The 50,696-nt window shown below is 42.0% G+C and carries 33 protein-coding genes; 13 read left to right on the top strand and 20 right to left on the bottom strand.

Translation table 11 applies throughout. The features are described from left to right. Positions 1–295: 295 nt before the first annotated feature. From J2X69_RS22740 to J2X69_RS22705, 8 genes are all read right to left on the bottom strand, one after another. Positions 296–511, bottom strand: a complete 216-nt coding sequence (locus tag J2X69_RS22740; RefSeq protein ID WP_310108512.1) for a heavy-metal-associated domain-containing protein — start codon at positions 509–511, stop codon at positions 296–298. 401 nt (positions 512–912) lie between these two features. Then, on the bottom strand, positions 913–3,141 hold the full coding sequence (locus J2X69_RS22735; RefSeq protein WP_310108510.1) for a heavy metal translocating P-type ATPase: 2,229 nt from the start codon (positions 3,139–3,141) through the stop codon (positions 913–915). A gap of 899 nt (positions 3,142–4,040) precedes the next feature. Beyond that, positions 4,041–5,969 (bottom strand): c-type cytochrome, encoded by a 1,929-nt coding sequence (locus tag J2X69_RS22730; RefSeq protein ID WP_310108507.1) that lies wholly within the window; start codon positions 5,967–5,969, stop codon positions 4,041–4,043. Positions 5,970–5,984: 15 nt separating this feature from the next. Then, positions 5,985–7,769 carry a DUF1080 domain-containing protein gene (locus tag J2X69_RS22725; protein WP_310108502.1) on the bottom strand — a complete coding sequence of 595 codons (1,785 nt, stop codon included), beginning with the start codon at positions 7,767–7,769 and terminating at the stop codon, positions 5,985–5,987. A gap of 281 nt (positions 7,770–8,050) precedes the next feature. Then, positions 8,051–9,637, bottom strand: a complete 1,587-nt coding sequence (locus J2X69_RS22720; RefSeq protein WP_310108500.1) for a RagB/SusD family nutrient uptake outer membrane protein — start codon at positions 9,635–9,637, stop codon at positions 8,051–8,053. A gap of 17 nt (positions 9,638–9,654) precedes the next feature. After that, positions 9,655–13,032, bottom strand: a complete 3,378-nt coding sequence (locus J2X69_RS22715; protein WP_310108498.1) for a TonB-dependent receptor — start codon at positions 13,030–13,032, stop codon at positions 9,655–9,657. 159 nt (positions 13,033–13,191) lie between these two features. Then, a complete protein-coding gene (locus J2X69_RS22710; protein WP_310108495.1) occupies positions 13,192–14,274 on the bottom strand; it encodes a FecR domain-containing protein in 1,083 nt (360 codons plus the stop codon). Between the two features lie 154 nt (positions 14,275–14,428). Then, positions 14,429–15,025 (bottom strand): sigma-70 family RNA polymerase sigma factor, encoded by a 597-nt coding sequence (locus tag J2X69_RS22705; protein ID WP_310108493.1) that lies wholly within the window; start codon positions 15,023–15,025, stop codon positions 14,429–14,431. Between the two features lie 505 nt (positions 15,026–15,530). On the opposite strand from J2X69_RS22705, the gene J2X69_RS22700 reads away from it, so the two are divergent. Together J2X69_RS22700 and J2X69_RS22695 are read left to right on the top strand one after the other, a co-directional pair. Further along, complete coding sequence (locus J2X69_RS22700) at positions 15,531–15,989, top strand: 2Fe-2S iron-sulfur cluster-binding protein (protein ID WP_310108490.1); 459 nt, start codon at positions 15,531–15,533, stop codon at positions 15,987–15,989. Between the two features lie 2 nt (positions 15,990–15,991). Then, positions 15,992–18,157: a molybdopterin cofactor-binding domain-containing protein gene (locus J2X69_RS22695; protein ID WP_310108488.1), complete on the top strand. Its 2,166-nt coding sequence runs from the start codon at positions 15,992–15,994 to the stop codon at positions 18,155–18,157. Between the two features lie 773 nt (positions 18,158–18,930). Here J2X69_RS22695 and J2X69_RS22690 read toward each other — a convergent pair. Next, positions 18,931–19,863 (bottom strand): hypothetical protein, encoded by a 933-nt coding sequence (locus J2X69_RS22690; RefSeq protein ID WP_310108485.1) that lies wholly within the window; start codon positions 19,861–19,863, stop codon positions 18,931–18,933. 58 nt (positions 19,864–19,921) lie between these two features. Next, positions 19,922–20,266 (bottom strand): hypothetical protein, encoded by a 345-nt coding sequence (locus tag J2X69_RS22685; protein ID WP_310108483.1) that lies wholly within the window; start codon positions 20,264–20,266, stop codon positions 19,922–19,924. 392 nt (positions 20,267–20,658) lie between these two features. Here J2X69_RS22685 and J2X69_RS22680 point away from each other — a divergent pair, with 392 nt between their 5' ends. Further along, positions 20,659–21,798 (top strand): cysteine desulfurase family protein, encoded by a 1,140-nt coding sequence (locus J2X69_RS22680; RefSeq protein WP_310108480.1) that lies wholly within the window; start codon positions 20,659–20,661, stop codon positions 21,796–21,798. Between the two features lie 454 nt (positions 21,799–22,252). Here J2X69_RS22680 and J2X69_RS22675 read toward each other — a convergent pair whose 3' ends face one another. Next, the gene (locus J2X69_RS22675; protein ID WP_310108476.1) at positions 22,253–22,834 is read right to left on the bottom strand and encodes a nucleotidyltransferase family protein; all 582 of its coding nucleotides are present in this window, start codon (positions 22,832–22,834) and stop codon (positions 22,253–22,255) included. An 8-nt stretch (positions 22,835–22,842) separates the two neighbouring features. Beyond that, a complete protein-coding gene (locus tag J2X69_RS22670; RefSeq protein WP_310108473.1) occupies positions 22,843–23,949 on the bottom strand; it encodes an XdhC family protein in 1,107 nt (368 codons plus the stop codon). Positions 23,950–24,202: 253 nt separating this feature from the next. On the opposite strand from J2X69_RS22670, the gene J2X69_RS22665 reads away from it, so the two are divergent. The 8 genes from J2X69_RS22665 to J2X69_RS22630 all read left to right on the top strand — a co-directional run bounded on the left by J2X69_RS22665 (position 24,203) and on the right by J2X69_RS22630 (position 37,298). Next, entirely contained in the window at positions 24,203–24,679 is a 477-nt protein-coding gene (locus tag J2X69_RS22665; protein WP_310108471.1) for a hypothetical protein, read from the top strand. Between the two features lie 442 nt (positions 24,680–25,121). Next, on the top strand, positions 25,122–26,543 hold the full coding sequence (locus tag J2X69_RS22660) for a hypothetical protein (RefSeq protein WP_310108468.1): 1,422 nt from the start codon (positions 25,122–25,124) through the stop codon (positions 26,541–26,543). A 200-nt stretch (positions 26,544–26,743) separates the two neighbouring features. Beyond that, on the top strand, positions 26,744–31,309 hold the full coding sequence (locus J2X69_RS22655; protein WP_310108466.1) for a molybdopterin cofactor-binding domain-containing protein: 4,566 nt from the start codon (positions 26,744–26,746) through the stop codon (positions 31,307–31,309). A gap of 573 nt (positions 31,310–31,882) precedes the next feature. After that, entirely contained in the window at positions 31,883–32,143 is a 261-nt protein-coding gene (locus J2X69_RS22650) for a hypothetical protein (protein WP_310108465.1), read from the top strand. A 122-nt stretch (positions 32,144–32,265) separates the two neighbouring features. Continuing rightward, positions 32,266–35,085, top strand: a complete 2,820-nt coding sequence (locus J2X69_RS22645; RefSeq protein WP_310108462.1) for a pitrilysin family protein — start codon at positions 32,266–32,268, stop codon at positions 35,083–35,085. Between the two features lie 218 nt (positions 35,086–35,303). Next, positions 35,304–35,594 (top strand): AbrB/MazE/SpoVT family DNA-binding domain-containing protein, encoded by a 291-nt coding sequence (locus J2X69_RS22640; RefSeq protein ID WP_310108459.1) that lies wholly within the window; start codon positions 35,304–35,306, stop codon positions 35,592–35,594. Beyond that, positions 35,591–35,929 (top strand): type II toxin-antitoxin system PemK/MazF family toxin, encoded by a 339-nt coding sequence (locus J2X69_RS22635; protein ID WP_310108456.1) that lies wholly within the window; start codon positions 35,591–35,593, stop codon positions 35,927–35,929. Before J2X69_RS22640 ends, J2X69_RS22635 begins: the two co-directional genes overlap by 4 nt. Before the next feature lie 145 nt (positions 35,930–36,074). Continuing rightward, a complete protein-coding gene (locus J2X69_RS22630; RefSeq protein ID WP_310108454.1) occupies positions 36,075–37,298 on the top strand; it encodes an outer membrane beta-barrel protein in 1,224 nt (407 codons plus the stop codon). A gap of 190 nt (positions 37,299–37,488) precedes the next feature. Here the strand turns inward: J2X69_RS22630 and J2X69_RS22625 are convergent, their stop codons facing one another. Further along, entirely contained in the window at positions 37,489–39,534 is a 2,046-nt protein-coding gene (locus J2X69_RS22625; RefSeq protein ID WP_310108452.1) for a glutamine--tRNA ligase/YqeY domain fusion protein, read from the bottom strand. A 315-nt stretch (positions 39,535–39,849) separates the two neighbouring features. After that, the gene (locus tag J2X69_RS22620; RefSeq protein WP_310108448.1) at positions 39,850–40,914 is read right to left on the bottom strand and encodes an alpha/beta fold hydrolase; all 1,065 of its coding nucleotides are present in this window, start codon (positions 40,912–40,914) and stop codon (positions 39,850–39,852) included. Between the two features lie 132 nt (positions 40,915–41,046). Between J2X69_RS22620 and J2X69_RS22615 the strand changes: the two genes are divergently transcribed. Both J2X69_RS22615 and J2X69_RS22610 read left to right on the top strand, forming a co-directional pair. Beyond that, positions 41,047–41,619 carry a hypothetical protein gene (locus tag J2X69_RS22615; protein WP_310108445.1) on the top strand — a complete coding sequence of 191 codons (573 nt, stop codon included), beginning with the start codon at positions 41,047–41,049 and terminating at the stop codon, positions 41,617–41,619. 400 nt (positions 41,620–42,019) lie between these two features. After that, positions 42,020–42,967, top strand: a complete 948-nt coding sequence (locus tag J2X69_RS22610) for a DUF4097 family beta strand repeat-containing protein (protein ID WP_310108443.1) — start codon at positions 42,020–42,022, stop codon at positions 42,965–42,967. Between the two features lie 453 nt (positions 42,968–43,420). Here J2X69_RS22610 and J2X69_RS22605 read toward each other — a convergent pair whose 3' ends face one another. From J2X69_RS22605 to J2X69_RS22580, 6 genes are all read right to left on the bottom strand, one after another. Further along, entirely contained in the window at positions 43,421–45,139 is a 1,719-nt protein-coding gene (locus J2X69_RS22605; protein WP_310108440.1) for a hypothetical protein, read from the bottom strand. A gap of 152 nt (positions 45,140–45,291) precedes the next feature. Then, positions 45,292–46,275, bottom strand: a complete 984-nt coding sequence (locus tag J2X69_RS22600) for a FecR family protein (RefSeq protein ID WP_310108437.1) — start codon at positions 46,273–46,275, stop codon at positions 45,292–45,294. Between the two features lie 3 nt (positions 46,276–46,278). Next, positions 46,279–46,860 carry an RNA polymerase sigma-70 factor gene (locus J2X69_RS22595; protein ID WP_310108435.1) on the bottom strand — a complete coding sequence of 194 codons (582 nt, stop codon included), beginning with the start codon at positions 46,858–46,860 and terminating at the stop codon, positions 46,279–46,281. Between the two features lie 137 nt (positions 46,861–46,997). Further along, positions 46,998–48,209 carry a hypothetical protein gene (locus tag J2X69_RS22590; protein WP_310108432.1) on the bottom strand — a complete coding sequence of 404 codons (1,212 nt, stop codon included), beginning with the start codon at positions 48,207–48,209 and terminating at the stop codon, positions 46,998–47,000. Positions 48,210–48,461: 252 nt separating this feature from the next. Next, positions 48,462–48,692: an acyl carrier protein gene (locus J2X69_RS22585; protein ID WP_310108430.1), complete on the bottom strand. Its 231-nt coding sequence runs from the start codon at positions 48,690–48,692 to the stop codon at positions 48,462–48,464. A gap of 234 nt (positions 48,693–48,926) precedes the next feature. Then, positions 48,927–50,204 (bottom strand): sugar isomerase, encoded by a 1,278-nt coding sequence (locus J2X69_RS22580; protein WP_310108426.1) that lies wholly within the window; start codon positions 50,202–50,204, stop codon positions 48,927–48,929. Between the last annotated feature and the right edge of the window lie 492 nt (positions 50,205–50,696).

The following is a 50,696-nucleotide window of genomic DNA, read 5'->3' as shown; positions in this document are numbered from 1 at the left end:
GGTCAGATAGCCTGTCCCGAACTTGATTCGGGAGAATCTCGCACGGCGAATAATCATCCCTCTCCCGAAGCAAGTTCGGGACAAGTTGTGTGTCGTCTTCGACATGCTCGATTTCATCTGTTTAAAATTGTTTTTTTATTATCTATAATCCACTTTTCTGCCAGTAAAAAACCATATCAACGGAAAACTGGGTAAAACTCTAGCGTAGGCTACTTCGGTCTTCCGTCATCGGTCTTCTAACCCGATAAGCAAAGAAAACATGGTTTCTGCCATCATTAAGTATAATCATATTGTTTTATAGTTGTTCCGGTTTTGCGATAAATCCCGCTTTTAAGACAGTTTTGAACACTTCGTCTGCAGTGATGTCGTCAGACTCTACAGATAGAATTCTATCTTCGCTCTGCAAATCCACTGACCAAGAATTGATCTTCGATTCGGCATTTAAAATAGGAGTGACTTTTGCGAGGCAATTGCCACAGTTGATGTTTGTTTTGAATTTTTGAGTTTTCATTTGTATTGAATTTAAAAGGATTAAAAGATTAAGGGTTTAGAAAAAGGTTAAGGGCTAAATTGGGAGGTGGATCTTATTTCTTGCTTCTTGATACTAACTACTTACTACCAGCTACTCTCTATAAAATCCCCCTTGCCCCCTTTGCATGGATTTATATTTCCAAACCAAGTCATCAATCCAAGGGGGAGTTCGCAGGTTTTGTCACTAGACTCTCGTCTATTGACTCGTGGATTTTGTTTCTTGTTTTTAACTCTTAATGTTAATGATTCCAGTAAAGTAAGAGATTGCTTCTTCGCTCGTACCTCGCTTATCGCAATGACGTACCTTGACATTCCCATCTTGGCTCTTGATTCTATAATCTTGCTACTTGCTACTTGCTACTTACTACTAGCTACTAGCTACTAAATACGTTTACTCTTTAACCTAAGGCTATTCAATACCACCGATACAGAACTAAACGCCATAGCCGCACCGGCGATCATAGGATCGAGCAAGAATCCATTGAAAGGATATAAAACCCCGGCGGCAATAGGGATGCCGATCACATTGTAAATAAATGCCCAGAAGAGATTCTCCTTAATTCCTCGAACGGTCTGCCCAGACAGATTTAATGCCTTGGGAATGACTTCAAGATCGGAGGATATGATGGTCATTTTTGCCACATCCATCGCAATGTCCGAACCATGTCCCATGGCGATGCTGATATCTGCCTGTGCCAATGCCTCTGAATCATTGATGCCATCACCGACCATTGCCACAATTTTACCTTTGGCTTGGAGCTCTTTGACAAACTCAGATTTATCTGAAGGCATCACTTCAGCTTTGAAGTCAGTCAAACCCACTTGCTTAGCAACGGAAGCGGCAGTCTGTTGATTGTCGCCGGTGAGCATATACACGTCAATGCCCTTTTCTTTTAGCTTTTGGATGGCTGATTTGGAGCTGCCTTTGATTTCATCGGAAATGGCAATTACCGAGAGTACTGATTCCTCATTGGCAAAGAATACTACGGTTCTGGCTTCATTACTCCAAGTTTTTGCCAGTTCATTTAATTCCGGGCTAATCGAAATACCATTCAGTTGGACCAATTTGCTATTCCCCACAAAGAACTTTTGACCGGAGGAATTTTTGGCTTCTACTCCCTGTCCCGTCAAGCTTTGAAAATCTGAAATCGATTCAATACTGAAGCCTTCTTCTCTTAGCTTTTTGCCTACTGCATCTGCCAGAGGATGCTCGGATTTAGATTCTATAGCAAGTAGAATAGGGGCAAAAGCATTTTTCAGCTCTTCGCTTTCCCAAGCAATATCCGAAACGGTAGGTTTTCCGGCGGTAATGGTTCCTGTTTTATCCAGAATAAGTGCATTGACTTTGTGGGCTATTTCCAGACTTTCGGCGTCTTTTATAAGAATATTATGCTCGGCACCTTTACCGATCCCTACCATAATAGCAGTAGGCGTGGCCAAGCCCAATGCGCAGGGACAGGCAATCACCAGCACAGCGACAGCATTCAAAATAGCATGGGAAAGTGCGTCCTCTCCTCCGATAAGCATCCAAACGATAAAGGTCAGAATTGAAATACCTATGACTACAGGGACAAAGATCGAGGCAATTTTATCCACTAATTTCTGAACTGGAGCCTTGCTGCCCTGAGCTTCCTGTACCCGCTTGATGATCTGGGATAGGAGGGTTTCGCTTCCGACTTTTTCGGCTGTGAAGTGAAAGCTGCCCTTTTGATTGATGGTTCCTGCGAAAACTTTATCACCTTCCGATTTCTCCACCGCAATGGGTTCGCCGCTGATCATGCTTTCATCCACAAAGGAATTACCCGATATCACTTTACCGTCCACGGGTATTTTTTCCCCGGGGCGAACGACGATTTCATTCCCTTTCTGAACGGCAGAGATGGAGATTTCTTTTTCCTCCCCATTGACAATAGCTTTCAGGGTTTTTGGCTGTAGCCCCATCAAATTCTTGAGCGCAGAGGAAGTTCTCGACTTTGCTTTTTCCTCCAGCAATTTCCCGAAAAGAATGAAGGTGATGATCACAGTGGCCGCTTCATAATAGACATGCGGCATAAAATTCCGGCTGATCCAGAATTCCGGAAACAGCGTGTTGAATAAACTAAAGGTAAAAGCTATCCCTGTACTGAGTGCAACCAGCGTGTCCATATTGACACTTTTATGAGTGGCTTGTTTCCAGGCGCTGATAAAAAAACGTCTTCCAAAAACTGTCATCACAGGAATAGCCAACACAAGCGAAATCCATGTGCCAGCTTGCCAGTGCATATAAAACATCCCGATGATGAAAATAGGGAGGGTTAGAATCGCTGCACCAATCGTATGCTTCTTTAACTTTTGGTAATGCTCGGCTTGGTTTGAAGAGACGGTTTCATCCACATTTTCTGTCTCTGTAATTAGCCCATACCCTATTGCTGAAAGCGCTTCGTTCAATCCTTCAGGATTTATTTCATCTGAGTATTCTACCAAAACGGTACTGGAAGCGAAATTTACTTGTGCGGATTTCACCCCATCTGTATGTGCCAGAATTGTTTCCACACTGGATGCGCAAGCAGCGCAAGTCATGCCGGTGACGGGAAACGTCTCTTTGTGCAGTGTCTGAGTGGATTCTTCCATGGGTTGTTTGTCTTTAGTTGACATTACAAACTTAGGAAGACGTAAGGAGGGAAGTGTTATGGAATTCTGGGGAAAAGTTATGAGATTTTGTGTTATAACCACAGAGGGCACAAAGGGTAACACAGAGGGCACAAGTTAATTATCTCTTTGAAGGTTTATCTGTGAGCTCTATGATCTATGTGGTTTGAATAGCCTTACCACAGAGATTCACCAAGAAGCACAAAGGTTAGAGTTTGCTTTCCCTTGACCATTTAAATTGAAAATTGGAAATTGATCATCTTTTTAAACCACATAGCCACATAGAGAAGCATAGAAATGATCTGACTAGAAGTGAGATTAATTTTTCATCCTGCATAAGCTCATTCACGGAAAGACGGTTGTTGAAGGTCATTCATGATGACCCGCCTACCGGAGGGCAGGCACGAACGGCGGCCAGAAGGATGATCAGGTCTGAAAGACAGTGGGTCTGTGGCCTTAGCACTTTATGTACTTTGTTTCTTTTGTGGTGAAAATGATAAGTAGGAAGCCATAAAGCGACCAGTCTACCTAATAGAGCAAGTCTGTATTTCTGGCAAAAACTATGAGTTCTATGAATCTATGTGGTTGATAAAAGTAAAAGCATCATGTTTTTTACCGCAGTGATCACAGAGGTTTACACAGAGGGCACAGAAAGAAAATGTTGATGTTGACCTGCTTCTCCAGAAGCTGGACTTTGAAATTGGATGAAATCGAGCATGTTGAAAACGACACACACTGGGTTGATTATAATGCATGCGAGATTCCATGTGACCATTCAAAAACAAATTATAGACACATGAAAAAAAGGCTTAGCAATTTAAATCGCTAAGCCTTTATAAGTATACTGTTGCCGACAAGGGAGTGTCGCCTGTCGACTAGAATTACCTCAAGGAATTAATCCATTTGGCGATTTTCATCGCATCTTCTTTGGATACTTGAGCCATTGGAGGCATTTCGGTAGGATAGTCAGGCCAGTTCTGCGGCTCAGGATTGTAGATTAACTCGACAATTCTCTCATCCGAATATCGCCTTTTCGCAACTTCTGCATAGCCTGGGCCGATCAGCTTCTTGTCTTTTTGGTGGCAAGCTGTACAGGTGTTTTTAGCCAGGATGGACTTGATTTCCGCATCAGTAGGAACTGCGGATGCTACGGCTTTCGCAGCAGCCGGCTTAGGTGTAGCAGGCTTTGCAGCCACTTCTTTCACCGGCTCAGGAGCCGGAGTTTTGATCACCATTTTGCTGCCTGAAGGAATACTGTTCAAGGTATAATAAGCATCTGGATGAACCAAAGAGAAACTTCCGTCTACTGCTCGCACGCCTTCAAGGCTGATCTTGTGAACGAAGTGAGGTCTTAAGCCTTCTACTGCTATTCTGGCTGACATACCGTCTTCTGCCACTTCCACTCCCAATACTTTGAGTGTTTTGCTGTCCACTGGAGGGCTGCCATACACCGGGTAAAACTTGTAGGTGAAGCTTTCCACTGCATATGACGTCAAATCCTCAGCTGAAGCTTTGTCCACAGGCTTGGTGAATTCAATCAAGAACCCATCAGACTGAGCTTTGACAGTTCTCATCTCGAATGGTACGTTATGATTCCAAACCAATCGCTGCAAACCTTCATTTGCTTCACCGGCAGAACCCCAACCACGGTTGGTCTCACCGATAAACAAAGATTTGTCAGGTGCCCAAGCCATTCTCAAAATACCGGATTGGAATCCGGATCTGAAATCTATGGAAGCTCCCTGCATCTGTCCGTTCACTTCTTCGAGAATTACACGCATGATTTTACTTTGTCCCTGATCACCCACCAATACTTGACCTGCAAAAGGACCGAAATGACCTTCCGGAATCAGAACAGGTTCGGCATTTGAAATACCCTGGATTCCGTGAGGCAACCAAACGGCAGGCAATTTCAAATCGGGAAGTTTTTCCTTTGCCTGGGCATTGGTAATATATGGAGCATCGATTACATTCTCGGGCTTAATAAATCCACCGGTTCCATTGGGGATTTTTTGAGGATCGACCACTTTGTCAAATTCCTCAGCCGTCAATTTCAAAGGTGAATCAGGAAGTCCCGTCCAAGCCAGACCCGCAGGGTGGCCTGTGAAATCTCCTTTGTCGATGAACCATAATCCACCTGAGCCCATGTAATCACCCTGGTTTTCGGTATAGACCAATTGATCGCCCAGCATACCCAATCCGGCAGGAGATCTCATCCCTGTGGCATAAGGCTCCATGCTACCATCCCGGTTGATCTTCATGATCCAGCCTCTCATTGGCACTCGACTTTCGCCTCTCCACCATTCCTGATCACCGAAAGCAACGTTTGCTGATACGAAGAAAGAACCGTCAGGACCGATTTTAGGACCGAAACTATATTCATGATAATGAGCCGAAAGTGGCCATGCATATACTGTCTCGTACAAATCGGCTATCCCATCCTGATCTGTATCTACCAGTTTGGTCAATTCACCTCTTTGTGCCAGATAGAATGCTCCATCTTCATACACCAAGCCCAAAATCTCATGGAGTCCTGAAGCAAATTTTCTGAAAAAAGGCCTAGGACTGGTCGGGTTTTCTACGATAAATACGTCACCTCTACGTGTAGCTACGCCTAGGTTGCCATTTGGCAGTACAGTCAAGCCACCAACTTCCAAAAGTGTTCCTTCAGGGGCGGTTACCCGCATGATTTTGAAGAAATCTTCTTCTTTTGGGGATTCCTGTGCATCTACCTGCCCGGGCATCAGCTGTATTATAGCAGCTAGTCCAAAGGCAATTTTTGTGAATTTGTTTTTTAGTATTGTTTTCATTGCGCTGTCCTTGGATTAAAAGAGAAGATTGTAAACGATGTTTCCCTTTGCAGGCAAGAAAATTCCGGCATTGCCATCAGTGGTATGTGATACAGGAGCGCCATAAGTTGCTTCATCGTATTGCAGATAAACACCCGTTTCAGGCAATAAATAATAGCCTTTGTTGATTTTTTGGATCTCAGTACCGGCAGCTACTTTGTAAAAACCATTGCCAATACCGGAAACAGATCTGCTGATTCCTTTGCCGGAATCTAAAACTTTGATTTCATCTTTCACAGATTCCCCGGATAGGAGGTAAGAGAAGACAATGTCTTGAGAACCGTCTATTAGTTGATATCCTTTGGTTCTGAACTCTTCTGACGCACTATAGTCGCTGCCTACAGCATTTATTGCCGGAGCAGTCAAATTAATTACCGCACCACGAGGTACGGAGACACCATTTCCACGGCTATTCCACATAGGGGTAGCGTTAAGAAATTCGCCTCTCCATACTTGGATCAACGTACCTGTTTCCATATCGTAGGCATAGTTTACCCGCTCTTTGCCGGCAACTGAAACTACATGGCTCAGTCTTTTGAAATTTGGGATATCCCGGAAGCTGCGCAAAACAGGGGTAGCATCTGCATCTACGTAAATAGGATCCGTATCCTGATAGGCACCGGCTTCGGAAACCAAAAGATCCGTATTTCTAAGTCCCGGTCCGGAGATAGAAAGGTTGAAGCCATCCACAGACCAATTTCTGTTTTTGGACGCGATGATCTGCACAGGGTTGTCTCCAGCTTTTAATTGTTTTGTCACACGCACTCCTCTGTCAGATAGTCCAGATACAGATTCGTTGCCTAGTGCAAATCCGGAAAGTCCACCCGGAACCTGTAGTGTAATCAGATATTCACCCGCTTCGGCCACATTGAGGTTTGCAGTGTATTTTGTCAAATTAACATCGGATACGGATGACGGAACTTCTTTGAATGAAGCGACATTTCCTTTTGCTACTGCCGTTTTTCCTTCCAGTTCTTCCAGACTGTTGAAAGATCCTTGGTAAGTTTCATAGCCCACATTGGATATGGAAGGTGTTTTTGCATTGAAAGGAGTGATCTCGATATTTCTGAATGCCACAGCTCCATGATCTCCCTGGATTCTAAGCGGGCCTTCCGCGACATCTTCTCCTGTCATAGAACCACGGGTAGGACCGTAGACCTCCAGATTTTCATGAATGGTCACATCGTTCAGTTTTACGGAAAGAAAGCGTGCGTTCTCTATTTTGTTGCCTGAAGCATCAAATTTTGCAGCTTGGAAGGAGACTTCCAGTTTCTGCCAGATACCGGGTGCTTTGGAGACATTTTGACGTGGAGCGTATCCTTGATAGCCTTTTTGACCTTCAGGCTTGCTCTCATCCCAGCGCTGATAGATTCCTCCATTGTCACCGGGTTTGGTACTGGTGGAAGTCCAACTATCCAGGATTTGGATTTCATAGTTTCCCTGAAGGTAAACGCCGGAATTAGAACCGGGGGCTACCATGAATTCCAGAGAAAGATCCACATCTCCGAATTTATCTGTGGATATGATATCGGTTCCAGGGGTCTTTTTGCCTGGAATATTGGCTAGAATGCCATTACCGCTTTGGGATTGTAGGCTGCCTGGGATAGCCGGGTCAGCCCAGACTTTCCCTACTTCTGTCCAGCTTCCTTTATTATTGCTAAAGGAATCCAGCGTGAGTTTGGATACAGTTTGGCCCTGTGCAGTCATCAATGGGGTGGCAACAGCCAAGGCTATTCCCAACCCAAGTAATCTGGGGTTCAAAAACATAAGTTAATAGATAGTTTTGTTTTACTTAATAATGAGATACTTATCGCTTCATTTTAATGGAATGAGGCATATATAAGTTGGAAAAGGAGTTGATACCCAATTTTAGTAATCCGAAAGATACATGATGAATCATTCTTTATTGGAAATTTTTTAATGAAATGTGACCAAAAAAACGAAACATAAGGACGGTAGATACCAAGCTACTAGCACTTTAATTAGTTGAAAAAATAGAAATCCCCAGGTGATTGGTTTGAACAATCACCTGGGGGGAATTCTTAATTGGCGTATCCTGGATTCTGGGTCAAAGAGGGGTTTCTCTGTAACTCCTGCTCAGGTAGAGGAAACAGCATATTTGCTTCCTTAATAGGGCCATTGAAGTAATTAACTGAACCTACAGCATCGATGAAATTGATTTCACCGCTACCATTGTCGGTCGGTGCAGGCATTTTTCTGGTTCTCATCACATCAAACCAAATAGGAAATTCAAAAACAAGTTCTCTAACCCGTTCTTTCCATACTTCCTCTACAAACTCATCAACCGATAAGCCTGAAAGTTGGCTTCTGATTGCAGATGCATCAGTTTTCCATAGTGCCCTCGCTCTTATTTGAGTTAGGTAATCTACGGCCTCAGTAGTAACACCTTCTGATTTGGCAATCGCTTCTGCGGCGATCAATAAAACATCAGCATAAGAATATATTACTTTGTCTTTGCTTGAAAGTGCAGAAGTATTGGCGGCTTCCTCATCTACCCACATGTAAGGAGATGTGGCAAACTCGATCACTTGCCCGTCTTTAGTAATAGAAGAGTGGAAATACTGCTTTTCCTGAACTCTTAGGTCATTTGCCTTATCGTATGAATTTAACAAAGGCGGGGTTGGTCCATAAGCATTGTTGGTAATAGCAAATGCTAGTTGCGGAGCCAAAGTCACCGGATAGCTTATAGCCGGATATCCGTTATTAGCAATAGTCTCATCAAATTCGAAATAGTAAATATACTCTTGTGGAATACTTACACTAGATTTCAATTTGTTGTAGGCAGAACCTTCTGAAGCCAATTCGCCCCCGGCAGTCATAGTATGTTGTTCCAAGGAATGAACCCCGGAATTAATGATTGCTTTGGCAACTTCAGCAGAGTTGGCATAATTGTTTTCTCCAATAGCTGCTCCACTCATAGTCAGATAAACTTCTGCAAGAACCGTTTGCGCTACCGTTTTGGAAATCCTACCGGAATTATCCGACATAGCAACATTTGCCAATCCCGAACCTCCTATGGCCGCATTAAGATCATCTACGATCAACTCATAAATCTGTGCTGCAGGAGTTCGTTCTAGAAATAAATTTTCGAGGCTTTCGTATGGTTCTGTGATCAAAGGCACATCCCCAAACATTCTTACCAGATAATAGTAATTCATGGCGCGGAAAAACTTCGCTTCTGCCATATATCTTTCGGCATCTGCTTCGGGTAAACCCGGCGTCGTCGGAATATATTTAATGGCATTGTTTGATCTCGAAATACCTGCGTAAATATCCGACCACATTGAATTAAAATAGTCCGAAAGGTTCAAACCGTCAAAAGTCATGGTCTGGCCTCTTTGTACATGGAATTCCTGGCCTTTGTAATCATTATCTACAAAACCGGATAGGTAAGGGCCAAACATTGCCCTTGCGCCGGAATATACTCCCGTCTGATACATTTGCATGGCACCTCGTCTATACAATGCATTCACAGCATCTCTAGCGTGCTCAGGCCTGCTGAAATATTGATTTGTAGCTACTTCATCTCTTGGCTTTTCTTCTAAGAAGCTGTCGCAAGATGTGGCTGATAGCAATATTCCTAAATATAAAATATATGTCTTTTTCATGTGTTTATAATTAAGGATTAAAATTGAAGGCTAACACCGACCGTGTACGTTCTTGGTCTAGGATACTGGAAGAAGAATATATTCTGTCCCCACTGATTGCCTTCCCAAGACGAAGCTTCAGGATCATATCCCTTAAAGTCCTTAGAACTAATTAGAAATGCATTCTGGACATTTGCATAAACTCTTAGTTTGCTAAGTCCGGAATTTCTGGCCATAATTTCGTTGAAGGTATAACCAAGAGAAATCAAGTTTCCTCTGATATAAGATCCATCAGCTACCCAATGACTATCCACTTCACTGTTTTGACCTGAATAAGGACCGTTTCTGATCTGCTGAACCATCGTATTTTGGTTGTCTTCTGTCCAGGCGTCATACAAGACATCTTTCAAGCCGCTGGCAAAACCGGTTCTATCCTGAGTGGAGTGGAAGGACTGCTGAAGGATATCAACTCCTGCCACAAACTGCACATCCACAGTCAAATCAAAATTCTTATAGTAGAAGTTGTTTATAAAACTTCCAGTCCATTCAGGCAAACCATTTCCTATGATTTTTCTTTCAGCGCTTCTTTTCGCTTCGCCGGGAACTGCTCCTACTTCTGCAGCTTCTGCAGCCTCATGGGTGCCCCAAGTACCCAATCTTTCAAATCCCCAGAAGGAGCTTAATGGCTCTCCAACTCTTAGGATAGTTTGGCTACCTGATACCCAGTTAGGACCCGGGAAGATGTCTTCGTCATTCTCACCAAGTTTCTCAATTTGGTTTTTATTGAACGAGAAATTCAAATTAGACTCCCAGCTAAAATCGTTGGTCGTGATAGGGAATGCTTTTACCAAAACTTCCACTCCTCTATTGGAAACGGATCCAATATTATCTCTTACGGCTGAAAATCCGGAGGAAGAAGGAACCGGTCTGTCCAAAAGAAGATCAGTAGTTAACTTGTAGTAATAATCAAAGCTGAATACCAATGCTCTGTCCAATAAAGACAAATCAAATCCAATGTCGAACTGTCTTGTTTTTTCCCATTCCAAGTCTGGATTAGGGAGTCTATTCACATAACTGATTGGAGCTCTTGTCCCGTTCAAAAGAGTGGTTTCTGATGAATAAGTGCCTAGAGATTGATAAGTAGGGATTTCTGTATTACCCGTAATACCAAAGCTTGATCTCACTTTCAATTCATTGATCGTATTGGATACTCCTTGCATAAAGGGCTCGTTGGAAAGAACATATCCTAAGCCTACAGAAGGGAATACACCATATTTATTGTTGTCTCCAAATCTGGATGAACCATCCACACGGCCGGTGAAGGTTACCAAATACTTACTTTTATAGCTATAATTACCTCTTACGAAGTAAGAATTCATACTCCATTCATCGTATCCTGAATTCGGTGTTCCCGGCTGACTGGCTGACTGGATTCTATTGAAAGTAAATGTATCATCAGAGAATCCTGTGGCTGAAACATTGAAGAATTCTTCTGTTCTCTTTTGCCAGCTCAAACCCGCCATTGCATTAATAGAATGGTCACCCAAATCTTTGGTATAAGTCAGGTAGTTTTCTTGCTGCCAGTACAAATTTCTGTTGTTTCCGAGGTAAGCATAACCATTGGGAGAGGAGATGTTAATCAAATCAGTAGGGCTATAGATTTGCTCATTGAAATCGTTCTTGTCAAAGCCTATCTGAGAACGAAAATCCAGTCCCGGAAGGATGTGGAATGTGGTATAAAAGTTACCGAATAGCTTTGTTCTCTTTCTCAAACGATCTTGGGTTTCCAAAACATGTACCGGATTTGGAATAGCTTCCAATCCATAAGCATCCGAAACCATACCCGAATTACTGTAGGTGCCGTCAGGGAATTTTACCGGAAAGATTGCCGGCATTTCTATCATAGATCTTCTTGGCATCTGATGTCCGCCGCTTTCTTCAAATACGTTTTCTGTGGTATTGTTTGCGAGCAAGTTGATTCCTACGGAAAGCCATTTTTTTGGCTGGGCATCATATGCAAATTTACCATTGATACGCTTTAGGTAGTTATTAAGCATAATCCCTTCCATGTCTGCATAATTCAAAAACGCTCCAAAAGAAGACTTTTCTGATTTAGACTGGAAAGACAATTGATGGTTATGGGAAATCGCTGTACGGGTGGCCTCATCCTGCCAATCTGTATCGTATAAAGGATTTCCATTGGCATCAAATAAATTTGGATCATTCCTGGTAAATGCAGGAATCGGAGAATTTGGTCTGTATTTGCTGTGGTTAGCATAGCCTCGCTCCAATACTTCCATAAACTCTTCTGCATTCAAAAGATCTAATTTCTTAGGCAGAACACCGACGCTTACAAACCCATCATACCCAACAATTGATCCAACAGCTTTGGCGCCTCTTCTAGTGCTGACCATCACTACGCCGTTGGCACCTCTAGCTCCATAAATAGCAGTGGAAGATGCATCTTTAAGCACTTCCATACTTTCGATATCATTTGGATTTAGGAATTCTATGTTTTCCATTACCACACCATCTACTACATACAGCGGCTGAGAGGAAGAATTGATCGTTCCAAGACCTCTGATAAGAACCCTTGGGCTTGATGAAGGAGATCCTGAGTTCAGAAATACATTCACACCTGCTACTTTACCTTTTAGCCCTTGAAGAGCATTGTTGATCGGCTGTTTCAGAAGTTCTTCGCCACCTACTACTCCGACCGAACCTGTCAGATCAGACTTCTTTACTGTACCATATCCCACTACTACTACTTCATCCAAATCTGTTTCATCGGAATTCATAGTCAGATTGAAAGTTTTCTGATTTCCCACAGGGATTTCCAAGGTTTGCATACCTATGAAACTCAAAACCAAAACTGATTCCTCAGATTGTACCGTCAGGCTAAATTTCCCATCCAGATCAGTGATTATCCCATTGGAAGTTCCTTTTTCGATCACAGATACTCCCGGAAGTGGGGTATTGCTTTCATCCACCACCACACCGGTGACAGTGATTGCTGCAGCTTCGTCGATGGTTACTGCAGTTTCCGGCACGTACACTGCTCTCTTGCGTACCATGATGTTCTGATTGATTTGCTTGAATTCCAGCTTGGTTTGTCTGGACATTTCTACCAAAGCATCAAAAACGTTGGTATTGACATCGATCTGAACTTTCGAAATGCCTTTGAGCTCCTTGTTGGTGTAAACAAAATTAAATCCCGAAGCAGCTTCCAATTGAGCGAAGGCCTCCTCAATCGTCGCATTCTGCAACTGCATGCTTAATTTCACCTCATCCATTCTTTTGTCCTGGATTTTACCATTGGCGGCAAAAAGGACAGTCATGGTAAGGAATTGTACTAAGATTATTTGGAGAAATCTCTTAGACAAGGTTATAATGTGTAACCGTTTGTCATTTTTCATAACTGTAAATTTGGTTTAACTGTTCTTTATGGTTTACTCTTTAAATTTCAGAATGCTTTGACAGCGCAACCTGAAACCTTAGACTGGATCTGTTGAGGCATCTTCAGTCGTTTTCACATAATTCATAAACTGTTTTTCTTGCATAGACATAAGAGGGGGTTATTGTTTGAAATTAATTTGAATGTTTTTACCGTTTATTTCGTAGCTAAACCGCGCGGTATAGCTTAGGCCTTCCAGTATATTGTGTAGTGTTTCGTCCTTGAACTTGCCCGAAAGCGTCAAATTTTGATCAGCGTAATTGTTGAGCGTGATTTTCACCCCAAACCAGTTCTCCAGAACCTTAATCGCTTCAGGAAGCGGGGTTTGATCGAAAATGATGGTTTTGTAGATCCAGGCAAGTAACTTTTCCTCGTCAAAAGATTCTTTTTCCCATGAGTTGCCATGAGCGAAAGTGCTCACTTGTTCGCCGGGGGTAAGTTGATCTGTAAAGTCCAATACTTCGGTTGATTTTACTTCCACCTTACCGGTTACCAGCGAAATGACTATTTTCTCTGACGGGTGAGCCCGGATATTGAAAGTGGTTCCAAGTGCTTTGGTGACTATGTCTTCCGTAATGACTACAAATGGCTTATGCGGATTATGGGCAACCTCAAAATAGGCTTCACCCTCCAGAAATACTTCTCGTGTGTCTCCGATAAAATCCCTTGCATACCGGATGCTGGTGCCTGCATTGAGCGTAACCTTCGATCCATCACTTAAGGTAAGAGAGGATTTTACACCCGGCTTTGTACTGTAAGTGAGCCAATCGACCTCTTTGGATTCTTCCCGACCGGGCAGTGAATAGTATAAGATGCCAAGCAATGCTGCTAGGAGAAACATTGCGGCGATCTTCAGTAGGGGGAAATTGAATTTGGCTTTTGGGGTGCTCTCAATATGTCGTCTGATGGTGGCCTGGGAACCTATAGGAATGGATATGGCTTCCGACGCTTCTACTACTTGGCTGTCAAGCTTTACCTCTATTTGATTCCAAAGAGAATAAATTTCGTTCTCGTTGAGACTAAAATCAGTTTCGGGAAGGTGAAGTACAATTTCCCGTGCTAGCTGAATATCGTTGATGCGGTTGGGGTACTTTTGAAGGTAAAGTTCCCATCTTAGATTTGTTTGTTTGTTGGGGGACAGTATCCACTCTCTGAAGTCAGAGTCTAAGACGAAATCTTCTACCGAAAAATTTGATTTATCCATAATGAGCCTATTCAGTACATTAAGGAGAGAAGGGGCAAAAGTTATCCTTCTAAAATTTAATAATTTTTAAGAATTACATTTATCCTAAGAATCAATGCAATCGGTTGCGGAATCGGTAATAAGAAATGGTCTGATTTGTTGATTTTGTAACTCCTTAACCGGTTACTAAAATGAAAACGAGGATGGTTATGGCCTTCTTCAGTGCGCTGATTGCTTTCCAGGCTAGGGTATAAGTGGAGCGTATATTGATGCCCAATAAGGTGGCAGTTTCCTCATAGCTAAGCTTTTCAAAAAATAAATAGTGAATTACTTCTTTTTGGCGTAGAGGCAAAAGTGTCATTGCCTGTTTCATTTTGCCGGTGATTTCGGTTTCAGTCTGACGGAGTACGATTTCGTCTTCTACTGAAATTACAGCTGATTTATCCTCATCTGTTAGCCAATTAAGTTTCGAACGCCTTGCATCTTTGCCTAACTCCTTTTGAATTCTGTTGGAAAGAGCCTTAAACAGGTATTGCTTTACAGCCGCGTCTCCACAAAGCCTAGCTCTGTACTGCCAGAGATCTATGAAAATATCTTGAATAGCATCCTTTACAATGGCATCGTCTGCATGAAGGCTCATGCCGAATTTGTACAGATCCTTAATAAATAACTTATAGATAGCCTCTAGGGCAGATTTATCCCCTGAGCGGAGCTCATCCCACAATTGTGGAACCGAAGGCTCGTCTAATAAATACGTATTAGAAAAGGGCAATTTGAATTGGGTTAACTGAATTGAAGGCACAATTAACAAATTTTATAAAATGTAAAAAACATAAAAGTGACAAAAGGTAAGGTGATAAAAATGACCATGTCAGAGCTTCTGAATAGAAAAATTGTTTTTTACACTGGTATTTGACGAAAAAATAGGCCGTTTGCTTATCAACCCGTGAAAAAATAGTCAAAGTGTTTCCAGTTCACCAAGTGGTCAGATTTTGACTTTTTTAAATTCCATCCAAAGTTCTATGCTTAACATTTCCTTTTTGCTGCCACTACTAGTGTCATGAACAGGCTCTATCAGGAAATCCTAAAAAGCTTTGCTTTACCGGTTAATGGTTGAAAAAGTGAGCCCTCTGCGCCATTGTGGGAAATAAAGGTCGCGTATTACCGGTTGTTTTAGAATGAATTCAAATTGGCGTGAATACGTGGATTTTTTATAGTCGGTTTCTATACCTAGCTGATTTTCTTTAACTTAAAAGCATAAACATAACCAATAACCCATGGCACTTATAAACCTTAAAATCAACGGAAAGGCTCATTCGGTTGATGTAGAAGAAGATACCCCACTACTTTGGGTTCTTCGGGATCATCTTGGATTAGTCGGAACAAAATACTCTTGCGGCATCGCCCAATGTGGCGCCTGCACCGTTCACAGAAACGGAGAAGCAATGTTCTCCTGTGTTACTCCGGCGTCTAGTCTGACGGAGGATGAGATCACGACTATAGAAGGACTTTCGGAAAACGGAGATCACCCGGTCCAGAAGGCTTGGGCAGAAGTGGACGTAGCCCAATGCGGATACTGTCAGGCTGGACAGATTATGAGCGCAGCTTCCTTATTGAAGAAAAACGCAGCCCCTTCCATGGAGGAAATAGATGAAGCTATGGACAAAAATATCTGTAGATGCGGAACTTATCATAAAATCAGAGAGGCCGTTGCGATGGCTGCCAACTCCAAATAATCATGGCTACACTGACAAGAACTAACCGAAGAGACTTCCTGAAAATTGCCGGAACCACGGCAGGAGGATTATTTATAGGCTTTAATTGGATGAGCTGTGACTCACCGAAAATGGAAGTGCTGAGTACGGATGAGGTATTGGCTAATGCCAAGAATTTCAATGCGTTTTTGAGCATTGCACCAAGCGGGGATATTGTGATTTATTCACCGAACCCTGAACTGGGACAGAATATCAAAACTTCTTTTCCCATGATCGTAGCAGAGGAACTGGATGCAGATTGGAGCAAAGTTCGCGTACTGCAGGCCAATTTGGACACGGACAGATTCGAGCGACAATTGACCGGAGGTTCAGGAGCTATGCCTCATTCCTGGGAGCGGCTTCGCAAAGCAGGGGCTACGGCAAAATACCTCTTGGTCGCTGCTGCTGCCAAGACATGGGAAGTGCCGGCCGAAGAATTGACCACTTCAGAAGGGATGATATATCATAAGGCGAGTGGAAAGAAAGTAGGCTATGGAGAAATGGCCGATGAAGCTTCATTAATGACTGCACCTGATGATATCGCATTAAAGGATAAAAAAGACTTTAAGATCATCGGCACGCCGGTTAAGAATGTAGACAGTGGTGCTATTTTCAAAGGAGAGCCACTGTTTGGATTGGATTTTTACAGAGAAGGAATGCTTCATGCGATGATTCAGCGTGCACCTTTTGGCATGAAAATCAAATCCATAGATGATGCCGGAGCTAGAAATGTAGCGGGAGTCAAGGATGTAGTGACTTTTGAAAATAGTGTGGCCGTAGTAGGAACTTCTACCTGGCCATTGATGAAAGCCAAAAAGCTGTTGAAGGTGGAATATGAGGCTGATGGAAAAGTAGAGAGTTCCGCAGATCATGACCGGATATTCAAGGACTTATTGGTCAATGGAAAAGCAGAAGTAAAGCGGGAAGATGGCAATGTAACTACAGCGTTCAAAAATGCCGCTCAGGTAATAACTGCGGAATACCAGTGTCCGTTTCTTTCACATTCTCCCATGGAGCCAATGAATTTCTTTGCCCATGTCAAAGAAGATTCTGTAGAATTGGTCGGCCCAACACAGACTCCTGAGAGCGCAAGAAGGACTGCGGCAGAAGTATCGGGAATTGCTCCTGAGAACATCACGGTAGAAATCACCAGGTTGGGAGGAGGATTTGGACGAAGACTTCGGGCAGATTATGTAGCCGAAGCCGTTCATGTATCGAAGCTGGTAAACGCCCCGGTGAAATTAACCTGGAGCAGGGAGGATGATCTGACGGGGGGAGCTTACCGTCCTGCCGTGCGGTATAGATTTGAGGCAGCCTTGGATACCGAAGGCAATATGACAGGATACAAACTTCGAGGGGTAGGCATGAATGCGGGCAACAGCACCCGAGAGCATAATTTCCCATCAGGAGCAGTGGATAATTTACTGATCGAAAATGTAGATTACCAATCATCTATTACTACCAATGCTTGGAGAGCACCCATCACAAATTTCTTGGCATATGCTGAGCAATCATTTTTGGATGAAGTAGCTTTAGCTGCCAAGAAAGATCCTGTAGCATTTAGACTGGAATTGTTGGAAAAAGCGAAAGCAAATCCAGTAGGGGGAGAGCTTCAGTATGATGCTGATCGTATGATAGGAGTTACGAAAATGGCTGCCGAGAAATCCAATTGGGGTAAAAATCCCAATGTAAAGCAGGGATTTTCAGTGTATTACTCTCATAGAACTTATGTGGCACAAGTCGCTGATATCGAGATAGAAAATGGCACTCCATCTCTCAAAAAGATTCATGTGGTCACAGACTGCGGAATGGTAGTGAATCCCACGGGCGCCAATCACCAAGTGAGAGGTGGAGTAGTAGATGGAATGGGACATGCGATGTATGGAAATCTGACGTTTGAGGGTGGGCTACCCACTCAGACCAACTTCGACAAATACCGACTGATCCGGATGAAGGAAGTACCAACTGTGGATACTTATTATGTGGATAGCGGCTATGATCCTACCGGACTTGGAGAGCCGTGTCTCCCGCCGACGGGAGGAGCTATTGCAAATGCTATCTTCAGTGCAACCGAAAGAAGGTTGAGAAGTCAGCCTTTTATAGAGCAGAAGGAGTTTCAGGATCTGAATTTGGGGATAAAGAGAGGGTGATTTTCCAGTAGCTAGATGTTAGATATAAGTATCAAGATGCTGGATACGAGAATCAAGATTTCAGAATCAAGATGAAAGAACCAAGAATAAAGCCCCTTTTCGGATAGTTGGAAAGGGGCTTTTGTTTTTGAGTCATGACAATTAACCGACTTTATAGTGAGATTATATTCCTCTTGTCTAGGTTTTGCTATAATCTCTCGGCTCTAAAATCTAGGCTCTAATCTTAACTACTTGATTTTTCCAGTAGCTAGACATTAGATATAAGTATCAAGACACTATATAAGAGGATCAAGATTTCAGAATCAAGATAAAAGAACCAGGAATAAAGCCCCTTTTCGGATAGCTGGAAAAGGGCTTTTGTCTTTGAGTCATGACAATTAACCGACTTTATAGTGAGATTATATTCCACTTGTCTAAGTTTTGCTATAATCTCTCGGCTCTAATATCTTGACTTTAACATCTTACTACTTGATTTTTCCAGTAGCTAGACGTTAGATATAAGTATCAAGACACTATAAGAGGATCAAGATTTCAAAATCAAGATAAGAGAACCAAGAATAAAGCTCCTTTTCGGATAGTTGGAAAGGGGCTTTTGTTTTTGAGTCATGACAATTAACCGATTTCAGAGTGAGACAGTATTGTTCTCTTGTCAAAGTTTTGCTATAATCTCTCGGCTCCTTGATACTAGCGGGATTCAGTTTGGAGATGGCGGACATTCGGAGCCGTTCTCTTCCTACCTACTCCTAACTTCTTAAAGATACTGATTTTCTTATTTACTCGGAACCGCCCGCTGCATCCAAGGTGATGTTATGCACTGGGTTCTTTTTCATTTTTTTTAAAATCCGGGTTGAAACCCAATAAATATCACCATTTCTTCCAAAAGTTAAATATTTTCCATCAGGCGTGACATCACCCCCCAATTCATCGAATTCTGTATTGATGGTTGGCCCAAGGTTTTGAGGATTTAACCATTGTCCCGATTCGTTCCTAAAGCTTATATAAAGGTCTGAGCCTCCATAACCACCTTCTCTATTTGACCTGAAAATCATGTACTCTTCATTCGGCGAAACATAGGGATCACCCCAACATTCAGTACCTTCCAAATTTTGATGATTAATAGGGCTTGGCAAAATCTTCATTTCTTGGTATTCTCCATTTTCAAATTTACTGTAAGCAATTTCCCCTGAATAGGTGCTAAAATAAATGGAAGAATCTGATACTATGCATGGATGCAGTGTGAACTTAGGGGTAATAAAATTCGGGGGAGAATTTAAACTGATTGGATCACCCCATCCTTCCACGTTCCTTTCCGAATAACATATGTCAAGACTTCCTTTTTGATTTTCAACCTTGTTTGCAAAATAGTATAAGCGGCTTCCGCTAAGTGCTATAAATGGTTCGCTTGTTCTCCTTCCCTTAGAAAAGCTTACTGTATCTGGTTCTGTCCATTTTCCATCTTTGAATTCCGTAAACAGAATGAATGAAGGAGTTGGATCTGGATAATATTCTATTGAAAAATAGATTTCCAATCCATTTGGAGAAAAAGTAATTACCTCTTCATTCCTATTATTTATTGATACTATACCTGGAGCAAAAATTTCCGGAATCAATTTAGGTGGTTTTTGACTTAAATATTTATTTGAATTACAACCAAACACAAATGTTAGAAACATAGTAAAAAAAATATATCGATTCGTATTTTCCATGTTTACTTGTCTAGTGCATAACTACTTGATAACCTGACCTTATCTACTAGTTGCTTTCTTAAATCTCATCCATTTCCCTTTCAGGCCAATACGGACCTTTGAGGCTAAGATTATCGTTGACAATCTCGAATGTGATTTTCATCTGATCCCGCTTTTGTTCGTGAATAGCAAGACAGGCATTGAAGTGTACCAGATCAAAATCCAATTGGAAATCCCCTGAATTTTGATCCTTAAAATTAATCTCAGAACCGAGATCCACTCTCTCTGCCAGCGCACCTTCCTTCTTGAAATAGTAGGAGAGGAAAATCCCCAAGTTTTTCTGATTGTCAAGTAATACCTTCTTGATTTGATCTGAAAGGGGCTTTTCCGACTTAGGTAATTCGAATGTCCAAGCTTCTTGCATAAATAAAATTAAAGAATTCTTAGCAGGGTTCAAGTTTTTTCCTAAACCTTGAACCGGATAGAAATAGAATAAGTTGCGCCTTAGCGCCCTTGTGGGAGATACAATTGCAGATTAAAATTATGTTTGCCGCATAGTCACATAGAAAACATAGAAGTCTCCACTTTATGCATTAATTGTACTTGTTTCCGGATGTAATCGTGTACAGTCTTGATTTTGTGGTTTAAGCACAGTCTGAAGATTGCATTCAAGCAGGTCCAAGCCTGCCTCCCGGTCAGGCAGGTCAGGAGACATGAAGCCTGAATGGGATTGCAGACATAATTTTTTCTTCCTATCAACTTAGATTAATTATCATACAGTATGGTCTAAAAGCGATTGACTAGTTACTTTAGAATATGAATTACCCCATTTACCTCGATTACAATGCCACTACACCTTGCGTACCGGAAGTGGTCGATGCTATGCTTCCGTACTTTGGCGTTCATTTTGGAAATGCAGCAAGCAAATCCCATGCATTCGGCTGGATGGCCGAGAATGCAGTTGAGGCGGCACGGGAGCAGGTTGCCAATTTGATTGGAGCTCAGGCAAAAGAGCTTATTTTTACTTCTGGAGCTACCGAGGCGATTAATCTGGCCATCAAAGGTACTTTTGATTTATACAAAGGACAAAAGCAGCATTATATCACGTGTAAGACGGAGCATAAGGCAGTCTTGGATACGATGCTTTCCATAGAGAAAGAAGGTGCTGAAGTGACTTTTTTACCGGTAAATAGGGATGGAAATATTGATATTGAATTGTTGAAATCGAGTATTCTTCCCCATACTAAAATGATATGTATGATGTGGACAAATAATGAAACAGGCATAGTTCACCCCATCGAAGAAATCAAAACTATAGCAGAAGAGAATACTATCATTTTCCTAAGTGATGCAGTGCAGGCTGCCGGAAAGATTCCAGTCTCTGTAAGCGGAATTCATCTGATGGCTATTTCTGCGCATAAACTTTATGGACCGAAGGGAGTGGGAGCACTGTATATTCGACATAATCATTCCTTACCCAAGCCACTATCCCAAATTCATGGAGGAGGACATGAAAAAGGCTTTCGAAGCGGAACCCTAAATGTACCTGCTATTGTAGGTTTTGGGAAAGCTTCAGAATTACGAATGGCAGAAATGAAAGAGGAATCCATTCGCTTGGGAAGACTACGTGATTTGCTGGAAGTCAAACTACTATCTCTACCAGATACCGGATTGAACGGAGGTCAAAACCGTCTGTCACATGTGACCAATATTGCATTCGGTGGAGTAGAGGGTGAGGAATTACTGCGTAAAGTATGCCAAAAAGTCGCTGTGAGCTCTGGTTCGGCATGCACCAGTATTTCACCTAAACCTTCGCATGTGCTGCAGGCAATGGGTTTGGATACCGATCTGGGTAGAGCTTCTATCCGGTTTAGTCTGGGTAGGAATACTACTGAGCAAGAAGTGCTGGATACGGCGGAATGGGTGAGAAAAGTAGTAGGTGAGTTGCGGGGATAACTGTTTCTCACGATGACGTAGGTTTTCTCCCGCAACGGCGCAAAGGCGCGGTTTTTAAATTGTAGCTATCATTGCTTGTTTGTGATCTAATTTGATCTCAAAGGTTGAATAATCTTTATCTGACCGTTAACCAGTTTCTTATTAGTGAAAAGAATAGCGCCTTTGTGCCTTGGCGGGAGATATTCATTGCACTGCTGCGTCGCCACGAGAACCTTCGAACTTACAAATTCAAATCCCTTTTCCGTATCGTCGGAAAGTAAAACAGAAAAGAATAGCGCTTCTGTGCCTCAGCGGGAGATATTCATTGCACTGCTGCGTCGCCACGAGAACCTTCGAACTTACAAATTCAAATCCCTTTCCCGTATCGTCGGAAAGCAAAACAGAAAAGAATAGCGCCTTTGCGCCTTGGCGGGAGATTCATTGCGCCACTGCGTCGCCGCGAGAGCCTTTGAACCTACAAATTTAAATCCCTCAAATCCTCTTCCGTATCTATATCCACTTTGCCTTTTGGAAAGGACACAGTCACTAAGTCATCTTCATGGGCGAGGGCAATATTTTTGGCTCCTTCGTCGCCCGTCAGCTCCATCAATTCCTTAAAATAGGCCTCTCCGAAGAGTATGGGAACACCGATAGTTTTGGAATAGGCACAGGCAACAATTCCTTTTCCTTCCTTTTTCTGCGTTGCGATGAGTTTATTGAGAATCTTCGCATCCACAAAGGGCTGGTCACAAAGCATAATAATCACTTGATCGGGTTTGTCGAACTTAAGCATGTACTCCAGACCGATTTTGATGCTGGAAGACATCCCTTTCTGGAAGTGTGGATTGGGAATATTGGGGATACTTGCCCCCGGAAAAGTCTTCTTGATCTCATCCCGAAATGCTCCCAGTACCAAAACTCTTTTGTCGGCTTTGGAATCATTTGCAGCATCTATGGCCAATTGGAGTAAGGTTTTTCCTTTGAATTGTGCGATCTGCTTGGGATAGCCAAGTCTGGATGATTCTCCTGCTGCAAGTATGATGATTCCTGTCTTCATTTATTTCCTTAGTGTATGGGGCCTGTCTTATTTCTCAGAAAGGTACCTTGTTTTTTTGCCAAAACCGCTTTCACCTCCGCCAAAATGGACAAAGCGATCTCTTCAGAACCCTCTGCACCTATATCCAAACCCATTGGTGAGTAGATAGTATCTTGATTGACAGCTACTCCATTCCTTCCCAGTCGCTCAATAAGTTTTTCAGACTTTTTCTTTGGGCCCAAAATCCCGACATAAGGCAAATTTAAAGGCAACAAATCCTCCAAAACCAATGCTTCATAGTCAAAATTGTGTGTCATCAACAGCGCGGCACTGTTACTGTCTGTATCTAGCTGCTGCACCACTTCATTCCCGGATCCGGTGACGATTTTCAGAGCAGAAGGGAAGCGCTGTGCTGTGGCAAGGTTCTTTCTCCCATCGATTACCACCACCTCGAGCCCAAGTGTATCGGCCATTTTAGCCAAGGGGATGGTATCATTTCCCGCTCCGAAAAGGAAAAGGCGGATAGTAGGTTTGATGGATTCTATGAATACCTGAAGATCATCGAAAGCTTCATATTTTCGAATGATATGATAAGTAGAGTCACCACTTGCCAGCTCTTCTTGAATCCGGGTCCAAAGTGGATCCCCAAGACCGTCTTTATCACCAAACGTGAGCTTTTCTTTCAGAAGAACTTTCGTTCCTACTTGTTCTTGTTTGGAATATTTTACCGAAAACACAGTGATCAATCGGTAAAAATCACGATCGTTTAAAGCAATTTTTAGGAGTTCGATTGGATTGATAGTGTTTTGATAATCAATCGGTTCTATCAATACGTGAATAATTCCATTGCAGCCAAGTCCTATGCCGAATTTCTGATCATCCTCATCTGTAGTATCGTAGGTGACCAGCATGGATTTCTGCTGAAAGATGACTGTTTGCGCTTTGCGAAGCGCGTCCCCCTCCAGACATCCTCCACTGATCGCTCCCGTCAGTTCTCCATCTTCGGAAACCAGCATTCTAGCTCCTGGTCTTCTGTAAGCGGAGCCATCTACCTGCACTACGGTGGCCAAGGCAGTTTTCTTTTCTGCTAGTTTGTATTGTTCATAGACCTTAATAATGGCCTGAAATTCTTTCATAAAGCAAAAATCTAAAAGCATTAAGTTAAGCTACAGCAATCCCAATTTCAAAAGATTATTTTCAAATGGAGGGAAAGATTTGATTTTCGTAACTAATTAGTTGAAAAGTGCATGCTTAGATATGTCTCGTCACATCAACGAGATTGCCCACAATCGGAACGTTCTTGAGATGAACGGATGGTTTTTCGCGATGAATGAGGATTGATCAGTAAAAATTGTTAAAATTTGATGCAGTCATTTACCACAGTTTACCATGAAAATCCCAACCCTCGCCCAACTCAAGAAAGAACTCAGCTATCTTAATGAGAAAGAATTGATCGATTTGGTGGCGGACTTGAGCAAATTCAGCAGAGACAACAAATCCTACTTATTTTTTAAGCTTAATGAAAAAGACCATCCCGGACTGTATCTGGAAATGGTGCAGGAGGAATTGGAAGCTGATTTTGTAATGGCAAGAGGTGATCATTCTTATTATGCAAAAAAAGCTGCCCAGAAGCTTCGCCGTAAAATGAACAAACTTCTCAAGCTGAGTAAAGTCAAAACAGATCAGATAGAAGTGCTTTTGTTTTTCTGTGAAAAGCTTAAGGAGTATGGCTTTTTGCGCCATAGAAATCCCGTTTTGGATAATATATATCAGATGCAATTGGGAAAGGCTGCTAAGCTCATTTCTAGTTTGCATGAGGATTTGCAGTTTGATTATGAAGGCAGAGTCGAGGAACTGATTGGGTAGGGGAAATTACGTGCTCTTACCTGATTGTACGTTGCAGAATTATGTATGCATTAAGGGAGAATTCATCCTAAAATCCTTCAGAACAGGCTCCAGCTGACTTTAGAAATGGGGGTTGACAAACTTGAACCCCAAAACGATTGCTCCATGAATATGCAGGCAGTTAGCACGGATACACATAATAAATATATGCTACTAGAAAAGTCGGGGAGATGCAAAATCAAGTGTAAAAATTACTCACATCTATACGCATGAATTAACAATGGAAATTTGGATAAGTAGTAGCATCATGAGTTAAATAGGGGAAGCTACTAAAAACTTCAGGGGGAACTGTGTTTGAAAAAAACAGCAAAAAAAAAAACATAACTATCTATAGTTTAAATATTTAAAATCGTAGATTAGGAAAGGTTTTTAGTTTTTTTTCACTTTTAAACATTTTTGAATTATGAATCCCTACAATTTTAGACTAAAGGGAAATGTCTCATTTGGCCTTTCCCTATTGATTATTTGTTTCACTTCCTGTAAAGAGTCGACCCCGGATTACGGTCATCCAGAAGATGAAAAGACCGTGAACAACAATTTTCCGGATTTTGGGAGAATGATCAGTCCGGCTGAATTTCAGAGCAAGTATCCCGGTGAGAAAGTTTTTAAACTGAGGCAGGATTATCCTTTGACCAAGCCGGATGATTCAGAGCTGCCGGGCTTTTTGAATATTCCATTTGATGAGGATGAACATTGGATGGAGTATATCAACGCCGTCCGGGATTATTCCTTTGAGGGAATGACCGAAGTGGACTTTGTAGCACAGGAAAACAAAACCAGAAACTGGTACCATATGCCTTGGATGCATTGGGGGCCACAGGGCTCAGAAGGCTTTCACGGCTTAGCGAAGGAAGCAGAGATTGGACCGTATCAGCTGGGTGAAAAACAGACCCAAGCTTATCAAACGTATGCATTGGGATTCTATAATGAATTTGCAGGCTACACGCTTGCCCAAATGTGGAAAGACGGAAATAATCCAGACCCAAATGCTACCCAGAGCCCAAATGGATTCCCAATAGGTACTGTGATTTTCAAACTCCTGTTTACAGATGCGGATGAATCTGCAGCAGACTATCTGGTAAATCCTATGACCTGGAATGCCTACGTCACACCTACTTGGAACAACGGCCTTGATACAGGAAGAGTAGTGAAACCCATGCAATTGATCCAGATGGATATGATGGTTCGGGATCCAAGAGCAGACAAATACGGGACGGGCTGGGTGTTCGGCACCTTCTGCTACAACGGTAAGCTAAATGATGGCAAAGAAGGATCCAGAAGGGCAGAGAATTTAGTGCCTGTCGGTATCCAATTTGGCAATGATCCCCAAGACACCACCAATTTTATCAATCCTTATCCTGTGATCAGGACCCTTATTAATCCAAACTTAAAGCAAACCAAAATAAACCCGGATTCTACTAAATTACCGCCACAGCATTTGGGTTGGGGAGGTCGTCTGGATGGCCCAGTTGATTTGAATACCTCATCCTGCATGTCTTGTCATGCCACTGCAGAATTTCCGAAAATAGCATCATTGGTGCCAAAGGAAGCATTTATCGGTGATACAAATGCTATGGGGCAGTTGACCAAATTAACCGAGACTGATGCAGCTGCTTTCAGAGCATACTTTCAAAATCTAAAGTGCGCAACTCCATATACAGAGACAGCGACCTCTGCTGATTTTTCACTTCAAGTTTCATTGGCTCTGGGATATTTCACCGAATGGAAAGATGAAAATGTAGCAGGACATTGGGTTAATGAATATGAGCGCATACCTACACCAATGCACCGGGATGGATCTCTAAAGATCGAATCAAATCAATAGCCATGAGTCATTATTCAGTTGCAAAATCATTATAAAGCTGCAAAAATAATCAGCATGGCATTGCCGCTTTGTGTAAGTGATATTTCCTACGAACAGAAGGTAGCTATCACTAAGCTGTAAAAGAATTTCAACCAACTTTTTATTACTATAACTACATACAATCATGTTTTTTCTAAGTCTTATATTTTAAACGCTATACCATGAACAATACTGTTTCATTTTTTCTCAACGGAAAAGAAGTTATCATCGAAAACCCTTCCACAGACCAATTATTGCTTGACTATTTAAGATCTGATGAAGTCGGATTGATAGGCGCTAAAAAAGGCTGTGGGCAAGGCGGTTGTGGTGCATGTACCGTAATCTTGTCCACTTGGAACGAGAAAAAACAATTGGCTGAACATAAGTCAATAAATTCGTGCTTACGGCCGGTTTGTGCACTTGGAGGCATGGCCATCACAACTATCGAGGGCACCGGAGGGATCAAAAGGCCCGAAAACAAACACCTGACCTTTACTCCTTCTGCTTCGAGAGGAGCGGCAAATAGACTCGATAGCTCACCTGCAGGATGGAACGAGGCTAAAGGGGCTTTGCTTCAAAAAAGTGAGCATCGAATTGAAAAAGCTTTTCAAACACTACAATCAAGCTTAGATGCTGAGATTTCTGTAAAATGCCTTTCTGAGGAGGAACATAGGGATATCCATGAGGGAATTAATCCTGTAGCCCATCGATTGGCAATTAACAACGGTACCCAATGTGGCTATTGTACGACGGGATTTGTAATGAATATGTCTGCATTCCTTTCCGAAAACCCATCTCCAACCAAAAAGGAAGTAGAGGAAATTTTTGATGGAAATATCTGCCGCTGTACCGGATATCGGTCAATTTTGACTGGAATGAAGACATTCGCCTCAGATTGGGACAAGGGAGACGAAAACAACCGAATGGTATGTATCACGGAAGATAAATGCCAAGAAGTAATGATTCATGATGCGATTAACATCCCGTTTCCGGATGCTGCAAAGGCGGCTTTACCTCCGGTATCTATTCTGAATTCGGACAAAAAATGGCTAAGCCCCGAGACTTTGGATGAGTTGAAAAGCATTTTGAGGAAAAACCCTCCTGAGACCACTAGAATAGTATCGGGTAACACATCTTTTGGCATTTATGCCAATGAATTTCCTTTAGTGAAATTGTTTGTGGACATTAAATTGATTCCGGATTTCTACGGAATCAAGAAAATGGAAAATGGGATAGTACTGGGGGCTTCTACTACTTATTCAGAGTTATTGAAATATCTGAATAAGTTAATTTCAGAAGAGAAGTATTCTCCTGTTTCCAGAATAGGAAGTTTGCAATTCATGTGTCACCGGACTGCGGGCATGATCGTACGGAATGCAGCTTCATTGGCCGGTAACACGATGTTGGTTCTTAAGCATATTATAAGTGGCGAACCTTTTCCTTCTGATCTATTTACCGCATTGCTTGCTACAGAATCAGAAATTCGGTTTTTGAGGGTCAAATCAGGCCGGGAATTCCGGATAAAAGTATCGGCTTTAGCCAGTCAACTTTTAAAAGCTCCGGAGATAGCCGATGATCTGGTCATCTTAGGCTATTTCCTACCATTTGGAAATACAAACGAAGTTGTTCTGGCACAGAAAGTAGCCTTACGGGAAGTGAATGCCCATTCTATTGTAAATAATTGCACGAGAATTGAGCTTTCTAAGGATCTAGAAGTCTTGGAAGCACAAATTGTATATGGGGGAATTGCCCCTATAGCCTGGCGAGCGACTACCAGTGAGCAATGGCTAAAAGGCAAAAAACTCAGTCTAGAACTCTTACCCCGTCTGACAGAAATACTGAAAAGGGAAGTAATCAAGGAATTAAAGGTTTGGGAAATGAGCGGGAGAATGAAAGGTCTTCCATCAGAAGGTTTTACGGATGAGTATAAAGTAAACCTTACTGTATCCTTTATTTACAAAGCTATTGTCAGAAGTTTGATGGAAAAATCCGGAAGTCAGGTTCCCAAAGACATTCGGTCAGCCGGGAAGATTGATTGGGGAAATTGGAATGTAAGTGACGGGTCTCAATTTTATGTAAATCAATCATTTAAATCTCCTGTTTCTCAGCCATATATCAAACTGATGGCCTTTCATCAGGCAATGGGGCAGGTGCATTATACGCATGAGATAAAGCTTCCGCCTATTGGGAAAAATGCGGCTTTCATCCAAGCTAAAAGATCCCTTGCCAATTTTCATTTTGTTGACCCCACAGCAAACAATAAAATTGATATTGGGGAATTGGAAGATTTCTTGGCTTCAAAATTCAGTTCCTTTTTTAAACTGATTTCCCATCAGGATATCCCTGTCGGAGGCATGAATTTGCAGGGGATGGGCTTAGATCAGCCTCTCTTTGCGACGGATAGTATCTTATATCCCGGTCAAGTGATCGCTATGGTCATCGCCGATACAGAAAAGGATGCGGTTGAAATAGCTGAATATGCTTCAGAATATTGTCTGGCTTATTCTCCTATCCAATGGGTAAACAAGGGAATTCCTTCTTGGAACAAGCAATGGCTAGAACCGATCATCAGCATAGATGATGCAATAAAAATGGGAAGTATTTTTCCTGATTGTCCCAGTACGGCATCATTTGTATCCCATATCTGGAAAATAACCAGACCGGGAACTGAGCTTTATTGGGCAAATCTGAAAAAAGACCCCTTGGAGAAAAAACCAAACCTTCGAAATGAAAAAATAGACGGAGCTAAATGTATTGTGGTGGAAAACACCCAAATCTCAGGAGAACAGGTTCATTTCTATATGGAAACCCAAGCTTGTGTCGCTTTCCCCGAAGATGATAATCAAATCTTGGTTCATCCTTCTTCTCAAAGTCCAATGGAGATGCATCAGACTGTGGCAAGCACATTAGCGGCTGAACATAACAAAGTAAACGTGGATATACGTCAACTCGGAGGAGGATATGGAGGCAAAACCGAACAGGCAAAATTCGTAGCTGCTCCTGTAGCTGTGGCTGCCCACAAATTAAACCGGCCGATTCGACTGGTCATGAAGCGGGAACATGACACCGCTATGATCGGCAAGCGGCATGGGTATTATGGGCAATATCAGATTGCAGTGGATCAGGGGAACCTTCGAAAAGAGGATAGGGGAATTATCAGGGGATTGCACCTTAAACTATGGGCGGATGGAGGAGCTTTCTACGATTGTTCCTATATCGTCAGCAATTGTGTACAGCTTAGGATAGACAATGCATACAATGTCAAGAATTTTGAAAGCCAATTAGATGTCTGCCGCACCAATAAAGCCCCCAATACAGCCATGCGTGCATTTGGGGATGTACAGGGAAAGCTAATTTTGGAAAACGCCATTGATGATGCGGCTTTCGCCATCGGTATGGATCCGACTGAACTCAGGAGAAAAAACATGTACATGAGGGGAGATGTCACACCTTTTGGACAGGCACTTTCTTACTGCTACATGCGGGATGTCTGGAAGTATGTGGAAGAGAAAAGTGATTACCAAAATCGCCTAAAAGGGGTAGATGCCTTCAATAGAGACAATAAATGGAAAAAACGAGGTATCTATATGGTACCTGTGAAATATGGCTCGGGCTATAATCTGGTCATGATAGAACAAGCTGCAGCCATTGTTTCGGTCTATTCCGGAGATGGCAGTGTTTCCATCAATCAAGGTGGCGTGGATATGGGCCAGGGAATGATGACAAAAGTAGAGCAGGTGGCTGCTTATGTGCTGAATATTCCGATGGATCTCATCCAAATTCACAGCCCTAATACCAGAGCTATTCCAAATCCCACCAGTACCGGGGGATCTACAGGTACTGCTTACAATGGAGAAGCTGTAAAACAAGCCTGTGAAAAGATGCGGTCGAGAATGACCGAATTTGGCTATAAACTATTAAAAGACAATGGAGATGAATGGTGCAAGTCACAGGGAATAGATTTCTGGAACTACGGTAAGGAGGGTTGGTCCGCTTCTGTCATAAGACCAAACATCGATCAATATCCAAAACTGATCTGGCAGAACTTAGTGGCTCTGGCATATCAAAATAGAATTGATCTCATCGCCTCCTTTACCGCGCCGATCCCCGGAGGAACAACTCCTATTCCTGCCATGACTTTTAAACCTGTTTCAGAAAACAAGGCTATTCCTGGAATAGATTTGGCAGATGTAAATTCCACCGCCGGCGGTGTAGATTCCTTTGTAGGATTCACCTTCTCAGCAGCCTGTTCCGAAGTAGAAGTGGATGTGCTCACCGGTGAAGTAAAAATACTCCGGTCTGATATTGTTTTCGATATGGGCTGGAGCCTCAATCCGGCAATAGATATAGGTCAAGTAGAGGGCGCATTTGTGCAGGGAGTAGGGTATATTCTTACGGAGAAGCTTGTTTTCGAACCGGAAGGAGAGGAGAAAGGAAGGCTGAATACCCTGAATACCTGGAGATACAAGCCACCGGCTATTACTACAATTCCTTTGGAAATGAACACTTATTTGTACCCAAGGGACAATTCTTCGGAAGTTCCTGAGAATCCAAATGGACTCTTTTCCTCCAAAGAAGTAGGAGAACCTCCGTTGGTGTTGGCGACAAGTGTATTCTTTGCCTTAAAATCTGCGATCAGAGCTTCCCGTTTGGAGAGAGGGCTTTCCGGATTTTTCAAACTGGATGCTCCAGCCACAGTGCAGGAAGTCAGTAGGGTACTGGATGTCACAAAAAAGGATTATAAATAATTCTGCATCGTATCTGACGAGGCTGTCTCATAACTTATAATTGTCGCATTGAGCAGCTTGCCTAGCTGTGGCGGGAAGTCGAAATGGGCTTAATTAGCGAATAAAAGGCTTCGACTTTCATGCCTTCGGCAGACTGGCTGCTCAGCCTGACAAGAAAAGCCTACTTATGAGACAGCCTCGTTTTTCTTTTTCAACCCGGATTATGCATTAGGTTTCGTCATAGCCTGTCCCGATTTTAATCGGGAAGGGCATTAATTGCAAGAAAATCAGACTGTTTGGAGAGTGAGTCCGCCGCGGCGGATATGGTGAACTCGAAAACAGCAATGTAATGGCTGATTTTGAAGCAATTAATGGCTGCAATAGAATTGCTAATGTATATTTCGGATTCAACTTATTGAAAACCAGTCTACTATAGTTTTCCAAATCGACCCGTGATAAAGTCTATTTTACATCCGCTATGCTTGAGTTAAATTATAGGAATTAAAAATTGGGATTCAAGTCCATAAAGCCTCATTTTTGGTGTTGGGAAAGTCACTATTTCTTTTCCTAAAAACATTTAAATATTTAAGCTACATGTTCGAAGGACCTGATTATCCCAAATCCATTAAAGAAGAGCTTTTTGAATCTTGGCTGGAAGAGGGCAGAGCCAGTAAGATCAGTTACCATTTTATGCTGATTGTCTGGAATGTCTACGATGAAAAGTATAATCCTGTCTATGTGGAAAGCCGTGAGGAGATAGAAAACTATGAGCTATATCCGGATGCCAAGGGTTCCGAAGCACTGATCGCGGTGTATGATTTGTATTCGGAGAGTAGGGTTAGCTTGGGAGCTTAATGGTGAGGATGTTAACAATCCGGTTAAGTGATGTTTGCTTTACAGGATTATACAATCAAAGCAATAATTAATTGCTTCCTACGGATAATTCTTTTATTTAGAAGGCTGAAAACCATACGCCAATGCTTAAAAGAATTACCTCTCTTGTACTTTTAGTGATGCTTGCAGCGGGCTGCAACAAAAAAAAGGAATCTGTTCCACAGGAGTTTAATGTGGAGTTCGACAAATTCAAATTAGAAAATGGTCTGGAGGTTATTTTTCATATTGACCGTTCCGATCCGGTGGTGGCCGTATCACTTACCGCACATGTAGGATCCGCCCGTGAAAAGGAGGGAAGAACTGGCTTTGCGCATCTGTTCGAGCATCTTTTATTCCTTGAATCTGAGAATCTTGGCAAAGGTGGTTTGGATAAAATGACTGCACGGATAGGAGGCTCGGGTGCCAATGGTTCTACCAATCGAGACCGCACAAATTACCTTCAAACAGTCCCAAACGATGCTTTGGAAAAAATGATTTGGGCAGAGGCAGACAAGCTGGGCTGGTTTATCAATACGGTGACTGATCCTGTTTTGGCCAAAGAAAAGCAGGTAGTAAAAAATGAAAAGCGACAGGGAGTGGATAACCAGCCGTATGGGCATACTTCTTATGTGATTGACAAAAATCTTTACCCTCAAGATCATCCTTACAACTGGCAGGTAATTGGTTCATTGGATGACCTTCAAAACGCCACCCTTGAAGATGTAAAAGAGTTCTTCAGACGCTGGTATGTACCCAACAATGTCACGCTTACCATTGCCGGTGATTTCGATACAGAACAAGCTAAGACGTGGGTAAAAAAGTATTTTGATGAAATCCCCGCAGGAGATCCTATAGTTCCACTGACACCAAGAGCAGGTAAAGTGGAGGCTACCAAGAAATTATATCATGAGGATAACTTTGCACGACTTCCGGAGCTCACGATGACTTGGCCCACGGTAGAGCAGTATCACAGCGATTCCTATGCACTGGATGTACTGGCAGCGTACCTTTCCGGCGGAAAAGAAGCTCCGCTTAATGTGGTATTGATTGATGACAAAAAGTTGACTTCCAATATAAGTATGTACAACGGTACTTCAGAATTGGCAGGGCAATTGGAGTTGTCTGTCCGTGCTTTTGCCGACAAAGACTTGGATGAGGTAGCAGCTGCAATCGAAGAGGCATTCGCAAAATTTGAACAAGAAGGTATATCTGAAAAAGATTTGGCCCGCATTAAGGCAGGACAGGAAACACGTTTCTACAATGCACTTTCCAGCGTGTTGGGTAAAGGTGTTCAGCTGACGCAGTATAATATATTTGCCCATGATCCCGGTTTCATCAATGAGGATATCCAAAACGTTTTGGCTGTGAGCATTGAGGACGTGATGCGTGTTTACCACCAATACATCAAAGACAAAAATTACATTGCTACCAGCTTTGTGCCCAAAGGAAATTTGACTGCTGCCTTGGAAGGATCTGAGAAAGCCGAAGTAGTAGAAGAGCAAATTGTCCAGGGTGCTGAAGAAAGTTTTGATGCTTCGATTCAGGCCAGTTATGAAAAAGTCCCTTCAAGCTTTGACAGGTCTGTTGAACCTCCGTACGGAAAATCACCTGAAGTGAAGATCCCGGAAGTGTGGGAGGAATCAACCGCCAATGGAATGAAACTCTATGGAATAGAGAATCATGAAGTGCCTCTGGTTCAATTTACCATGGTAATCGAAGGTGGGCAACTGCTGGATGATCCGAAAAAAGTAGGTGTAGCTAATTTATTGGCTCAGCTGCTTACGAAAGGCACGAAAAATAAGACTACTGCCGAACTCGAAGATGCCATAGAGCAGCTTGGTGCCTCTATCGAAGTATATGCCGGTACTGAGCGTACAAACATTTGGGTGAATACATTGAGCAGAAACTACGATGCGGTAATGGATTTAGTCAATGAAATCATCCTAGAACCGCGCTGGGACACCGTTGAGTTTGACTTGGCAAAACAAGCTACCATCAGCCGTATCCGTCAAATGGAGGCCAGTCCAAACATGGTGGCTCAAAACGAATTCAACAAGTTGATCTACGGAGAAGGGAATATCCGTGCCCAAAATATATTGGGAAGTATTGAATCTGTGGAAGAAATTACCATAGATGATCTGAAGATGTATTACGACAAGTTCATATCCCCGTCTGTCACCCGGATGCATGTGGTAGGAGATTTGGGAAAAGCCGACATTATCGCATCATTGAAGGATTTGACAAGTGCTTGGAAAAGTAAAGAAGTGATTGTTCCTGCTTATGAAGCACCGGCCAGGGCTGAAGCGGCAAAAGTATATTTTTATGATATTCCTGATTCAAAACAGTCCATGCTACAGTTTGGCTATCCCGCACTGACTTCTACTGATCCTGACTATTATCCTGCTGTGGTGATGAATTACATTTTGGGAGGGGGAGGTTTTGCCTCCCGGCTTACCCAAGAATTGCGGGAAGGCAAAGGATATACCTATGGGATCAGATCTTACTTCTCAGGTGGAAAAGTAGCCGGGCCTTTCAGCATCAGCAGTGGCGTTCGCAGCAATGTAACGTATGAATCGGCTCAGTTGATCAAGGATATTCTTTCGGACTATTCGGAAACCTATACGCAGGAAGACTTGGAAACCACCCAGAGCTTTATGATCAAAAGTAATGCGAGAGCTTTCGAAACGGCAGGTGCCAAGCTCAATATGCTGGAGAACATCAGTGAGTTTGGTTGGGATGCTGATTATGTCAAGGATAGAGAGAGAATCGTGAATGAGATGACGGTGGAAAGAGTACAGGAACTGGCAGGTAACTATCTGGATCCAAACAAGATGATTTGGTTGATCGTAGGTGACGCCAAAACACAATTGGAAGGACTTGAAAAGCTGGGATTTGGAAAGCCTGTGATGATCAACAAAGACTAGGTTTCTAATTTAAGTGTATGGAAGGTTATTGGTTTTTTTGCTAGTCAGCCGGGAAAAGTAAAGCTTTTCGATGTTTAAGAACACCCGGATAATACTAGTTCAGCAGGTTGGAGTTATTGATAGGAAAGGTTTAACAGTTAAATAATAGTTCATGGGAAACAAACATCAATGATGATTTTTCGTTATAACAATGTTAGTACAATTATTTATATTTGGTTATGGTAAAGACACTGACTAAAGTTGGAAACAGCAAGGCTTTGATTATTCCCGCTGAATTGATCAAAAAATATGGTCTGGATGAGGTGATTTTAGAAGAAAAGCCTGAAGGAATACTAATCCGTTCCGCAAATGAGGGAAGCAGCTTTCAACAAGCCGTAGATAAGCTACGTCAATATAAGTTGGATCTGTATGAGAGGATAGAGTCACAGGCCAATGAACCTGAAACCATTGCCTATTATAATAAGTCTGAGAACAACCTCTCTGATATTGACTTAGATATAATTGAATGATGAGGCAAGGAGAAGTTTGGTTAGTCGATTTTGCTCCGAAAATTGGTCAAGAAATAGATAAAAAGCGACCTGCAGTTATCGTCAATCACGATAGTATGGGAGTTCTTCAGTTAAAGGTGGTTGTTCCGATTACTGATGCCGGTAGAGCGGTTAAAGACTGGCATGTTATACTTTATCCAAATTCCGGTAATGGATTGACCAAAGAAAGTGCAGCAGATTGCTTTCAGGTAAAATCTATTTCCAAGGAAAGATTCGTAAAAAGACTAGGAATTCTGTCTGAAGCGGAATTAAACCAAGTCAAACTCGCACTGATGAAAGTATTGGATCTTTTATAAAATAACAAGATGGTCCTTTTCTAAAAGGTGGCAAGGGGGGCAGGCTAGCACCGGACATAATTCTAATACGTACAATTAAGCGGATACTCATATTGTTTTATGTGGCACAACTATGATACTTTAAAAATATATACTTATACCTTTTATGAGTAAACGAATATTATTTCTTGCGTTATCGCTGATATTATCTGTTAAATCTGTTTCACAAGTTATTTTTGAAAATGGATATTTTCTTAATGAATCTAACCAAAATATTGTATGTTTAATTAAAAACATCGATTGGAAAAACAATCCAACTGAGTTTGAATATATGCTATCCAAAGATGCAGTTTCTCAAAAAGCATCTATTAAAACTGTAAAGGAATTTGGAATTAATGGTGTTTCTAAATATGTTAGAGCTACTGTAAAATTAGATAGATCTAGTGATGATGTAGATAAGATGAGTTCTGATAGAAATCCAAATTTTCAGGAAGAGCAGTTATTTCTTAAAGTGCTTATTGAAGGTAAGGCCTCATTATTTCAATACGAGGAGGGCAACTTGAAACGGTTTTTCCATAGTTTAAATGATTCTGAAATAAGTCAATTGGTTTATAAGCGATATTTAAATGATAAGAAACTATTCCAAAATGATTCTTTCAAGCAGCAGCTTTTAAATGACTTAAAATGTCAGGATATTTCATTAAGTGATATTGAGCATCTCAAATATACTAAAAGAGATATAAAAGGAGTATTTATAAAATATAATGAATGTGAAGGTGATAGCTATATAGATTTTGAATCGAATCAAAAGAAAGATCTATTTAATTTATCATTTAGACCAGGTTTAAATTATAGCAACTTAGCAATACAAAATTCTTCCCTAGATTCAAGAGACGTTGATTTTGACGGAAAACTTGGTTTCAGATTTGGAATTGAATCTGAATTTGTTTTACCCTTTAATAAAAATAAATGGAGCATAATAGTAGAGCCTACTTATCAGTATTATAAAACTGAAAAAACAACCGAAACAAAAATTGTTTCAGGCGGGTTTCTTGTCTCAAAGGTAAATTATCAATCAATCGAATTGCCTATAGGAGTTAGGCACTATTTCTTTATTAATGATAAATCAAAAATCTTTGTAGATATTTCTTATGTATTTGATTTTAGTACTAATTCATCAATTAAGTTCACAAGGATGGATGGTTCTATGCTAAATTCATTAGAATTGAAGTCAAGAAGAAACTTAGGCTTAGGGATTGGCTATAAGTACAATCATAAATATAGTATAGGTATGAGATATCAAACCAGTCGCGAAATTCTAGGTGACTATCTTTATTGGGACTCAGATTATAAAACACTTTCTATGATTTTGGGATTCTCGGTGTTTTAAAACAACTGATAACACATGATCACCTGCCAATGCTCTGAATCCTAAGTAATTTTAACTCAAAAAAGTCGCCCGCTACAATTGCAAGCGGGCGACTTTTTTATTCTGTAGAACTGACCTACGACTCCATCCTCACGGGAGGCAGATACTCAGTGTAATAGCTGAGACTGTAAACTGCGACTGCCTACTGCGACTAAATACCCCTAGCTTCTTCAGCTAACAGCTCATTCTCATCCGCAAGTCCAGCTTCAATAAAAGCATCGATCTCCGGATTCCTCTCTTGACCTTTGTTCAGCAGTACTCCCAAGGCGATCATAGCCCCGATGCGGGTGCCCACTTTTTTGGCCGCGGTTTGGAATAGTGGTTCCAGTTCCTCATAAGTTACCTCTTCAGCCAAGCGAGCTATATCAGCTCTGGCGGCTGCAAGTTTATCGCCCGACAGATTGGTGTATTTCTTGGCTATTTTCTGAATTTCATTCAAAGCAGATCGTTGGCCTTGAGGCTGTCCTCCTCCTTGATTTGCTTGCTTCGCAGGCTGATTGTTCTGCGCAGCCGGAGCAGGTTGTTGCTTGGCCCAGGAATCACGCAAACCTACGGTCTTATTAAATACAAGTTTGTCGGCAGTAGAATCCTTATCTACAGTGAAGTAACCCAGACGTTGAAACTGGAACTTATCGCCTGTTTTGGCTTCTTTCAGATAGGGCTCCAGGTATGCCTCTTTGATCACATTTAGTGAATTAGGGTTGACAAATTCCATAAAGTTCTTGTCCTCGTGACTGTCAGGCGCTTCGTCCAAGAAAAGTCGGTCATACTCCCGTACTTCCGCTTTGATGGCATGCTGTATAGAAACCCAGTGAAGCGTTCCTTTTACTTTTCTGGTGCTGGCTTCAGTTCCGGTTCCGGATCTGGAATCCAAATCTGCAGTACAGTGGATTTCAATAATATTTCCTGCAGCATCTTTTACCAGAGATTCACCTTTGATGATGTAAGCGCTTTTCAGCCGAACTTCATTTCCCAGAGTCAGGCGGAAGAACTTATTGCCTGCTTCTTCTTTGAAATCTTCGCGCTCGATGTAGAGTTCTCCCGAAAACGGTAATTCATGAGTCCCCGAATTCGGGTCTTCAGGATTATTTTCGGCATCGAGGAGTTCTGTTTTTCCTTTCGGGTAATTGGTAATCACCAATTTCACCGGATCCAAAACCGCCATCACGCGGGTTGCGGTTTTATTCAAATCCTCACGGATGCAATATTCCAATAAAGAAACGTCCGTCACACTATCACGCTTGGAGATCCCTGAGAGATCAGAGAATTTGCGGATGGATTCCGGTGTATAACCTCTTCTTCGTAGACCGGAAATGGTCGGCATGCGCGGATCATCCCAGCCTGTCACGGTTTTGCTCTGTACGAGTTCGAGTAGCTTTCGCTTACTCATCACCGTATAGCTAAGGTTTCTACGGGCAAATTCCCGCTGCTTCGGTCTCAACTTGGCGGGATCATAGATTTGGTCCAGAAACCAATCGTATAATTCCCTATGCATTTTGAACTCCAGCGTACAAAGGGAATGTGAAATCTGCTCGATGTAATCCGATTCTCCATGAGCCCAGTCGTACATAGGGTAGATGCACCAATCAGTTCCGGTACGATGGTGTGCTTTTCTCACAATTCTATACAGAATAGGATCACGCATCAGCATATTTGGAGAAGCCATATCGATTTTGGCACGAAGCACGTAGCTTCCCTGCTCAAATTCCCCGGCTTTCATCCGCTCGAATAGATCCAAGTTTTCTTCCACAGATCGATCACGGTAGGGGCCAGCCACTCCGGGAGTTGTAGGAGTACCTTTTTGCACGGCCATAGCTTCTGCAGATTGCTCATCTACATAAGCCTTTCCTTCTTTGATCAGTTGAACTGCCCAATCATACATTTGCTTGAAATAATCGGAAGAATAACATTCCTGAGCCCAGGTGAAACCAAGCCATTGAATGTCGTTTTTGATAGCGTCCACATATTCCTGTTCCTCTTTGCTGGGATTGGTATCATCAAAGCGAAGGTTGACAGGTGCATTATGTTGCTCACCCAAGCCAAAATTGAGGCAAATGGATGCGGCATGGCCAATATGTAAGTAGCCGTTCGGCTCAGGAGGAAAACGAAAGCGAAGTTTGTCCGGAGAAAAGCCTGCGGCCAAATCATCAGCAATGATTTGTTCGATAAAATTAAGTGATGCGGATTCTTCAGTCATAGATCAAAATTGAAAATCAAAATTAAGTCAAATGGCTTGAAAAGCAACTAAAGAAGGCAAGTGATTAGGGTTTGATGATTGTGGTCTTGTCAGGTTGGGAAATAGAAAATTGTTCCCGTGCCAGATATGGTCTGGCAACGGACGAGGTTTCTAAAGATCCCCAGCGTTTTGACTTTCTTATTATGATTACCTGTTAAGTTTTCCACCGGGAAATCTCAGAAACCGTATGGGATAGAACTGAGGGATAATTTTTAACGACTCTATATTTCAAGGATATTCGCCTGTCTCTTCAATGGATATATAGTTCCTGAGGTATTACTCTACTCCGGTAGATTCTTGCAGTTGCATAAGTTCATCCACTTTTTCCTGAAATTCAGGCTTTGCAGGGATTTTAACTACATTTTCCAGAAAATCGATTGTACTGAAAAGTACGCCTTCCCAGTCTCCTGAGGTAATAGAACTTCCGATCACATGATCGCCGGAGTTTGCGAATGCCTTTTCCCGCTTTAGTGGCTCCGGAGTAGAAATCTCTTCAAACATTTCCTTCATCTTAGGTACCGATACCACCAAGTCTTGGGCTTCATTGTCCTTATAATAGTAACCCAAGAATAAGGGTTGTTTTATTTTTTTGAATGTATTTTCATTCATGTTGCTATACATAAGGACCGCAAGGCTTTCATAGCCATTGATATGGTAGTCTTCTGACCAGTACATGGCTTTTTCACCTTCCCGAACCTGATGGATCATTTTCTTCTTCATCATAGTCATTTCCATTAATTTTTCTGCCCAAGGATTGAAGAATGCAGAAAGCTTCTCTCCATAATCTCTAATGGCCGGAGAATAGACGACTACGGCTTTGATATCCGGCTGCTGGCTAGCCAAAAGTAAGGTCAATGCTCCGCCCATCGATGTGCCAACCACAATTACCTCATCTCCCAGACTTTTCCCGATTTGATATGCTTCTCCGGCAGCATTGGCCAACGCCTGTGGACTCATGTATTCCAGCCCATTATCTCTTTTTATGCCATGATCAGGAAGTCGGGTCACAAAGAGATTGGCACCGAAGTGGGAGGCAAGGAATCTGTGAACAGGGTCTCCCTCCATGGGACTGGCACCAAATCCATGGATATAAACAATAGAATAGGGCGTCTTGCGCTTGTTTAGGCTATCTGCCCATACAATATAGGCTTCGTTTCCCGGTTTTAGTCCTACGACAGTATCTTCTCTTTGATCTATATAACTTCGTAATTCGGCCAGACGGGTAGGTACGTCGGGAAATTCAATTACTAATTCCTGGTTCTTCACCTTAGGACCCAGCATATAGACAATGGCAAGCACCATGGCTGCGGCAAAAATGCCCAGTAGTATTTTTCTTAGCATAGTATCATTTGGTTAAAAGAATAGGTGACAGTGATTTTAAAAAACCGATAATCAGTAAAATTTAATCAAATCTAACCATCTAATTAAATCGAAATGCGTTATTTGGTATTAAATAATCTTAAACTAAATTATATGAAGCGAGTAATACTTGGATTTCTTTTGTTACTAAGTTGCCAGTTAGTGATGGCTCAGGAAGCAGAGACCAGACCGGCAACTCAAACTGTTTTTATAGAGCTGGGAGGGGCAGGCCTTCCGTATAGTTTCAATTATGATTTCCGCTTCGACAAATCAAAACGTGATTCTTGGGGTATGAGAGTCGGTTTTGGAGGTTATGCAATAGACGGGGATTCTTTCTACTCCCTTCCCGTAATGATAAATAAATTATACGGTAAGGGAAATCACTTCTTTGAAATGGGTTTGGGAGCTACTTTTATCGCTTTTAAAAATGATAATTACTACTATGATAACTGCTATTACGATCATAATGGCAATTATATCTGCAATCCCGTCTCAGGAAGCAATTCCGAAACTAGTTTCATATTGGATATAGACGGGTCTCCATCCGTCATGGGAGTTTTGAATTTTGGCTACAGAAGAATGCCTACTGACGGTGGTTTTATGTGGAAAGTGAACTTAAATCCCATTTTCAACAACAATGGATTCTGGCCTTTATTTGCCGGGATGGGATTTGGTTATGCTTTTTGATAAAAGGACGTCAGTATGACAGTCCTTCATTGACGTTTCAATCTTAACGTATAATTTTAGATAGCACCGGGTTTCTACTCGGTGCTATTTTTGGTTTTCCACTAAGGGTAAATACAAAGTAAACTGTCTATGCTTTATCTGCTAAAGATGATTTGAAAATGTTTCTCAGTTGAAGGAAAACGAAGAAATCCTGAATTATTAAGCATTGCAGTTGAGAATGGTGGTAGAAATGATTCTTTCATTTCCACTCCATTCCTGAATATGCTTTTCCATTTCAGATTGATCTAGATCAAGTAATCCATACTCGGGAAACAGATTCATTGAAATCCACGTACATTTGTATGCAAGCAGACTAGTTAGTATTGTAAATCAACAGTTTATTCTTTAAAACTATCTGTTTATGAAATTGAAACGAATTAAATTTCGATTACTTGCTTTATCTGCGTTTTGCTTAGGTATTGCTTCTTTGACATCTTGCGACTCGGATCTTGAGTTGGTACAGTCCATTAATGAGGAATTTTCGGGGATTACCTCCATCGAGATCGAATCCTCATTCCTTGATGTGACTTATCAGGGAAATGAGAACTCCCAATCTGTATATCTTCTGGGATCCTTGGAGTCGAGCAGAAGGGGAAATTATTCTATTGAGTATCGAGTGGATCGGAATAAGCTAATTATCGAAGTGAAAAGGAGCGGTATTGGCTCCGGCAACAACCGTGGTTATCTCAATCTTTCGGGGCCCAAGTCGATGAATATCGATTTGGAAGCGGGGTCAGGAAATATTTTGATAAACAATGTTTCTTCGCAGGAGTTTCAATTTGACGGTGGATCCGGTAATCTGGAGTTGTCTCATATAAGTGCTCCACGTCTTGATTTGGAGCTAAGCTCGGGTAAGATTATTGCATCATATTTAGTAGGTGATGTAGAGCTGGAGATCTCTTCCGGTAACGCAACTTTCTCGTATGTGGAAGGAGATATAACCGCAGTGGGATCTAGCGGAAATTTTGATTTCAGTCAGATTAATGGGAAAGTAAACAGTTCCTTGAATTCCGGAAACGGATCGTTGAATAACGTTCAAGAGATTGGTAAACTGAAAATTTCTTCAGGAAATTATAAGGTAGATGCTTCTTACTTGGGAGCTAATACACGATTTGAAGGAGCATCAGGGAATTTTGATATAAAGACAGACTCCGATTTGAATGATTTCAACTTTGATTTGAAATCATCCAGCGGAAATCTTCGAGTAGGGGGAAGCACTTCTTCCGGGTCATTGAAGATCGATAACGGTTCTCCTTATACCGTGTCAGGTGTTGTCTCCAGTGGCAACATCCAAATAAGGAATATGTAAAAAGTTGTTTACATCACCCCAAACCCGGCTTAGGCCGGGTTTTTTTAGTTTAACCACAGGGAGCACGGAAATTTACTCGGAGGCCACAGTTTAGTGTTTTTCTACACTTAAACTTATTTTTCTGCCCTATGTTATCCTGCTTTTCCGGAAGCCGGATCTGATATATACTCTCATTCCCCTAGTGTCATGTCAATGCTTAAATGACGGGTAAGGCGGTAGGGTATTTTGGACTAGATCAAGGCACAAAAAACGAGCATAGCCGTAGCTATTTGAGGCTTTTTGTAACGCAGAGATAGAGCAAAAGACACCCCTGATTACCCGTTGGTTTAGGCTTGACACGACACTGGTGGAAGTTCACATCAATGAATGTCTGGCAGGGCAGTCTGAAGACTGCATTGATATAGGTTCGAGACTGAAGTCTTGAACCAGAAGCTATTCACTTTCATAGAATGCCTAAAAAACAACCTGTAATCCACCGGTCACTCCTCCAAAACTACGATAGATGCCTGTAGAAGTAGTTCTTTCGTAAATATTCCAGCCACCGGTGATGTCATTCTGTCCCGGATCCAATACAGCGAAATTCAGGCTTGGTCCGGCGAAAACTCGAAGATGGTTGCCAAACCGGTAGCCGGGGAAGAGGTGGAAAGATTGGATTTGATTTGTTACTTCTTTGAAATCACTGGTAGTAAGACTTATAAATTCAGTATCTAGAGAAAAGTTGTTTTTAGGAAGCAAGTGTATCCCCAATCCTGCCGCCAGCCCAACCGGTGTATCAATAGCTCGGAGACTGTAAGCAACCCCCAGAATACCGTACATTTTTCTTCCTCCGGAGCGTAAAGTCAGATGTGTGAAGCTTGATTCATCAATGGCTGCAGAGAGATTTATTTCTCCATTTCTAATAAAGTTCAGAAAGCCAATGGCATAATCATTTTCTTGGGCAATATTAATCAACGCAAATTGAAAGCCATTGACTTTTTTAGCCCGGTTGATGATCCCGGATAGTTGATGATTTACTGTATCACCCGCTAAGTTGGAAATTCCGGCCCATTGGAATCCAGCTGATTTGGAGGTGTGATTGGCAATGCCGGCTAGCTGAAAGTGGTTTGACTGCTTTGCATGGTTTACTATTCCGGCTATCTGTACATCGGCATCGTTATTCACCCTATTGACAATTCCTCCGATTTGTAGTCCTGCTACATTCCCCTGTACATGATTGTATACTCCACCGACTTGTAATCCATTTACATTTTTGTACACTGAATTATAAATTCCGCCCACCTGAAGACCTTTGGAGCTTCCACCGACCATGTTAAATATTCCGGCAAACTGTACATATTTGACATCTCTTTTATTGATGTTGAAAATTCCGGCAGCTTCAAATCCCTCAATTCCCGCAGTATATCCACCGATTAAATTCAAGGAGAAATTGCTGATTGTTTGGCTGCTAAACATGCCTTTGGAACTGAGTCCGGGAGTTAGAGACATTTGAAATGGACTTTCTGCAAAGAAACTTCCCACATTCATTCCCTGAAGCCGTTGTCTGAAACCAATAAACATTCTTCCCAAAAAACTGTCTTCCAATTCCCTGGTAGTACTGTCTCCGGGTAGGTATCGAAACAGACGGTTTTCCTTTTCGGAAACTATGCTTACAGTGGGCAAAAGGAAAAAGGTAGTATCTCTATAATTCTCCTTGCTTAGTGTGAGCCAAATTGACGAGTCCGATTTTTTGTATTTCAGTTTGAAATATCCTTTATCATTAGTTAGGGTGGAAGCAAGACTGTTTCTGTCATAAATACTTGCCTGACTTACTCCTTCATTTGTGCGGACATTTTTTATATAGCCTTTGACGGTTACCGTTTTGAATCGGGTATCCATTTCAGCATCCAGATCAAGTTTTTCGGGGGCATAGCGTATGATGATATAGCCCGGCAATTCCTTGTATTCATAGGCATCCCCAAGTTCCTGCATAAGAAAATCACCCATTGTACCTGAAAATTGCCGGGCTTTTAACTCATTGTTCAGAGGAGGAAGAGTGCTCTCGTAAGAAAAGTAAAAATTATTCCTGGCGGAAAGTGTATCCAGCATTTGACGCAGACTGAGGCCTTCAGTTTGTTGAATCTCAACTTTTTTTTCCAGCATCATCTGAGAAAATCCTCCGAAAGAATTGATCAAAAATAGGAAAAGTAGGAGAGAGCGCCGAAAAAATGCTTTGGTGTGCAACATTTGGATTGAAGTAATAAAAAACCTGAAAATTGAGTGAATTTAATAAAGTAAGGACTATGATTTTTTCAACCATAGCCCTTTATTTTAAAGAATGCTACTGACTACTCGATGATGATGGTTTGATCACGTTGGGAGATTTTCAAATTCAAGGTTTCCCTGATCACATCCAAGTTCTTACTGAGCGATTTATACTCCAATGTAGTGGTAATAGGCAAGTCCTTGAGTTCTTCTCTTTCGATCACAATGTCAGCGTCATAGGCCTCATTCAATATAGCTACCAAGTCTTGCAGTGGAATCCTATTGGCCTGGAATTTTTTGCTTACATAGTAATCGTAAAGGGTATTCTCAGGACTACTCTTTTCCATAACGCCTGTTTGTTGATTTACCGAAAGCTTTTCGTCCGGCATAAGCAGTTCTTTATTCCCATTGATTTCGACTTGTACAGAACCTGTGATTACAATTACTTCAGTGATGTTCCCTGCATTTTTGACATGAAAGCTAGTTCCCAAAACGGTAATCTGAACTTTCTCAGCTTGAATTATAAAGGGTTTCTGCTCATTTCTTTTCACGTCAAAAAACGCTTCTCCACCTTCCATCCTCACTTTTCTTTCCTTGCCAAAAAGCTTCTGCGAGTAGTACAAACTTGTATTTTTATTCAAAGTGACTCTAGTGCCATCCAGCAGAGGAATCTCAATAGGAAGATTTTCTGACTGAAGTTCAATCGAGCTGAAATAAGCTCTTCCTGACTGGGGAAGAAAAATAGAATAGACCCAAGCGGATACCAAAAGCAAGGTGATGGCAGCGGCGTATCTGAAAAGGCTGCCATACAAAAAGCGTTGATTTTGCTTGGGTGTACCGGTTGTTTTCTCATCTCTTAGTTTGATGAATTTCCCCCAGGCTTCATTCTCATCCACGTCGCTTTTTTCCAGCAAGAGTTTGCCTGAGTTCCACACCCACTTTATTTCTTCAAATTGCTTTTTATTCTGAGGGTCACTTTCGATCCATTCCTGCACAGCTTTGGATTCCTCTATATCGCTTTCCTGAAGCAAATATTTGATCAATTTTTCTTCGTTTATGGTTTCCATAGCTTATAGATTTATCAGAAATAGTAAAAGCAAAGGAAGAAATTCGGCCAATTCTACCCGGAGTGTTTTCAGTGCTTTGCCCATATGTGCTTCCACAGTTTTGAGCGAAATCCCAAGCCGATTGGCTATTTCCTGATATTTCAATTCCTCAAATCTGCTGAGATTAAAAACCATTCGGCATTTTTCCGGTAGTTTTTCCAGCGCCAATTGAAACCGCTCATGCAACTCATTTTCTTGACCTCTGATCTGCTCGCCGATCTGCTCAGGTTTTCCCTGAGTCATTTCGTAATGCGCATGTTCCCAATGCTTTCGTTTCACTTTCTGATGGTTGATGTAGTTCAGACTGTCATGATACACAGCCCGGTAGAGATAAGCTTTTATGGAGCTGTTTATTTCAAGAGATTCCCGCTTTTCCCAAAGTTTTAGAAATACACTCTGAACGATTTCCTCGGCAGCTTCGGACTCTTTCAGTATAGCCGAGGCATACGCATGCAAAGGCTTAAAGTAAGTTTTGAACACGGTTTCAAATGCCTGTTCATCGACGAGTGTAAGTGTATTTGACGGCTGTGGTAGTTCTTCTGTCACCTGCGATTTTTGGATGCTTCATTGATAGGACAAGCTGAGCCGGTCTTACCCTTAGTGCCTTTGGTAAAATTATGAAAAAGCTGGAAGACCGAAGACGGTAGACGGGAGAATTAGTCTTCTGTCTTCAGTCTCCCGTCTTAGAACCTCACATTCAGACCTGCAGTGAATCCCAGAACAACTGATTGGTAGTTCTTTCTGGATTTCTCATCCCAAATCACCAATCCCGAGTGCTTGACTTTATCCAGATCATCTGAGTGGATATAGGAAAGATTTGGCCCTGCGAAGAGATGAATACGCTCGGAGATCTTCAGTGCAGGGAGCAATTGGAAACTGAACTTGGAGAATTCCTTGTCTTCAAAATCAGTCAGGTATTTGCTGACACCTTCCACATCCAGTCGAAAATTATTGCTTTCCAGTAGATTCCAACCCAAACCTCCTTCAAATCCATACGGCAAATCTGCTGCTTCAAAGTTGGTCCCCACTCCAAAAATTCCATACAAACGCTTGCCGCCCGAGCGAAAAGTAAGAAAGGAATTGAGGTTTTCGTCTATGGAAAGTCCCAATCTTTTGTCTCCGTTTTTCACGATGTTGATCAAACCTATGGTGAGATCGCTGCTGTCTGCTATATTGATCAGACCGATTTGCATGCCTTTGACAGTTTTAGCCCGGTTTACCAGTCCTGAGATCTGAATCCCGTCCACCTGATCAGCTACATTTGAGATTCCGGAGATTTGCATGCCCTTCACATTTTTGGCTACGGAGGAAATTCCCCCTACTTGTACCCCGTCTATTTCGGGTGAAATGTTGGCAATGCCCGCTACCTGAAGTCCGTTGACAGATCTAGAGATATTGGCAATTCCGGCCACCTGAAAACCATACACACTGTCAGCTACATTCGCGATTCCGACGAATTGGCCTCCTGTTACATTTTTGGCTGTATTGAACATCCCCGAAGCCTGAAAAGCTGAATTTCCCAAGTTTATATTGCCTACTCCTGCTATTTGAACGGATTTGGTAGCGTCAGCACTTTGGTTCAGGATGCCTGCCACTTGGACTCCGGTTACTTTTCCGGATACATTGTTCCAGAGACCGGAAATCTGAGCGCCTTGAAGATCCCCTCTGACTATACCTGCCAAACCATAGATCGCGGCGCCGGTTTCTCCCCCGGAAAGTCCCGTGAGTAAATGAAGGCTGAAGTCGTTGGTATAATCAGCCGCTGTCGTTCCGTGGGTAGAAACAGGATAAAATAAACCCAAATGGGCAGGGCTTTTCTCCTGAGCGTAAGAAATTGAAATTATTCCCAAGAAAAGGAATGAAAGTAGGGTGATTTTTAATTCTAAAGTTTTCATTGATTTGTTTGTAAAAGGTGTTTAGTTCCCGCAGAAAAGGTCGCTGATTGGCGAAGATTAAAGAGTTCATCTACCACGCTGTGTTTGTGCCGGCCTCTTCAGATAGCAGAAAGTTCTAATTCCTGCAGGCTCTTTTTGGTGAGCGTTATCCTGCTTCTCCAGAAGCTGGATTTAATTCCCGCTTTTTCCTATTTGTACCTGCCGCGTCGATTGGTCGGAAGGCCAACTGCATGAATGTTTTTTAGCAAAGGATCAATCAAGCAGCAGAGCAATCAATTGTGAAGGGGCGCTGATTTGGATGATTTTATGGTCATCGAGTTCCTTTTTGAGTGCATACTCCAGCTCGAAAATCAATCCATTCAGGAAGATTTTATCCATTTGGAGGTCGAAGATGAAGTGGTCGTGTTTTCGTGCTCCGGTCAATACGATTCCGTATTCGCCAAAAACTTGGGTGATTTTTCGGAGTTGGTTATATTTTCCCATTCTGTCGTTTTTTGTGGTGTCGTATTTATGACAGCGGTGGCTGGGATTACCCTTAGTTGGAGATGAAAAAAAGTAAAATTAAACCGCAAAGCACACAGAGGTTTTCGCAGAGAGCCGCAAAGAACAGTTCATTAAGAAAAAATACCTCGAACCTTAAAATATCAGTTCAAGCAAGCTTTGTAACTTTTCCAAAGTTTCCAACTTTGGAAAAGTTAATTTTTGAATTTGATTAAACTACAACCCTGAAGCTACTGATTTTAAGCCTCTTTCATTGATCAGTGATTCTCTTACTTTAAGCTTTCTAAACGCCTGAATTGGATCAATTGCGCCGCCTGATCTGCGAATGGCTTCGGCAAGCAAAGGACGAAGATCTGTCCTATAGGCATCCTGCAAAATTTCCTGGGCTCCCGTCACGTCATGAATTTCCTGTGCTGCTTCTAAAGATTTGCTGTCCACTAATAGAGCTTGTACATAAGCGAGCTTGATTGCCTGGACGGATTGGATCAGGTCTTCCATAGGATCCTTCAGATTATGGCTGGCATCGATCATCCAGGAAAGTGGCGGATTTTTTGTCTCCTCAAAACCTTTCACCAGCTCCTGAAAAATCAAAAATAACTGGTATGGCTTGATGCTGCCCACGGTCAGATCATCATCTCCATATTTGGAATCGTTGAAATGAAAACCGCCCAATTTTCCTTCTGTCATCAGGGTAGCCACGATCTGTTCTATATTTGTATTGGGCAAATGGTGACCTAGATCCACAAGTGTATATGCTTTTTTGCCCAGCTTATTTGCCAATAGAAAGGAAGTTCCCCAATCCTGTATGACCGTGCTGTAGAAATAAGGTTCATAGGGTTTGTACTCTATAAGAAGCTTCCAGTCTTCAGGCACGAATTTGTAGATTTCCTGTAGAGACAAATGCGTGTTTTCCAGAGATTTTCTGAGGCTATGCTGACCGGGAAAACTGCTTCCATCTGCCAACCAGACTGTCAATGCTTTGGAACCCAATTTCTCTCCAATCTCAATTACCTGCTTATTGTGCTCCACAGCCAACTCACGAACGGCGGATTCAGAATTGGCCAAGGAACCGAATTTGTAACTATTTTCCTGATTGGCTTGGTCTTGAAACGTATTTGAATTTACGGCATCAAAGCCGATTCCTACTTCTGAAGCACTTTCTTTAATGGATTGGTAATCATTGGGTATATCCCATGGTATATGAAGGGAAACTGCATTGCTGGATTGATTAAGGGCATGAAGGATTCCAACATCCTGAATTTTCTGAATCAAGGTCGCCGGTTCTCCACCGCCTGAGAATCGTCCAAACCGGGTTCCGCCGGTTCCCAGCGCCCAACTCGGGATGGCTATTTGCAATTGCTGAAGTTTGGAAATCAGCTCTTCTACCTTGTAGCCTTTCCTGTCCAGGCTTGCTGCCAGAAATTCAAAGTTTCTGGCATGCTCACTTAATTTTAATAAATTCTGATCTTGTATTTGATCTGGTGTAAGTTTCATAGGCTTATTTTTTAACCGCTAAGGACACGGAGAGTGACACAAAGGGCACAGTTACGTTGTTATTCAAAATTGAGTTGTCCTGACTGTTGTTGTCCTGCTTCTCCAGAAGCTGAACTATATTTTGGTTGTTTCCCGCAGATTTTCACAGAAAAGGTCACTGATTATAAATATTCTTAGCAGTTGGGCTTTAATGATAGATGCCTGGCTTATCCAGAAGTAGGACTTTATTTTTTTTTAATATGTATATCCGCTTTTCTTCCAGTAAAACAATAAAAGCATAATAGGATTCGGAAAACACTAGCGTCAAGGTTACTTCGGTCACCCGTCTTCGGTCTTCCGTCCAGTAAAGCAAAGAGAATAGGGGTACCGGCATCATTACGGATAATCACATTTTTTAATATGATTATCCGCTACTTTGCCAGTAGGGTTGAATTCCCGCAATTATCAGTCGGTCAAAGAGTCTTTCCCCAAAATATCTACGGTTGAGCTTGT

Source organism: Algoriphagus sp. 4150 (assembly GCF_031457395.1).
In the GTDB taxonomy this organism is placed as follows: domain Bacteria; phylum Bacteroidota; class Bacteroidia; order Cytophagales; family Cyclobacteriaceae; genus Algoriphagus.
This window is presented reverse-complemented; position numbering and strand designations above follow the sequence as displayed.

Excerpts from the sequence above, each read along its gene's own strand:
- J2X69_RS22615 (WP_310108445.1), top strand. The coding sequence starts at position 41,047 with ATGAAGCGAGTAATACTTGGATTTCTTTTGTTACTAAGTTGCCAGTTA.
- J2X69_RS22625 (WP_310108452.1), bottom strand. The coding sequence starts at position 39,534 with ATGACTGAAGAATCCGCATCACTTAATTTTATCGAACAAATCATTGCT.
- J2X69_RS22720 (WP_310108500.1), bottom strand. The coding sequence starts at position 9,637 with ATGAAAAAGACATATATTTTATATTTAGGAATATTGCTATCAGCCACA.
- J2X69_RS22700 (WP_310108490.1), top strand. The coding sequence starts at position 15,531 with ATGGCACTTATAAACCTTAAAATCAACGGAAAGGCTCATTCGGTTGAT.
- J2X69_RS22740 (WP_310108512.1), bottom strand. The coding sequence starts at position 511 with ATGAAAACTCAAAAATTCAAAACAAACATCAACTGTGGCAATTGCCTC.
- J2X69_RS22675 (WP_310108476.1), bottom strand. The coding sequence starts at position 22,834 with ATGAAGACAGGAATCATCATACTTGCAGCAGGAGAATCATCCAGACTT.
- J2X69_RS22660 (WP_310108468.1), top strand. The coding sequence starts at position 25,122 with ATGAATCCCTACAATTTTAGACTAAAGGGAAATGTCTCATTTGGCCTT.
- J2X69_RS22655 (WP_310108466.1), top strand. The coding sequence starts at position 26,744 with ATGAACAATACTGTTTCATTTTTTCTCAACGGAAAAGAAGTTATCATC.
- J2X69_RS22710 (WP_310108495.1), bottom strand. The coding sequence starts at position 14,274 with ATGGATAAATCAAATTTTTCGGTAGAAGATTTCGTCTTAGACTCTGAC.
- J2X69_RS22730 (WP_310108507.1), bottom strand. The coding sequence starts at position 5,969 with ATGAAAACAATACTAAAAAACAAATTCACAAAAATTGCCTTTGGACTA.
- J2X69_RS22585 (WP_310108430.1), bottom strand. The coding sequence starts at position 48,692 with ATGGGAAAATATAACCAACTCCGAAAAATCACCCAAGTTTTTGGCGAA.
- J2X69_RS22670 (WP_310108473.1), bottom strand. The coding sequence starts at position 23,949 with ATGAAAGAATTTCAGGCCATTATTAAGGTCTATGAACAATACAAACTA.
- J2X69_RS22635 (WP_310108456.1), top strand. The coding sequence starts at position 35,591 with ATGATGAGGCAAGGAGAAGTTTGGTTAGTCGATTTTGCTCCGAAAATT.
- J2X69_RS22735 (WP_310108510.1), bottom strand. The coding sequence starts at position 3,141 with ATGGAAGAATCCACTCAGACACTGCACAAAGAGACGTTTCCCGTCACC.
- J2X69_RS22610 (WP_310108443.1), top strand. The coding sequence starts at position 42,020 with ATGAAATTGAAACGAATTAAATTTCGATTACTTGCTTTATCTGCGTTT.
- J2X69_RS22650 (WP_310108465.1), top strand. The coding sequence starts at position 31,883 with ATGTTCGAAGGACCTGATTATCCCAAATCCATTAAAGAAGAGCTTTTT.
- J2X69_RS22665 (WP_310108471.1), top strand. The coding sequence starts at position 24,203 with ATGAAAATCCCAACCCTCGCCCAACTCAAGAAAGAACTCAGCTATCTT.
- J2X69_RS22685 (WP_310108483.1), bottom strand. The coding sequence starts at position 20,266 with ATGCAAGAAGCTTGGACATTCGAATTACCTAAGTCGGAAAAGCCCCTT.
- J2X69_RS22645 (WP_310108462.1), top strand. The coding sequence starts at position 32,266 with ATGCTTAAAAGAATTACCTCTCTTGTACTTTTAGTGATGCTTGCAGCG.
- J2X69_RS22640 (WP_310108459.1), top strand. The coding sequence starts at position 35,304 with ATGGTAAAGACACTGACTAAAGTTGGAAACAGCAAGGCTTTGATTATT.
- J2X69_RS22620 (WP_310108448.1), bottom strand. The coding sequence starts at position 40,914 with ATGCTAAGAAAAATACTACTGGGCATTTTTGCCGCAGCCATGGTGCTT.
- J2X69_RS22715 (WP_310108498.1), bottom strand. The coding sequence starts at position 13,032 with ATGAAAAATGACAAACGGTTACACATTATAACCTTGTCTAAGAGATTT.
- J2X69_RS22680 (WP_310108480.1), top strand. The coding sequence starts at position 20,659 with ATGAATTACCCCATTTACCTCGATTACAATGCCACTACACCTTGCGTA.
- J2X69_RS22695 (WP_310108488.1), top strand. The coding sequence starts at position 15,992 with ATGGCTACACTGACAAGAACTAACCGAAGAGACTTCCTGAAAATTGCC.
- J2X69_RS22690 (WP_310108485.1), bottom strand. The coding sequence starts at position 19,863 with ATGGAAAATACGAATCGATATATTTTTTTTACTATGTTTCTAACATTT.
- J2X69_RS22590 (WP_310108432.1), bottom strand. The coding sequence starts at position 48,209 with ATGAAAACTTTAGAATTAAAAATCACCCTACTTTCATTCCTTTTCTTG.
- J2X69_RS22630 (WP_310108454.1), top strand. The coding sequence starts at position 36,075 with ATGAGTAAACGAATATTATTTCTTGCGTTATCGCTGATATTATCTGTT.
- J2X69_RS22600 (WP_310108437.1), bottom strand. The coding sequence starts at position 46,275 with ATGGAAACCATAAACGAAGAAAAATTGATCAAATATTTGCTTCAGGAA.
- J2X69_RS22580 (WP_310108426.1), bottom strand. The coding sequence starts at position 50,204 with ATGAAACTTACACCAGATCAAATACAAGATCAGAATTTATTAAAATTA.